This window comes from Cronobacter sp. HA18006 (assembly GCF_011605445.1).
Taxonomy (GTDB): Bacteria; Pseudomonadota; Gammaproteobacteria; order Enterobacterales; family Enterobacteriaceae; genus Cronobacter; species Cronobacter sakazakii.
On sequence record NZ_JAANQB010000011.1, the window covers coordinates 458653 to 516323 of the forward strand.

The 57671-nt window shown below is 57.6% G+C and carries 43 protein-coding genes (1 of these 43 running past the window's edge); 20 read left to right on the forward strand and 23 right to left on the reverse strand.

All coding sequences use genetic code 11. The annotated features are described in order from the left end of the window. Together G9X48_RS03915 and G9X48_RS03920 are read left to right on the forward strand one after the other, a co-directional pair. Nucleotides 1-1186 carry the 3' portion of a phospholipase D family protein gene (locus G9X48_RS03915; RefSeq protein WP_097641071.1) on the forward strand. Its footprint begins 632 nt before the window's first position, so the window shows 1186 of its 1818 coding nt (coding positions 633-1818); its start codon lies off the left edge, out of view; the stop codon is at nt 1184-1186. After that, nucleotides 1179-4340: a helicase-related protein gene (locus G9X48_RS03920; RefSeq protein ID WP_105536370.1), complete on the forward strand. Its 3162-nt coding sequence runs from the start codon at nt 1179-1181 to the stop codon at nt 4338-4340. Before G9X48_RS03915 ends, G9X48_RS03920 begins: the two co-directional genes overlap by 8 nt. A 6-nt stretch (nt 4341-4346) precedes the next feature. Here the strand turns inward: G9X48_RS03920 and G9X48_RS03925 are convergent, their stop codons facing one another. The 4 genes from G9X48_RS03925 to G9X48_RS03940 form a co-directional block, all read right to left on the reverse strand. Continuing rightward, complete coding sequence (locus G9X48_RS03925) at nt 4347-5021, reverse strand: SDR family oxidoreductase (RefSeq protein WP_097641073.1); 675 nt, start codon at nt 5019-5021, stop codon at nt 4347-4349. Nucleotides 5022-5063: 42 nt separating this feature from the next. Continuing rightward, nucleotides 5064-5636: a histidine phosphatase family protein gene (locus tag G9X48_RS03930; RefSeq protein ID WP_097641074.1), complete on the reverse strand. Its 573-nt coding sequence runs from the start codon at nt 5634-5636 to the stop codon at nt 5064-5066. A gap of 12 nt (nt 5637-5648) precedes the next feature. Beyond that, nucleotides 5649-5918 carry a hypothetical protein gene (locus G9X48_RS03935; protein WP_007873284.1) on the reverse strand — a complete coding sequence of 90 codons (270 nt, stop codon included), beginning with the start codon at nt 5916-5918 and terminating at the stop codon, nt 5649-5651. A gap of 283 nt (nt 5919-6201) precedes the next feature. Next, complete coding sequence (locus G9X48_RS03940) at nt 6202-7860, reverse strand: methyl-accepting chemotaxis protein (RefSeq protein ID WP_054623876.1); 1659 nt, start codon at nt 7858-7860, stop codon at nt 6202-6204. 293 nt (nt 7861-8153) lie between these two features. On the opposite strand from G9X48_RS03940, the gene G9X48_RS03945 reads away from it, so the two are divergent. Continuing rightward, nucleotides 8154-8954 carry an MBL fold metallo-hydrolase gene (locus G9X48_RS03945; RefSeq protein ID WP_097641076.1) on the forward strand — a complete coding sequence of 267 codons (801 nt, stop codon included), beginning with the start codon at nt 8154-8156 and terminating at the stop codon, nt 8952-8954. A gap of 21 nt (nt 8955-8975) precedes the next feature. On the opposite strand, the gene guaD is transcribed toward G9X48_RS03945, so the two are convergent. Next, nucleotides 8976-10292 (reverse strand): guanine deaminase, encoded by a 1317-nt coding sequence (gene guaD / locus G9X48_RS03950; RefSeq protein ID WP_129560333.1) that lies wholly within the window; start codon nt 10290-10292, stop codon nt 8976-8978. Between the two features lie 584 nt (nt 10293-10876). On the opposite strand from guaD, the gene G9X48_RS03955 reads away from it, so the two are divergent. Next, nucleotides 10877-11473, forward strand: a complete 597-nt coding sequence (locus tag G9X48_RS03955) for a glutathione S-transferase family protein (protein WP_007854604.1) — start codon at nt 10877-10879, stop codon at nt 11471-11473. A gap of 39 nt (nt 11474-11512) precedes the next feature. Here G9X48_RS03955 and G9X48_RS03960 read toward each other — a convergent pair whose 3' ends face one another. The 6 genes from G9X48_RS03960 to G9X48_RS03985 all read right to left on the reverse strand — a co-directional run bounded on the left by G9X48_RS03960 (nt 11513) and on the right by G9X48_RS03985 (nt 21655). Continuing rightward, on the reverse strand, nt 11513-11914 hold the full coding sequence (locus G9X48_RS03960; protein WP_029039501.1) for an Exc2 family lipoprotein: 402 nt from the start codon (nt 11912-11914) through the stop codon (nt 11513-11515). A gap of 223 nt (nt 11915-12137) precedes the next feature. After that, complete coding sequence (locus G9X48_RS03965; protein ID WP_054623872.1) at nt 12138-14084, reverse strand: methyl-accepting chemotaxis protein; 1947 nt, start codon at nt 14082-14084, stop codon at nt 12138-12140. A gap of 362 nt (nt 14085-14446) precedes the next feature. Next, the gene (locus G9X48_RS03970) at nt 14447-15217 is read right to left on the reverse strand and encodes an AAA family ATPase (RefSeq protein ID WP_097641078.1); all 771 of its coding nucleotides are present in this window, start codon (nt 15215-15217) and stop codon (nt 14447-14449) included. 570 nt (nt 15218-15787) lie between these two features. Continuing rightward, on the reverse strand, nt 15788-17044 hold the full coding sequence (locus tag G9X48_RS03975; protein WP_181145374.1) for an AAA family ATPase: 1257 nt from the start codon (nt 17042-17044) through the stop codon (nt 15788-15790). Between the two features lie 207 nt (nt 17045-17251). Continuing rightward, entirely contained in the window at nt 17252-19966 is a 2715-nt protein-coding gene (gene mgtA, locus G9X48_RS03980) for a magnesium-translocating P-type ATPase (protein WP_097641080.1), read from the reverse strand. Nucleotides 19967-20533: 567 nt separating this feature from the next. Then, nucleotides 20534-21655 (reverse strand): cupin domain-containing protein, encoded by a 1122-nt coding sequence (locus G9X48_RS03985; protein ID WP_097641081.1) that lies wholly within the window; start codon nt 21653-21655, stop codon nt 20534-20536. Nucleotides 21656-21804: 149 nt separating this feature from the next. Here G9X48_RS03985 and G9X48_RS03990 point away from each other — a divergent pair, with 149 nt between their 5' ends. Further along, nucleotides 21805-21972, forward strand: a complete 168-nt coding sequence (locus G9X48_RS03990; protein WP_007781021.1) for a hypothetical protein — start codon at nt 21805-21807, stop codon at nt 21970-21972. A gap of 124 nt (nt 21973-22096) precedes the next feature. Then, nucleotides 22097-25033 (forward strand): autotransporter domain-containing protein, encoded by a 2937-nt coding sequence (locus G9X48_RS03995; protein WP_097641082.1) that lies wholly within the window; start codon nt 22097-22099, stop codon nt 25031-25033. A 61-nt stretch (nt 25034-25094) separates the two neighbouring features. Here the strand turns inward: G9X48_RS03995 and glgX are convergent, their stop codons facing one another. From glgX to G9X48_RS04030, 7 genes are all read right to left on the reverse strand, one after another. Next, on the reverse strand, nt 25095-27170 hold the full coding sequence (gene glgX / locus G9X48_RS04000; protein WP_015387272.1) for a glycogen debranching protein GlgX: 2076 nt from the start codon (nt 27168-27170) through the stop codon (nt 25095-25097). Nucleotides 27171-27238: 68 nt separating this feature from the next. Then, on the reverse strand, nt 27239-29770 hold the full coding sequence (gene treY / locus G9X48_RS04005; protein ID WP_097641083.1) for a malto-oligosyltrehalose synthase: 2532 nt from the start codon (nt 29768-29770) through the stop codon (nt 27239-27241). After that, a complete protein-coding gene (gene treZ, locus G9X48_RS04010) occupies nt 29767-31551 on the reverse strand; it encodes a malto-oligosyltrehalose trehalohydrolase (RefSeq protein ID WP_097641084.1) in 1785 nt (594 codons plus the stop codon). The genes treY and treZ overlap by 4 nt, the downstream gene beginning before the upstream one ends. Nucleotides 31552-31856: 305 nt before the next feature. Then, a complete protein-coding gene (locus G9X48_RS04015) occupies nt 31857-33176 on the reverse strand; it encodes a type II toxin-antitoxin system HipA family toxin (RefSeq protein WP_097641085.1) in 1320 nt (439 codons plus the stop codon). Between the two features lie 2 nt (nt 33177-33178). Continuing rightward, nucleotides 33179-33460 carry a helix-turn-helix domain-containing protein gene (locus tag G9X48_RS04020; protein ID WP_097641086.1) on the reverse strand — a complete coding sequence of 94 codons (282 nt, stop codon included), beginning with the start codon at nt 33458-33460 and terminating at the stop codon, nt 33179-33181. A gap of 130 nt (nt 33461-33590) precedes the next feature. After that, nucleotides 33591-34475, reverse strand: coding sequence for a siderophore-interacting protein (locus G9X48_RS04025; RefSeq protein WP_097641087.1), 885 nt, complete (start codon nt 34473-34475; stop codon nt 33591-33593). After that, the gene (locus G9X48_RS04030; protein WP_097641088.1) at nt 34472-35683 is read right to left on the reverse strand and encodes an MFS transporter; all 1212 of its coding nucleotides are present in this window, start codon (nt 35681-35683) and stop codon (nt 34472-34474) included. Before G9X48_RS04030 ends, G9X48_RS04025 begins: the two co-directional genes overlap by 4 nt. Nucleotides 35684-35818: 135 nt before the next feature. On the opposite strand from G9X48_RS04030, the gene G9X48_RS04035 reads away from it, so the two are divergent. The 5 genes from G9X48_RS04035 to G9X48_RS04055 are packed head-to-tail and all read left to right on the forward strand — an operon-like array spanning nt 35819 to nt 43786. Further along, nucleotides 35819-37567, forward strand: coding sequence for an IucA/IucC family protein (locus tag G9X48_RS04035; RefSeq protein WP_097641089.1), 1749 nt, complete (start codon nt 35819-35821; stop codon nt 37565-37567). After that, entirely contained in the window at nt 37560-38507 is a 948-nt protein-coding gene (locus G9X48_RS04040) for a GNAT family N-acetyltransferase (protein WP_097641110.1), read from the forward strand. The genes G9X48_RS04035 and G9X48_RS04040 overlap by 8 nt, the downstream gene beginning before the upstream one ends. Further along, nucleotides 38504-40249, forward strand: coding sequence for an IucA/IucC family siderophore biosynthesis protein (gene iucC, locus G9X48_RS04045; RefSeq protein WP_097641090.1), 1746 nt, complete (start codon nt 38504-38506; stop codon nt 40247-40249). Before G9X48_RS04040 ends, iucC begins: the two co-directional genes overlap by 4 nt. After that, a complete protein-coding gene (locus G9X48_RS04050) occupies nt 40246-41568 on the forward strand; it encodes a SidA/IucD/PvdA family monooxygenase (protein WP_097641091.1) in 1323 nt (440 codons plus the stop codon). Before iucC ends, G9X48_RS04050 begins: the two co-directional genes overlap by 4 nt. 22 nt (nt 41569-41590) lie before the next feature. Continuing rightward, nucleotides 41591-43786, forward strand: coding sequence for a TonB-dependent siderophore receptor (locus G9X48_RS04055; protein WP_041460784.1), 2196 nt, complete (start codon nt 41591-41593; stop codon nt 43784-43786). Between the two features lie 147 nt (nt 43787-43933). On the opposite strand, the gene G9X48_RS04060 is transcribed toward G9X48_RS04055, so the two are convergent. From G9X48_RS04060 to G9X48_RS04070, 3 genes are all read right to left on the reverse strand, one after another. Next, nucleotides 43934-44161, reverse strand: coding sequence for a hypothetical protein (locus G9X48_RS04060; RefSeq protein WP_085046088.1), 228 nt, complete (start codon nt 44159-44161; stop codon nt 43934-43936). Between the two features lie 154 nt (nt 44162-44315). Next, entirely contained in the window at nt 44316-45284 is a 969-nt protein-coding gene (locus G9X48_RS04065) for a ParB family protein (protein WP_097641092.1), read from the reverse strand. A gap of 7 nt (nt 45285-45291) precedes the next feature. Continuing rightward, nucleotides 45292-46491 carry an AAA family ATPase gene (locus tag G9X48_RS04070; RefSeq protein WP_032803578.1) on the reverse strand — a complete coding sequence of 400 codons (1200 nt, stop codon included), beginning with the start codon at nt 46489-46491 and terminating at the stop codon, nt 45292-45294. 806 nt (nt 46492-47297) lie between these two features. Between G9X48_RS04070 and G9X48_RS04075 the strand changes: the two genes are divergently transcribed. From G9X48_RS04075 to G9X48_RS04090, 4 genes are all read left to right on the forward strand, one after another. Beyond that, a complete protein-coding gene (locus tag G9X48_RS04075; RefSeq protein WP_063265885.1) occupies nt 47298-48353 on the forward strand; it encodes a RepB family plasmid replication initiator protein in 1056 nt (351 codons plus the stop codon). Nucleotides 48354-48721: 368 nt separating this feature from the next. Further along, nucleotides 48722-49339: a histidine phosphatase family protein gene (locus tag G9X48_RS04080; protein ID WP_041460762.1), complete on the forward strand. Its 618-nt coding sequence runs from the start codon at nt 48722-48724 to the stop codon at nt 49337-49339. Nucleotides 49340-49437: 98 nt separating this feature from the next. Next, nucleotides 49438-50205, forward strand: a complete 768-nt coding sequence (locus G9X48_RS04085; RefSeq protein ID WP_097641093.1) for a hypothetical protein — start codon at nt 49438-49440, stop codon at nt 50203-50205. A gap of 123 nt (nt 50206-50328) precedes the next feature. Further along, on the forward strand, nt 50329-51387 hold the full coding sequence (locus tag G9X48_RS04090; protein ID WP_097585150.1) for a ParB/Srx family N-terminal domain-containing protein: 1059 nt from the start codon (nt 50329-50331) through the stop codon (nt 51385-51387). Between the two features lie 4 nt (nt 51388-51391). Here the strand turns inward: G9X48_RS04090 and G9X48_RS04095 are convergent, their stop codons facing one another. Next, entirely contained in the window at nt 51392-51922 is a 531-nt protein-coding gene (locus tag G9X48_RS04095; RefSeq protein ID WP_097641094.1) for a GNAT family N-acetyltransferase, read from the reverse strand. A 293-nt stretch (nt 51923-52215) separates the two neighbouring features. On the opposite strand from G9X48_RS04095, the gene G9X48_RS04100 reads away from it, so the two are divergent. The 5 genes from G9X48_RS04100 (at nt 52216) to G9X48_RS04120 (ending at nt 56688) form a co-directional block, all read left to right on the forward strand. Continuing rightward, nucleotides 52216-53424 (forward strand): MFS transporter, encoded by a 1209-nt coding sequence (locus tag G9X48_RS04100; RefSeq protein ID WP_097641095.1) that lies wholly within the window; start codon nt 52216-52218, stop codon nt 53422-53424. Between the two features lie 315 nt (nt 53425-53739). Continuing rightward, the gene (gene cpa / locus G9X48_RS04105) at nt 53740-54678 is read left to right on the forward strand and encodes an omptin family outer membrane protease Cpa (RefSeq protein WP_032989735.1); all 939 of its coding nucleotides are present in this window, start codon (nt 53740-53742) and stop codon (nt 54676-54678) included. Nucleotides 54679-54926: 248 nt separating this feature from the next. Then, entirely contained in the window at nt 54927-55469 is a 543-nt protein-coding gene (locus G9X48_RS04110; RefSeq protein ID WP_097641096.1) for a CpmJ protein, read from the forward strand. An 83-nt stretch (nt 55470-55552) separates the two neighbouring features. After that, nucleotides 55553-56248, forward strand: a complete 696-nt coding sequence (locus tag G9X48_RS04115; RefSeq protein WP_097641097.1) for a YafY family protein — start codon at nt 55553-55555, stop codon at nt 56246-56248. A gap of 56 nt (nt 56249-56304) precedes the next feature. Then, nucleotides 56305-56688 (forward strand): VOC family protein, encoded by a 384-nt coding sequence (locus G9X48_RS04120; RefSeq protein ID WP_097648218.1) that lies wholly within the window; start codon nt 56305-56307, stop codon nt 56686-56688. A gap of 52 nt (nt 56689-56740) precedes the next feature. Here the strand turns inward: G9X48_RS04120 and G9X48_RS04125 are convergent, their stop codons facing one another. Next, the gene (locus G9X48_RS04125; RefSeq protein ID WP_054623924.1) at nt 56741-57631 is read right to left on the reverse strand and encodes a transcriptional regulator; all 891 of its coding nucleotides are present in this window, start codon (nt 57629-57631) and stop codon (nt 56741-56743) included. Nucleotides 57632-57671: the final 40 nt, after the last annotated feature.

Here is a 57671-nt window from a genome sequence, read left to right on the forward strand (position 1 = left end):
TTATCTGCCGGGTATTAAGGCATTTAACTGGATCCCGCCTGCCTCACTGCGCATGGCTGTCATTTCACCGTTTTGTTCCGATGAGGCGCTGAACGCGCTGGTACAAACGACACAGCGCGCCGAGGCGTTGATTTCCCGCCCGGAGGCGCTGGCAGCGTTAAAACCCGCCACGCGGGAGGCGTTCACGCAGTGCTCTCATTTAGACGATGCTGCGGAAACCGACGATGGTGAAGACACAGACGCTGTCGATATGGCGGCATCGCTCGCGACGGGCCTGCACGCCAAAGCGTATCTTTTTGAAACCCAATATTATTCTTTATATACGCACCTCGTAATGGGCTCTGCCAACGCGACTAATGCCGCGCTAAAAGCTGCCAGAAATATTGAGCTGCTGGTCGAGCTAAAGGGTCGTCAGCGCGATATCGGCGGAATTGATACGTTGCTTGACAAAGAGGGGATGGGCGAATATCTGGTGGATTTTCAGGCAGATGAGTTACCGCCGGTGGATGCAAACGCCCAGGCTGCCGCGCAGGCGCTGGAACACGCCAGAGCACAACTGGCCGCGTTGCCGCTGTCGCTTATCTGCGATCCGGTGGACGATGAGCAGTGGCGGCTCACGCTGGAGGGCGTTTTGCCGAAGTTTAAAGGTGTTGCGACGCTCAAGGCGTGGCCGGTCACGCTCATTGGCGAACACGCGGTTTTATTGCCGACAGAAGGCGCTGACGGCCCTTTCCCCCTCGGGCAGTTTTCGCTGCGGGCTGTCACCGGGCTGACGGCGTTTGAGCTCTCTACCCGCGAGCCCGCGTTATGCGTCCGGTTTGTGCTTAATCTGCCCGTGACGGGCATGCCTTCAGAGCGCAACGCGGCTATTCTGCAAAGCGTTATCAGCAACCCTGACGGCTTTCTGCGTTATCTGCTGTTATTGCTGGATCAGGATGACCCCGCACTGCCGCTACAGGAAAAGTACAGAGTCGCTGCCGGGTGGCTGGCCCGTCTTGTCGATGGTGAGGATTTTCCTCTGCTGGAAATGCTGACACGCGCCGCCAGCCGTACGCCAGAACGTTTAAAAGAAATCGCGTCGCTTATCAGTGAGCTGCGCCAGGGAAACCGGAACGCGGTGATCCCGGAGGATTTTCTGGCGCTCTGGACGGTATTTGAAGCCGCCATGGAGGACGCGAATGCCTGATAATCGATTTTCTGCGCAGGCAGCGCTGGCCACGCTGAAAGATTTTCAGCGTGATACGGTCGATTATGTGTTTGAGCGGTTGTTTGGCGAAAACAACACCACGCGGTTTCTTGTCGCCGATGAAGTCGGGCTTGGCAAGACATTGATTGCACGGGGCGTTATCGCCAGAACGCTGGAACATCTGCAGGATAAAAAAGATCGCGTCGATATCATCTATATCTGCTCCAGCGCGGCGATTGCTGGTCAGAATCAAAAAAGGCTCAATCTCAGCGGCTCGGAAGGGTTCTCGCTCTCTACCCGGCTGACCTATCTGCCACGGCAGGTCAGCGAGCTGCGCAATAATAAAGTCAACTTTATCAGCCTGACGTCAGGCACAACCTTCGACCATACCGTAAGCCGTGAAGGCCATGCGGGAGAGCGCGCCACTTTGTACCGGATTTTGTACGACCTCCCGCTGGGCCAGGGCGAGCGACGCACCCGGCTGCGTACAGGGCTGTTAAATCTTCTACAGGCGCGAATGGGAAAAGCGAGCTGGCGCGCCACCGCGCAGGGGCTGCGGGCTGATGAACTGGATAATGACCTCTGCAGGATGTTCCGACGCGAAGTGCTCGACGATAAACCGCTTTACGCGCAGCTTAAGCAGGGTTGCGAGCAGTTTATACGTTACCGTGACAGCAGCCGGATCCCGCCAGACGATACGCAGTTACGGCTTCGGCTTATCATGGCGCTGCGTCAGAAACTGGCTTTCGTTTGTCTGAAGGCCCTGAAGTCCGACCTGGTGATCCTCGATGAGTTTCAGCGGTTTAAGCATCTACTGGACGCTGAAGACGATACCGCGCGGCTCGCCACGGCCCTGTTTGAACAGAAGGAGGCGCGTGTTCTGCTGCTTTCCGCCACGCCTTATAAAATGTTCACGCTGGATAACGAAACCGGGGAAGACGATCATTACCCGGATTTTATCCGCACACTGTCATTTCTGATGCGCGATCCGGCGCAGGTCAACCACGTCAGCGCGCTGCTTTCCGCTCACCGGGCCGCACTGCATGCCGGTATGCCTGAAGGTGAAAAAGCACGTCTTCAGGATGCGCTTTTGCGTGTGATGTGCCGCACCGAAAGGATTTCTGATACCCGCGACCGTAACGCCATGCTCGTTGAAGTTCCCCGCATAGCGCCGCTGCAGGCCACGGATATCCGGCATATTCGTGCCGTTGATGCGGTTGCGGCCTGTGTGGACGCAGGCGATCTGGTGGAGTACTGGAAATCGACGCCCCATTTGCTCAACTTTCTGAAGCGCTATGCGCTGCGTAATAAACTTGATGCGGCTATCGATGCGCCGTCACCTGCGCTCTCTGCGGCGCTGAGAGCGGCCCGCGATGAGTGGCTAACGCCCGGTCAGCTGGATGACTACCAGCCGCTTGAACCCGGCAACGCGCGGATGCGGCTTCTTTTTGAAGACACCATCGATAACGGGCTCTGGCAACTGTTATGGATGCCGCCATCGCTTCCGTATTACACACCAGGCGGCGTCTGGCAGGGGAAAAGCCATCTGACCAAGACGCTTATCTTCTCCTGCTGGAATGCGGTGCCGGATGCTATCGCCACGCTCTGCTCTTATGAGGCAGAGCGCCGGATGGTCAGCGGCGAGTCGGTGACGCATCGCGAGCTTTATCAGAAAATCAAACCGCTGTTGCGGTTTGCGAAAGCCAGCGCGGACGACCGTCTGACCGGTATGCCAGTCATGGCATGGCTGATGCCCTCACCGGTCCTGGCGACGGCGATTGATCCACTCACGATGGCCTGTGCCGGGGATAACGGCCCGCTCCCGCTGGAAACCGTGCTGGAAGCCGCCCGTGACATCTGCGAGACGCTTGTCGCCGCTTTACCCTCCAGCCCGGCGGAGGGCAAAGCCGATCCGCGCTGGTACTGGGCTGCGCCGGTACTGCTCGATGCGCAGGGCGGGCTACTGGCGTGGTGTAAAGATCCACAAGGCTGGCGGGCGCTGGTGACGCCTGATGCGGATGACGACTCCCACTTCACCGCGCATCTGGAACAGCTGACAGACGCCGCCGAGGGACGCCTTACGCTCGGGCCGAAGCCAGACGATCTGGCGGACGTGCTCGCGCTGTTCGCGCTTGGCGGGCCTGGTACCTGCGCATTGCGTGCGTTACAGAGGCTGGATCCGCAGACGGGGTGCGACAGCATGGCCCTTCTCACCGGTGCGGCGACCATCGCCTCGGGGTTCAGAACCCTGTTCAACATGCCGGAGACCATTGCGATGCTGCGTGGCGCAAGTGAGGAGACCTACTGGCGTTTAACGCTGAAATATGGCGTTGAGGGCAATCTGCAATCCATGCTGGATGAATATGTCCATACGCTCCGGGAATCGCCTGGCGTGCAGGGATCTGGCGTCGCGGCACAGGTGGCCACTCTGTCCGCGCATATCCAGTCTGTTCTATCGTTGCGTGTCTCCCGGCTGCATCTGGACGCGCTGGAGGCTAACGATGCGGGCTTTGAGCGTGTAGAGTTTTCGACCCGCTGCCGCTTTGCGCTGCGGTTTGGTGATATCCGGGATGACAATAACGACGCGCTGGTACGGGCAGAAATCGTTCGCGATGCTTTCAATTCGCCGTTTCGCCCGTTTGTGCTGGCCTCCACGTCCATTGGCCAGGAAGGGCTCGATTTTCATACGTGGTGTCATGCGGTGATGCACTGGAATCTTCCCGCAAATCCTGTCGATTTAGAGCAGCGCGAGGGCCGGGTACATCGCTACAAAGGGCATGCGGTGCGGAAAAATATCGCGCATGCTTATGGCATTGCGAGCCTTAAGGGCCACAACGCGGGCGACCCGTGGCAAACCCTTTTTGCGCGGGCAGCGCAGGACAGAGCGCCTGGGCAGTCCGAACTTATCCCTTACTGGATCTTTGAGGACGGCCCGGCGCGCGTGGAGCGCCGTATTCCCGTGCTGCCTTACAGCCGGGAAACCGGCAAGCTCAAAAGACTGAAGCAGGGGCTCGCGTTGTATCGCCTGGCGTTCGGACAGCCGAGACAGGAGGACTTACTCTCAAGTCTCAGCCATAACGCCCCGATCTCTGAAGACGCCCTTGCCGGCGGGCTGATATCACTTAAGCCGCCCGGCCGGTCCGGTAAAGCGTAACGCCGGCTACGGCGCAATCTCCTGCCCGCGATAATCGATAAACCGGCACTGCAGATTATCCAGCGCGGCGTTGATGACGTTTTTCAGTCCAGCCGCGCTTTCGTCTACCGTCACCGGCGCGCGTTCGCCGCCCATATCGGTCTGGACCCAGCCGGGATGCAGCAACAGCACGCTGCGTTTACCCGGCAGCGCCGATGTCACCGCGAATGAGCGCGCCAGCGAATTCAGCGCGCTCTTACTGGCGCGGTAGAGCGCCATGTCGCCGGTATCGTTATTCGTAAAGCTTGCGGTACTGGAGGACATAAACGCGATGACACCGCCTTCACGGACCTGCGAGAGCATCGTCTCCGCGAGTCGCACCGGCGCGATAGCGTTGGTCAGAAAGAGTGAGGCGATCTCCTGTTCGGTGGCCTGCGATACGCTCTGATGATCGGGGCCAAAAATACCGGCGTTGACGATGAGCACGTCAAAGGTCACAGCGCTGAGGTGTTCTTTGAGGTGGACTACGCTTGCCGTGTCGGTCATATCGACGATTTGCGTGGTGATACGCGGATGGGTGTCTTTGTGCGTTGCGTCACGCACCGTCGCTATCACGTCGGCGCCCTCCTGCGCGAAAGCATTCGCCAGACCACGGCCAATCCCGCGCGATGCGCCGATAATCAGGATATGTTGTACAGTCATGATTTTTTAACCTGCAATAATAATGAACCCATACTGATGGGCTTAACACTCCGCAAGGCGGTAGACCCCTGCTCCCCAGTAGCCTTTTTCCGGTTTACGGATTTCACGCCAGCCCTGACGAACAAGGCTGCGGGCAATCAAACGATTCATGATGCCATGCCCCATCAAAAGCACCGGACTTTGCGCGTTACCGGCAAGCGCAGCGAGATTTTGCGCAGCCATTGCCGCGCGTGCTTTTGCGGCATGCAGCGTTTCAGCATTGCCCGATAACCCGCACAGCCATAACATGCGGAAAATGCCACTCCAGGCCAGCGGCGACAAACGCAGCCTGCCAATACTGTGCACCGGCAGTTCTGCCTCCCGGTATAGCGCATCGGTTTGCACTGGATCACAACCCATTGTTTTTAGAGAAGAGAGGGCACGAGGTAAATCGCTGCTGATAACAATGCCCGCTCTGGCTGCTAACGCGCGGCTTGCCTCAGGCGGTAAGTCATTCCCCGTACCGGCCTCGTTATAACGGCTTATCCAGCCTGGCATATCGCGGGAGCCGATCGCGCCTGAATGCGCTATATCAGGGCTGCCGTGACGCATCAGAATAATTTCCATATCTTCCATTCCACGGGTGGTTTACCTGGCGTGAAAAAAATATCCCACCAGCGCCAGTACCACCACAATAACGCCTGAGAAAATCGCTCCGCTGGCCCATGCGAAGGGAGCGATCTCTTCTTCTTTTTTGATATCCGCGTAACGCTTTAGTGCCTGCTCTGCCAGGGGCGCGTCAATCTCTTCGAACTGCTTTTCATAGCCTTTGGCTTTAAGCCGCGAGGCTTTTTCGGTATCGGCTTTATCGAACGCAAACAGCTGAGTGCCTTTCTTATAGAAGACAAATGTGGTCATGGTGGACTCCTGTCGTGGTGACGCGCTATGCCTAACATACCGGAGCGGAATACATTTTGTACATGAATACCTTAAAGCGCTTTTAGCAGAAAAGCAGACCGTCGCTGATACATACAACCATGAATAAGTGTCCATCAGCCGGAATGGAAAAACAGAGGAAGTGGTGGCGGGGAATTATTCGCAGGGCGGTCGGGCATACAGGGAATGATCGGTAATCCGCCTGTAAAAACGCCCGGTACAGGTACCGGGCGTGGCATAAAAAATAACGTTTTTTATCTGCTAATCAGAAGCTCTGCCAGTCGTTATCTGATACCGCGGCGGCGGCGGGCACCGGGCGCAGCGTTTTGATTGGCGTCACCGGCGCGGCGACATGACGCGCCGCGCTTTTCGCATGACTGGCGGCGGCGATGGTAAATGCACCAACCAGCTGGTTCAGGGATGCGGCCTGCTCCATCAGCGACTGCGACGCCGCCGAAGCCTGCTCGACCAGCGCGGCGTTCTGCTGGGTTACATCGTCCATCTGGTTGACGGCCAGATGCACCTGATTGATGCCCTGCGCCTGCTCCTGCGCGGCGACCGAAATCTCATCAACAATATCCGTTACCTGACGCACCGCCTCGGTCATTTTGCCGATATTCTGGCCGACGCCTTCCGCCTGCGCGGAACCGGTTTCGACGTATTGCATTGAGTTCTCAATCAGTTCTTTGATTTCCCGCGCGGAGGAGGACGAACGCTGCGCCAGCGTGCGCACTTCACCGGCCACCACGGCAAACCCTCTGCCCTGCTCGCCCGCACGCGCGGCTTCTACCGCAGCGTTGAGCGCCAGGATGTTGGTCTGGAAGGCAATCCCCTCGATCATCGCGATAATGTCGGTGATTTTCGAGGAACTGTCGCGAATACTGCTCATGGTCGTCAGCATGGTATTGACGCGCGACTGGCTGTCTTCCGAAATATCACGCGCGTTTTTCGCAAGCTGGCTTGCAAGCTGGGTATTTTCCGCAGTCTGACGCACGGTTTCGCTCAGCTCTGACATGCTGGCGGCAGTCTGCTCCAGCGAAGCGGCCTGTTCTTCTGTGCGCGACGAGAGATCTTCGTTACCGGCGGAGATCTGCCCGGAGGCCGAGCTGACCGACTGCGCGGACGCTTCGACAGCGGCGAGTGATGAAGCCACATTGGCTGCCAGCGTATTGTACGCTTTGGCCGTCTGGCCTATCTCATCCTTACGGGAGTCATCGGCGCGCAGTGTCAGATCAAGATGCTCGCTCGCCGTTTCCAGCGTCTGGCGCATGCTGTTGAGCTGGTTGCGAATCGAGAAGATGGTCTTCAGCGTGAAAAAGCCGAGAATAAGGATGACCACTGCCGAGCCGCCAATCAGCGTCCAGAGCGTCTGGTAATAGGAGCTATCATTTTCCTTACGCAGCGTTTTGCCGACGTCAATGTTGACCCCCAGCTGTTTCTGATACAGCGCGATCAACTGACGCGCGGCACCGCCGACACCGTTGTCATCACGCAGTGCGGCGAGCGCGACAGCGTTGTTGTGCGCACGCGAGCTCTCTAAAAATGCCGGTAACCGGGACTGAACCGTCTGAATCAGCGTACCGGCGCTTTCAGAAATCTGCCGGTCTTCCTCGCTGGAGATTTCATTTTGCAGGTAAAACTGGTTCTGCGTGGTGATGCGATTAATGACCGTATCAATCTCTTTTTCAATCTCGGCCTGACCTGATGCGTCAGCGGTATTCTGGTGGCGGTAGAGCCAGATAATCAACGTATTACTACCATCAATCATTTTGCCGATATCAAGCACCGACGGAAGTGTGTTTTCCTGGACGTACTGGAACCTTGCCTGAAAATTGCTGACGACCACCACCGACGTAATCACCATAGCGATCAGCGCGGCAGAAAGTAATGAAAACGTCAGCATAAGACGTTGTGTAATGGACATGGAGTGTTTCCTCGGTGATGCTTATTTTTGCTGTATGGAGCCAGTGCTTAAATCAAACCGGCACAACGAATATCGGCAGCCAGGCATGCAATAATTAGCCTCCGGCAGACGCTTTCTCGTATGCCCATGATTAACAAAACATTAAATTTCTTAAAGTAATGGCCTGGCAATTGTGTGGGAATTTGTTGCGGTGCTTTTTTAGGCTCGCCACGGCGGTTTGCTCTAAGGTTTATGTCAGTAAGCGAGAGCCTGTGCGCCGTTGCGCAGGCGTCGCCACACCTCAGGAGGCCTTTGTGATCACACTGTGTAACGCCTGCGGCACGTCATATCAGATTGACAATGCCCAGCCGCAACGCTGCAAAATTTGCGACGATGAGCGGCAGTTTGTTCCGGTAACGGGGCAGCAATGGGTGGACCGTGATGCGCTGCTGGCGACCCATTCCAATAAATGGAAGCAGCATACCCCGGATCTTTTCAGCATCCGGACGGTGCCGGATTTTGCGATTGGCCAGCGTGCGTTTCTGCTGCGTACCCCGCAGGGAAATATTCTCTGGGACTGCGTCGCCACCCTGGATGACGCCACGAAAAACCTGATTGCCGCGCTGGGCGGTCTGATGGCCATTGCCATTTCGCATCCGCACTTTTACACCACCATGCAGGACTGGGCGGCCGCCTTTAACGCGCCGGTGTATCTGCATGCCAGCGACCGCGAATGGATAATGCGCGACAGCCCGTTTATCCGGCTCTGGGAGGGAGATGAACTGACGCTGGCTGAGGATATCCGCGTGATTCGCCTCGGCGGCCATTTTGCCGGTGGCTGCGTACTGCATGACGCGCGCGGCGACGGCCTGCTGCTGAGCGGTGATATTTTGCAGGTGACGCCGGGCGCGGAGAGCGTCTCATTTATGTGGAGTTACCCGAATATGCTGCCGCTACCGGCCGCCACCGTCAGCGCGATGACCGACCGGCTGCGAGGCGTGTCATTTTCGACGCTATGGGGCGCGTTTGAAGGCCGTGAAATCACTGCCGACGCCAGTGAGCGGGTGCGCCGTTCGGGCGAAAAATATGTGGCGTGTCTCAATCGTGCGGATTAACGCTTTTTTATTTCGTGACGCTCAGGCCCGTTCATACGCGACCCGACCATCAACATAGGTGCGGTATATCGCGCGATCGTCACCCAGCGTCATCATCACGAAAAGCTTATCAAACAGGGTCGCGGAATTGTCATAGCGGAGCTGCTGCAGCGGCGTTGAGGTCGGCTCCAGCACTACAAAATCGGCCTCTTTGCCGGGCATGAAGTTACCAATACGATGATCAAGCCCCAGCGCTTTCGCGCCGCCGAGCGTGGCAAGATAGAACGCCTCGTCAGCGGATAACGGATAGCCCTGCAACTGCCCGACTTTGTATGCCTCGTTCAGCGTTTGCAGCATGTTGAACGTGGTTCCCGCGCCGATGTCCGTTCCCATTCCGACTTTCACTTTTTTCTGCCACGCTTTTGGCAGATTAAACAAACCGCTGCCGAGATAGAGATTAGATGTGGGGCAGAAAGCGATGCTGGAGCCCGTGTCTCGCAGGCGATCCCACTCGCGCTCTTCAAGATGAACACAGTGCGCGAAGATGCAGTTGTGCCCGGTCAGGCCATAGTGATGATACACATCCAGATAGTCGTCACGCTCCGGATACAGCGTTTTCACCCACTCGATTTCAGCCTGATGTTCAGACAAATGCGTCTGGAACCAGGTATCCGGATATTCTTCGCGCAGGCGCTGCGCCATCGCCAGTTGTTCCGGTGTCGACGTCGGGGCAAAACGCGGCGTGATGGCATACAGCAGCCGCCCTTTTTTATGCCAGCGTTCAATCAGCGCCTTGCTCTGTTCATAACTGCTTTGCGCATCATCCAGTAGCCAGTCGGGCGCGTTGCGATCCATCATGACTTTACCGGCGATAAGACGCATATTGATTTGGCTGGCTTCCTCGAACAGCGCGTCCACTGACTGCGGATGCACTGAGCCAAAAACCAGCGCCGTTGTGGTGCCGTTTCGTAATAACTGCTTAATAAAAAAAGCGGACATTTCGCGCGCGTATTCCCGATCTTCATAGCGTCGCTCGGCAGGGAACGTATATTTATTGAGCCAGTCGAGGAGCTGTTCGCCATACGCGCCGACCATTTCACTCTGTGGGTAATGAATATGCGTATCGATAAAGCCCGGCACCACCAGTTTCCCGCGGTAATCACGCACGCGGACCGTATCCGGAACCTGTTGTTTTCCTTTTTCCCACTCACCGAACCATTCAATTTTCCCGTGACGAATCAGCAGTAAGCCGTCTTCCATAAACCGCAGCGCCGGTGCTATCTCCTGAGGCGTTTCAGCGGTCCTTGTGAAATCAATAAAACTGGTGCGTACGGCTTTTAAGGTCTGTTCTGCTGACATCATCACCTCCTGCAGTCTGTATTTTTTTCTTCTGCGACTCTCTGTTGATGGGTTTTAATGCACTTTTCGTAGTATAGGATTTTCTCTCTGAACGGCATTGCGATGGCGCACGTCATGTCCGGCGCACTGGCTGAAACGGCGTGCTTCTATCCTGCTAAGCCAAAAACCGTGCAGCGGATTAATGGTTTCACTACATCTTCGGAGTGGGACTGACGAAGTCAGGCCGTATCTCCGGCCTGCGGGTCCGCAGGAGCCGCCTGGCGGTGTAGTTACAACATACATTAAAGCAAATCTGGTTTACCCGCCCTTCGGGCGGGCGCGGGCGGCCCGGCAATGGGCAATTGCGCGCTCAGGGGTTCAGGAAGGAATCTGACGCCACAACCGTGGCCGGAAGCGACGCGGGCGTTTCCGAACGGTGCCTACGGTTTCAGTGGCGGTCCAGTATAGCCTGGTTGTATGTTGTAACTATCAACATGCCGTTTGTGGTGTGCTTTTACTGGTAATGGTGACTGACAACATCGATAGTGTATTGCCGTCAGTAAGCGTAAAAGTTACGTAACTACGACGCTAACAGGAGACGTTCCGTGATTGTTTATACTTATCCCAAGAGCCGCTCGCTCAGGGTGCTCTGGACGCTTGAAGAACTGGGCATGCCGTATGAGTCCATCAAAGCCGATATTCTTTGCGACGCCCCGGAAGTACCCTCGCCGCATCCGCGCGGTAAAGTCCCGTTTCTGACAGATGGCGACGTTTCCATTTGCGAGACGCTGGCCATCTGCACCTGGCTTTGCGAAAAACAGCCTGCCACCGCGCTTTTTCCCGCCGATCCCGTCCGACGCGCCGCGATAAACAGCTGGATCAGTTTCGCCTTAACGGATCTGGAATCGCCGGTATGGAATTTACTTAAACAGATGATTTTTGTGCCGGAAGCGCAGCGGTCCGCCGCACTGACACATTACTTCAAAACCGAAGCCGCAAAAGCCGTGGCGATGGTGGATTTGGCGGACAACGCGCCGTGGATAGCGGGCGATGATTTTACGCTGGCCGATATTTTTATGTCGCATACACTTTTCTGGGCAAAACTGGGCGGTATTACGCTTGGCGAGACGCTCGAAAATTACGTGAATCGCGCCTTTTCCCGCCCCGCGTTTATCCAGGCCCAGCAGCGAAATAACCAGTGATGACGGCCAGCAGGTATATTATCGCCACCGCGTATGCCCTCACCGGCCGTAAAAGCCGTCCAGGTAGGTTTGCGCCAAATCGTCACCCAGCATCCGTTTTTCGCGCGGGCTGGTGTTGTCATCGAGAAACTGGCCGCGATGATTGGCAAATTCACTGGTGGTCTGCATACCGCAGGCATCGTCACGGTAAGCCTTCGCCTGACGCTCTGCCCAGGCGATGTCGCGTCCCTGTGCTTTATCCGTTTTGCCCTGATTGTAGACGCTGGTAAATGCCGGCAGAAACGCGGCGATGCTGCCTGCTTTATCGACCCTCAAATTCGCGTCGTGTGATTCCATCCCCTGCAAAACATAGTGGCGCGCGTGCATTTCTGGCGACGTTCTGGCCGTACATCCTGCTAACAGCGTAGCCACAGCCACGACTACCATTCCATAACGCCTCATATTGTCTTCCTGAAGTTGTCTGTTTATCGTGTTGAGGCCCGGCACATGTTGCTTTTGCGCGCTAACCCCATGTATCAAGGGATAAATATTACCGCGCTGAATACAGGGTTAATACATACCGAATCAGGGGATTGCGTGAACTCAGAAGACATGCATTTGTCCGATGCCTATAAAAAAGCCGCGCAGGGTGAGCCCTGCACGGCTTATCAGCAGCATTACGTCGTCAGCCCCTCTGCTGGCGGGTACTGAAGAATGCCAGCGCGGTCTCCAGCGCTTTCGCCTGCTCTTCAAGCGACATCGCCGCGGCCGAAACCTGCTGCACCAGCGAGGCGTTCTGCTGGGTCACGCTATCCATCTGATTCACCGCCACGCTAATTTGATCCACGCCGCGGGTCTGTTCATCCAGCGCCCGCACGATTTCATTGATAGCCAGGTGAACGCTGGTCACGGCTTCGATTATCTGTTTCATCGTCGAGCCGGTTTCATTGACCAGCGTCACACCCTGCCCGACGCGCCCGGTTGATTCAGCAATGAGCTGCGAAATTTCCTTCGCCGCGTTGGCGCTGCGGCTCGCGAGCGTTCGTACCTCACCGGCCACGACGGCGAAACCGCGCCCCTGCTCACCGGCGCGTGCCGCTTCCACGGCCGCGTTCAGCGCCAGAATGTTAGTCTGGAAGGCGATGCTGTCGATGATGCTGGTGATGTCGCTGATTTTCTGCGAGCTCTCATCCACCTGCGACATCACATGCACCACGCGATCGACCAGCGCTTCGCCCGCGCCTGCGATATCTTTCGCGTGCTCCGTCAGCACAATAGCGCGTGAAGCGCTTTCGGCGTTGTTTTTCACCGTCGCGGAAATTTCTTCCATGCTGGCCGCCGTCTCGACAATTGCCGCCGCCTGCTCCTCGGTGCGGGAGGCGAGATCGGTATTGCCTGCGGCGATTTCACTGCTGCCGGCGCGCACGGAATGACTGGCGTCGCTGATATCGCCGACAATCTCGCGCAACCGCGACTGCATGGTGCTTAACGCATAAAAGATGCTTCGGGTATCGCCCTGCTGTACCGGAATCGCGTTATTCAGGTTGCCATGCGCGACAGAAAGCGCAATTTCGGACGCCTCAAGGGGCTCACCGCCCACCGGGCGCGCCACTTTACGGGTAAAGACCAGCGCCACCACCAGGCTCACAACCGCGATGCTCAGCACCATCAGAATGAGGGCATTGATAAGCCCCTGCCAGGCTTCGGCCATCACCACGCTGACCGGCGTCACCACGGCAAGCTTCCACGGCGTGCCGCTGTTGCCCACGGCAATCGTGTTCCAGGTGATAAACGCCGGTTCGCCCAGCACCGGATCGTCATAGCGAATCACTTCGCGGCCCGTCACAGTGCCCTTATAAGGCTTGCCGATAGTCGCTTTATCCGGCGCGGAGATCACTTTATTGTCAGCCGAGAGGAGCAGCGCATAGCCAACGCCATCCCAGGGTTTGATCGCGCCCACCATTTTTTGCAGCGTTTCGAGAGAGAAATCGGACGTCACCGAGCCCTGGAATTTGCCGTCGCGCATTATCGGGGCGGCGATCGAGGTCAGCATCACATCCACGCCGTTGTACGGGTAAATGTACGGCTCGATGATGACATCTTTCTGGCGCTGACGCGGGAGGACGTAATAGTCGCCGCTGCCAGGCGTTTCATAATCCACCAGGTTATGCAGCGCCGGGTTGCCTGCACTGTCGCGATCCACATAACGCGCATAGCGCCCTTTGGGATCCTGGCCCGCCTGCCCTGCAAACGTGGCGTCGTTGGCATCAAACGCGTTGGGTTCAAAGGTCAGTGACATCGATAAAAAATCATCATGAGCGCGCAGAAAGCTGACTAATAGCTGCTCCAGGCCTTTACGATCGTTAAGCCCGGACTCGCGCAGCGACCACGCGCTGATACCCACATCGCGCGCGGCGGTTAACGCCGAATCCAGACGACGGCTCACCTCTAAGGTTTCCGTTTGCGCAATTTGTTGCAGGTGTTTTTTCGCGACATATTCCTGCTGCGACATCGATTGCCAGAGCAGTAAACCCATCGTGATACCAAAGCCTGCGGTTATCGTGACGAAAATCGATAACAACATGAGGGTTTTGGTCTTAAGCCTTCTTTTCGAAGGATGCTGAGCAATCATTCTCTTCTCCCGGACGCCGCCAGAAAGGCGGGACATATTTACTCACTATCGGCAACTATCCAGGAAGCCTTATGCGTACAGGCCATTAAATTTTCTTAACGCAAACGGGTCGGAATAAGCGAAACGGGGAAACGTATTACGATCAACGAGAAGGGAAACAGACTGGATTCAGAAAAAAAAGCGGGCCGCCTGACATCGCAGCGGCCCGTAAACAGAATATTGGCTAAGGTGCCCCTTTTCCTGATGATGCTATCGTAGCGCCATAACCTTAAGGGAAACTTAAGGCATAAGTTAAATCTTAAATATTTACAAAGCGCGCGTTCCGCAGGCAATAAAAATGATGGGCATCCGCGCCCGCACGATCAGGACTCAACAAACTCCAGTTTCGCTTTTACGCGTTCAAGCGACTGAAGATAATCGATATTCTCAATAAGCTGATGTAATTCCCGGGTTTCGCCGCCCGACGCCGCCAGCGCATCCTCAATAAAAGGCGAATGGCCAAAACGATGTAAGATCACATTTTTCTTTTGTATTCCGTTCAGCGAACAGAGTGTGATATAGCGGAAGCGTTTTTTATACGTGGCGTCATTTTTCAGTTTTTCCGTCGCCTCACAGGGCGCGGAAATAATGCAGCGGAACGGCGTCATCAGATACGGCTTAAGCAAGTGCAGCAAGCGCATTCCCGGCGACATCTCGTCGTTTTCCGCCGTGAACGCGTGCGTGCCATCCAGATACAGTATGACCTTATACCGCCCGGCGAGCGCCACGGCGAGTGCCAGCTTTTTCTCTATCTCTTCCTCACTGGCATTCCCGGCAAACAGCGACACCATATTTATTTCAGCCAGATGGCACCCTGGCTGGATCTGCAACAGGTAACGCGAGAGATTACGGACAAAACAGGATTTGCCAACCCCTTCATTTCCCGATACCACCAGACTGTTGGTATTACGGCATGACAGAATCGCCAGCGCCGAAAGAATTTCCGTTTCACGATACATCACGTCAGGAATATTTCCGACCGCAAGCATAGCCATCAAATCGGTGGCGTGAATGCCGTTCTCTTCCAGCCCGGAATAAAACGCCTTCCTGTCATGTTGTGGCTCAATCGTGAACAAATTGTTAGGTGGTGTCATTTTATTTTCCTTAAGCGTGTAATTACAAATGTAATAATCCCGGCCTCATTCATTACGGAATAAGGCCTTTTATCGCGCTACGCTTTTATCTTTAAGAATAATGATGGCGCCAGTGAGCAGACACGATTTATCCGACGCCAGAGTCATTTCTGCCTGCGTTTTTACGTGTCTTTTCTGCGCATTACGATGTTAAAAGCGTCCCGTTGAATACCCCATGTAGGTTTTGCATCTCCCGTCAGGCTTGCAGGTCATCAATACCCCACGAGATTGCATCAGGAAAACTTGATAATTAAGCATCACTAAAATTTGATTTAGCGTGAAGATAGGCAAAAATCTTAAAGCCGTCAACCGCCGAAATAATTATCGATAAATAAGTTATTCCTTATCCCGTGAATCGGCGAATTAAGATTTTCCTCAGTATTAATTCCGGAAATAAAGCGGTAATTTGTCCGGTTATTTTTTGACGCGGTTAAACACTGACGGCAACGAAATGGCCGCAATCTGCCATGCGTACACAGAAAAAACCCTGCCGGAGCAGGGTTTGTTGCGCAATAAGATGCAAATCGCGTATCAGAACGTACTGTAAAGCAGCGCGGACACCGTGAGCAGGCCACCGGTGGCGACCATGACAGCCGTCGGGCCGCGCAGTGAACGCAGCGCATCGCGGGTGTAAATGAGGTACGTCGGGATCAGGAAAAGAAAGATGGCGGTCAGCGGCCCGCAGACTGTCTCAATCAGCGTAATCACGTCCGGGTTAAGATCCACCACGGCGAAGGTCGCGATAAACATCGCGAGGAATGCGAGCGTCTTCGCCTGTTTCTTCATGCCTGCGTGCCCGGCCACCAGCGCCGTAATGGTTTCCGCAACAGGCAGGCACACGCCAAGAAACGATTTGGTCATCCCGACGATGGCAATAAAAGGCGCGATCATAAACAGCAGATCCAGGCCGCCCTGGCTCTGCATCACCGAGAGCATATTGAGGTTTTCCGCTTTCGCCCGGGCGAAGGTGGCCGGAGGGTTCGCCAGAAGGCAGCTCAGCACAAAGAACACGATGCTGAAAATGATCAGTGCATAGGCCACACGCACAACCCGCACCGACTTCATCTCGCCGCCATGACCGCTTTCGCGATAATACGACGCGAGCGGCGCAATCAGCGGCGCAGAGCAGAGCGCGAAAGAGATAAGCGGCAGCGTCAGCCAGATATTTTTAAACGCGTCACCCGCGCCTTCGCCTGCCGGAATCAGCGGCATGCTGAAATTCGCCAGGCTCCAGGCGGAGATCTGGATAACCGCTATCAGCAGCAGCGACACCGCAAACGGCAGCGCCAGCGCGCCCATCATGCTCACCACTTTGTCACGGCCTTTACTGAGCGCCAGGAATAAAGCCGCGACGACAATAAACGCCAGCAGCGCGCGGTTCACCGGGGCAAAATGCAGACGATTAACCAGAAAATCTGAAAGCGCGTTGACCAGCGAGATGGCATAGACCAGGGTGACCGGGAAATGGGCGACGCAGAAGAAAACACGAATTGCCGTTCTCCCCTTTGCGCCGAAAAAGGCACCAAAAAGCGGTAACGTACCGTCATCGGGCTGGTTGTCGCGCATAAATACACGGCAGATAAGCACATGCGGCACCAGCGAGAGGGGAATGCCCAGCACCAGCAGCAGAAGAAAAACCAGCGGGCCGCGCGTGCCGATTTCGACAGGAAGGAACAGTGTCCCTGCGCCAACGGTGGCACCATAAACGCCCAGCATCCAGAGGGTATCTCTGAATTTCCAGCCGGTACGGGCAGGCAGAGTGCTGTCCGTAGTGGTTGATATTGTCATTGTCTCTGTTTTCAGCTTATAGATTAAGAATGTACCGATGCCGTTTTCACAGGCCGGTTAAGGAAAAACGCACAGGGCGCAAACAGGGGCTGAATGATATAGAAATCGGCCGCTGAATTCGAAGTTCACGGCGGATAAAACGTAAATAAACGCAACGACGCGCGTGGTAATAACAAAGGGGCGTCGGCCCCTTTGTCACTGATTTACTCAGAACCACTGTCCGAATTTGCGGATGTACAGCCGTTTCATGCCCTGCACGACCACGCAATAGGTGAAAAGAATCCCCACCAGCCACGGGAAATAGCTCAACGGCAAGGGCACCAGTCCAATCATATGGCCGAGCGGCGAGAACGGAATGGCGATGCCGACTGCCATCACGATCCCTGTGGTTATCAGCACCGGCAGCGCGGCGCGGCTCTGAATAAACGGGATTTTCCGGGTACGCAACATATGCACCACCAGCGTCTGCGACAGCAGCCCTTCCACAAACCACCCGGACTGAAAGAGCGACTGCGCCGCAGGCGAGTTGGCGGCAAACACAAACCACATCACCGCAAAGGTCGCCATATCGAACAGTGACGATGTCGGCCCCATCCAGATCATAAAGCGCTTAATATTCTGCGCATCCCATTTACGCGGCTGACGCAGAAACGCCTTATCCATGCGATCCCACGGCAGCGAGAGCTGCGAAATGTCATACATCAGGTTCTGCACCAGCAGATGAATGGCGAGCATCGGCAGGAACGGCAGAAACGCGCTCGCCACCAGCACCGAAAAGACATTGCCGAAGTTAGAGCTGGCGGTCATGTTCAGGTATTTGATGATGTTGCCGAAGGTCTCGCGGCCGGTCAGCACGCCCCGCTCCAGCACCATCAGATCTTTTTCGAGCAAAATGATATCCGATGACTCTTTGGCGATATCCGCCGCGCTGTCCACCGAAATCCCGACATCCGCATCGCGCAGCGCCGGCGCGTCGTTAATGCCGTCGCCAAGGAACCCAACCGTGTGGCCGTTATTTTGCAGCGCCCGCAGAATGCGGGATTTCTGCAATGGCGTCAGCTTCGCGAAAATCGCACAGCGTTTAACCGCCGCAGCAAGCTGCGTTTCGTCCATATCGTCAATGACATCGCCCGTCAGGATCTCGCGGCGGTCGATCCCTACCTGCTCGCAGATGCAGGCCGCTACCAGCGGGTTATCGCCGGTCAGCACCTTCACGCTAACGCCATGCTCATGGAGCGCGGCGATCGCCTGCGCCGCGCTCGCTTTTGGCGGATCGAGAAACGTCAGCATCCCTTCAATAATCAGCCCGTTTTCGTCCGCCACGCAGAGCGGATGATCAAGCCCGGTCTGTGGCAGTTCGCGTGTCGCCACCACCAGCACCCGGAAGCCCTGCGCGTTGTACTGGCGCGTTAAGCGCAGGTACGCGTCGCGGCGCGCGTCATCAAGCGCGTATACCGTGTCGCCCTCGCGGATATGCGTCGAGACAGAGAGCATCTCTTCAACGGCACCCTTGCAGATAAGCGTCTGCTGATGCTCGCCATATCCTTCCACCACCACAGAAACGCGGCGGCGTACAAAATCAAACGGCAGCTCGTCAATTTTGAAATAGCCGGATTGTATCGATGGTGAAAGCGCGGCCTGCCCGGACGCCAGTACCGCCTTGTCCATCAGGTTTTGCGAGCCGCTCAGGTTGACGCTGTTCAGCCAGGCAAGAGTGAGCACATGCAGGCTGTCGCGGCCGTGGCAGTCGAGATGTTTTTCCAGCACAATCGTGTCCTGGGTGAGCGTGCCGGTTTTATCGGTACAGAGCACATCCATCGCGCCGAAATTCTGAATCGCGTTCAGGCGCTTCACAATCACCTTGCGACGGGCCATGACAATCGCCCCCTTCGCCAGATTAGAGCTGACAATCATCGGCAGCATTTCTGGCGTCAGCCCCACCGCGACGGCCAGCGCGAAAAACGTGGCATCCAGCCAGTCGCCTTTGGTGAAGCCGTTGATGAGCAGCACCACCGGCACCATCACCAGCATAAAGCGGATCAGCAGCCAGCTGACGCTGTTCACGCCTTTATCAAACGCCGTCTGGGTGCGGTTACCGACGAGCGATTTCGCAAGCGATCCGAAATACGTTTTCGCGCCGGTCGCCACCACCACGCCGCAGGCGGTGCCGCTCGCGACATTGGTGCCCATCAGGCAAATATTGCCCCGCTCCAGCAGGCTGGCGCTGTTATCAGGGATATCGTCTGCGCTTACGCCTTTCCCCTGCACATGGCCGGTGACGTCATATTTTTCCACCGGCAGCGACTCGCCGCTCAGTATCGCCTGGCTGATAAACAGATCCCGTGAGGCAATGAGCCGTAAATCCGCCGGGATCAGATCGCCCGCCGAGAGAGTCACGATATCGCCCGGCACCAGTTCCTCGACCGGGATTTCGCGTTTCTCGCCGTCACGGTTGCTCACGGTACGGCGCAGCACGGTTGCCGTCGTGCTTACCATCGATTTCAGCGCCTGCGCGGCTTTATTGGTGTGAAACTCCTGCCAGAAGCGCAATAAGCCGCTCAGCAACACCATCGTCACAATGATAATAACGCCGGTCAGATCGGTCTCCTGCCCTGCGCGCAGCGGATACCAGTAATCGGTAAAGAAGCTGATCAGCGCCAGCGCCATCAGCACATAGATAAACGGGTTATTGAACGCCTGAAGCAGTTGCACCAGCGCGGGCGGCGCGTTGTCATGCGCCACGGCATTCGGGCCGTAAGCGGCAAGGCGCGCCTGCGCCTCTTTTTCCAGCAGTCCTTTTTCGCTGCTTTCCAGCCGCGCTAATGTCTCCTGGTGGCGCTCTGCTGACGCCATTTCGATGCAAAACGTCGCCGCCTGTTTTTTTGCGGCATTATTCATTTTTCTGGAATTGTACTTTGCCATACCGGCACCTGTTATTCAGGGTTCAGCAAAACGCGCGGGCGTCTTACCGCAGGTTTTAAAACGCGCACGCCATTTCACCTTTAAAAAAGTAAAGGCGTGCTAAAGCATATTGTTAAAAACAGAAAGGAATTAACGCAGAGGCGGAGGGAACAGGGCTGTGTGAATAAAAAACATAGGTAAGCACTCCTTAATAAAACAAGGATTAACGCCCGGGGTGCAATAAGATGAAAACGTACATTGCTGCCCGCCATGAGAGGCAAACAGCGCAGGGATTGTCGCGAGTTTGCCCGTTAATAAATTCCGGTATCGCTGTTCAGAAGGGGAATCTCCATCAATAATTTTCCCGCAGTATAATGCGCGGCCCTGTAAAGTAAATGCCTAACGGCCTGAGGTTTACAGAGCGTTTAGATTTTTATTTCAACACGCGGCGTACTCAATTTGAATTCACTGAGACGTATTATTTCCGGGGTGCGTAAAATCGCATAACGCTATTTTATTAACGACTGCCAGGTTATTTCATAAAAAGAAAACGGCCTTCATCAGAAATGAAGGCCGTGTGCCAGCCGTTTATTCGTCAAAGAACCAGTAGCCCTGATTTATCAGCGCGGTCAGTTCCTCCATAAATGCGGGGTGATGCAGCGCGTCGCCAAGTTCATGCTGGCTGAGAGCGGTATAACGGCACAGCGCATCTGCCGCGCGCGGGTCGACGGTCTCATACGGCTCGCTGTTAATGAAAAAGCCGCCGTTGACGTTCAGCACCCGCAGGCCGGAGAGGCGCGTCAGCGTTTCGCCGCCCAGCAGCGCCTCGCGCACCTCTTCAGCGGTGTACGGCGGTTCGGCAGGCGCAATATCCAGTTCGTGGCGCGGCGTGGTGACGAACGATCCAAACCAGCGGGTGAAATCTTCCGGCTGGTTCATCATCTCAATCATCATCTGGCGAATACGCTCAAGCTCATACGCCTCGATGCGGCCCGGATGGTCGCGGCAGGTCAGATCCGGGTCGCTGTAGTGCTCGCCGCCCAGATCGTTTTCCAGCGCGTAGTCCGCAAAGCTGCTGATTAAATCGCGCCCGTTCGGCCCCCGGAAACCGACGGAGTAATTCAGCGCCGTTTCATGGGTGAAGCCGTCATGCGGGAATCCGGGCGGAATATAGAGGATATCGCCCGGTTCAAGATCTTCATCGATAATTGGCTCGAACGGGTCGACATGCAGCAGCGCCGGATGCGGGCAGAACTGACGCATCGGCAGCTTGTCGCCCACGCGCCAGCGGCGACGGCCCATGCCCTGAATAATAAACACGTCGTACTGATCGATATGCGGGCCGACGCCGCCGCCCGGTACGGAATACGAAATCATTAAATCGTCCAGACGCCAGTCCGGCAGCACGCGAAACGGGCGCACCAGCTCGGCGGAGGGTGCATGCCAGTGGTTCACCGCCTGCGCCAGCAGCGACCAGCCGGTTTCACCCAGCCCGTCGAAATGTGTAAACGGGCCGTGACTGGCGTGCCACTTACCGTTTTTATGGCTCACCAGGCGGCTGTCGACCTCCGGCTCCATCGCAAGCCCGGCCAGTTCGTCCGGCGTGATCGGGTCAATAAAATTCGCAAACGCCTGTTTCAGTACGACAGGTTTTTTCTGCCAGTAGGTTTCTAAAAATTCCGGCCAGTTCAGATTGAGTTGGTAAGCCATAGCATCACACCAGTGAAGGATTGAGGGCGCGATTATAAGAAGGCCGGGTGGTTCAGCGCCTTGTCATGGGTCAAGCGCTGACCCCGCGCATTATCAATGCGCCTTGTTTTTCGCTATGATGCGTACTGCTGTTTACCGCCGGAGGGCTTATGCATTATCTGCTGGAACTGATTTCCGATCTTATTTTGTACTGGCCAACCCGTAATCCGCCGCCGGAGGGGAGAAACGCCATTCCTTCGCTCAAACACAAGCCGCTGTTTCGTATGCCCGAAGGCGATCCGCTGAAAAAAGACGAGCAGCCTAAAGAGCCCGAATAATCGCATGCGCCTACGCCGCTAATTATCCCCGAAAACCCCGTTATATCGGCCCATCGCTGCCACCTGCGCAATGTTACGCTGCGTGATAATCCAGTCATTTTAATAATTTCACGGCAGGTGATTGATGGCGCGTCACGTTTCCGGGCTGCTGAAAGCGGTCTGTTTCCTCTTTGTTTTTGCCGTGCTGTTTGCAGTGACGCTCTCCCCTGCCCGCGCGCTTTCCACCGCGTGCACGGCGCTGAACGCGGCAAGCCCGGTGAGTTCCGGCCTCAGCACGTACAACGCCAGCAGTTTCAGCGCAGATGAAACCCTCACCGTCTCGTTTACCGACAGTGGCGCGGGTACAGGCGGCCTGCCGATGAATGCGGATACCGTCATCATGCAATCCCGTGACTTCTCGCAGCATTATCTGGTGCATTACAGCTCCGACGGCAATGCGGGGAGTTTCAGCACCACGCTGACCGGCGCACAGCTCACGGCGGGCGGACTCTGGTTAAAAGTCTCAACGGCCAACGGCTTTATCAGCCCGGTGACTATTTCCTGTACCGCGGCGGTCACGCTCTCCTCCGATGCCACGCTGAGCGGGCTCTCGTTTTCCGGCGGCGCGCTCTCGCCTGGCTTCTCAGCCAGCAACACCAGCTACCACGCGACGGTCGATTACGCGGTCTCCTCGGTGACGCTGACGCCAGTCACCACCCACGCCGCCGCCACCGTCACCGTGAATGGCAACGTCGTGTCTTCCGGCTCCGCATCGCCCTCTGTAAACCTGAGCGTGGGCGTAAATACCCTCACGATCGTCGTGGCCGCCGAAGATGGCACCACCAAAAACTACAGCGTTGTTATCCAGCGCAACGAGCAGATGCCCGTGGCGGGTAACGTCAGCGCGCAGGTGGCGGCCAACAGTCAGGATAACCCTGTTGCACTCGCGCTCTCCGGCGGCACCGCAACGGCGGTGAATCTGGTTAGCGCGCCGCAGCACGGCACGCTGATGATTTCCGGTACGACGGTTACGTACACGCCGCTGGCAGGGTATAGCGGCAGCGACAGTTTTACCTACAACGCCAGTAACAGCGCGGGCACCTCGGCGAACGCCACAGCATCGCTGACCATTACCGCGCCCGCTGCCGTGACGATATCGCCCGCCAGCGGCGCACTCGCGCCTGCCACCGTGGGCAGCGCCTGGTCGCAGAACGTTTCCGTCACCGGCGGCACAGCGCCTTATATCTGGACTGCGCATGGCCTGCCGGCAGGTATCACGCACAACAGCGCGACCGGCGCGCTCTCCGGTACGCCCACCACGTCCGGCAGTTTCAGCATTTCGCTGACCGCGCAGGATGCCCGCGGCGTTTCCGGTACCGTAACCTATACGCTGGTGGTCGCGAACGGCGCGCCGCCTGCCGCCACGCTCGTGATGACGCCAGCGGCGGGCGCGCTCCCCTCCGGCACCGTTGGCACTGCCTTATCGCAGACGTTCGCGGTGAGCGGCGGCGCAGCGCCATATCGCTGGCAGCTGAGCGGCTCGCTGCCCGCAGGGCTCACTTTCTCCGACGGCCTCCTGAAAGGCACGCCGGGCGTGGCAGGCGACAGCGCCTTTACGCTGTCAGCCACCGATGCGAACGGCGCCACGGTTCACGCGGCCTACACGCTGCACATTAACGCCGCCGCGCAGGCGGTGGATCAAAGCGCGTCGCTCTCTGCCGGGCGCGTTACCCGCGTGTCGCTCACGCGCGGTGCCACCGGCGGCCCGTTCACCGGCGCGCGTCTGCTGACAGCCCCGGATAAACGCCAGGGCACGGCCAGCATCCAGCCGCAGGGGGGCGATTACGAACTGACATTTACCGCCGCGCCGCAGGCCAGCGGCACCGTTGTACTGCGCTATGTGCTGTTAAGTGCTTCGGGCATCACGCCGCCTGCGACCATTACGTTCTCCATCGCCTCACGCCCCGATCCGTCGAAAGACGCCAGCGTGACGGGCACCGTCAGCGCGCAGTACCAGGCGGCGCAAAACTTCGCCCGCGCGCAGATCCGTAACTTCAACGATCGCCTTGAACAGCTGCACGGCAGCGAAGACGTACCGTCCAGTCTGAACGGCGTACACTTTGCCCTGCCCACCTCGCCGGCGGAGCGCGGGCTGGATACCGATCTCTGGAACGCCGCGCTTCAGCAGCAAGCGCAGCTGGATGCGCAGAACAGTCTGCCGCCCGCGCTGCCATTTGGCACGCAGATGCCTGGCCAGCGGCTCTCTTACTGGACGGGCGGCTATGTCGATTTCGGGCGCGATAAAGACGCGACGATGCGCTTAAGCCATACGCTGGTGGGCGTCAGCACCGGCGTGGATTACCGCTTTACGCCCACCGTGACGGCAGGTGTGGGAATGGGGTTCGGGCGCGACGTCAGCGATATCGGCGACACCGGCACCCGCAGCAATGGTCGCTCACTGAGCACCGCGCTCTATGCGAGCTATCACCCGGACGCGGTTTTCGTCGACGGGCTGTTAGGTTACAGCCGCCTCGATTTCGACAGCAAACGCCACGTGAGTGAAACGGATATCTATGCGCGCGGCAGCCGCGCCGGCAGCCAGGTCTTTGGCGCGCTGACCTCCGGCTACGAATTCCGCCTGCCGCAGAGTCTCGTCTCGCCGTATGGCCGCGTACAGGTTTCACAGACGCATCTGGAGAGCTACAGCGAATCGGACGCGGGCATGTATAACCTGGCGTTCGCGCCGCAGCGTTTTTCACAGGTGACGGGCAGCGCGGGCCTGCGCGCCGAACACCGTGTACCGGTAAGCTGGGGCGATATTCGTTTGCAAAGCCGCGTGGAGTATTCACGCCTGATGAATGACACCGGCAGCGCGCGCGTCGGGTATGCCGATACCGGCAATGACACCTGGCGCATGTCGCTGTATGAGCAAAACCGCCAGACGCTGGCGCTTGGCGTCGGGCTTGATATGGCGCTACCGAATGGCGTCACGCCTGGGCTTGCGTATCAGGGTACGCTGGGGCTGGATGACAGAGGTTCACGCGCCCAGACCATCATGGCGCGCATGAACGTGGCGTTTTAATCTGCCATAAAAAAACGGCGCAGAAGATAACCCCTGCGCCGTTGGTTTTATGGCATCGCCATTACGGACGTCTGAACAGCGCGATGCTGCGCCCTTCGAGCTCGAAATCCTTCTCTTTGGTGATAACCAGGCCGTGATTCGCGGTGTCGGATGTGGTCAGCTCCAGCACCCAGCCGCCTTCGCCAAACTGCGGAATACGGAACGGCACGTTGCCTTCAAACGGGTTGAACAGCATCAGTACGTCGTGCCAGATACCTTCTTCGGTTTCCAGATCGGGCCTGCCGATGTACACCCCGAGCGTCGAGCCTTCGTCCCACTGCTCCGGTTGCTGATAGCCGCCGCCCGCGTTGAACCACTCGATAACCATCCCGTCGCGCCAGTTTTCACGGCGCAGCAGCGGCTGCTCGGCGCGCAGCTTAATCACCTTACGGGTGAATTCGCGCAGCGCCTCGGCGCTTTCCGGCAGGTTCTCCCAGTGTACCCAGGAAATTTCGCTGTCCTGGCAGTAGCCGTTGTTATTCCCCATCTGGCTGCGGCCAAACTCGTCACCCGCCAGCAGCATCGGCGTACCGTGGGAGAACAACAGCGTGGCGAGGAAGTTACGTTTCTGGCGCTCACGCACCGCGTTGATGCCTTCATCGTCCGTCGGGCCTTCCGCGCCGTAGTTATAGGAGCGGTTGTCGTTATGGCCGTCGTTGTTGTCTTCCCCGTTATCCTCATTGTGCTTCTCGTTGTACGACACCAGGTCGTTAAGCGTGAAGCCGTCATGGGCGGTAATAAAGTTGACGCTCGCCCACGGACGGCGGCCACGCTGATCGTAGAGATCGCCGGAGCCCAGCAGGCGCGCCGCAAAATCGGTCGAGACGTTATCGCCCTTCCAGTATTCACGCACCGTATCGCGGTATTTGTCGTTCCACTCCGCCCAGCCCGGCGGGAAACCACCCACCTGATAGCCGCCAGGGCCGATGTCCCACGGCTCGCCAATCAGTTTCACTTTCGAGAGCACCGGATCCTGCATGATGGCGTCAAAGAAACCGCCGCGCTGGTCAAACCCTTCCGGCTCGCGGCCAAGAATGGTGCCAAGATCGAAACGGAAACCGTCGATATGCATCGATTCCGCCCAGTAACGCAGCGAATCCATCACCATCTGCAGCACGCGCGGGTGCGACGTATTCACCGTATTGCCGGTGCCGGTATCATTGATGTAATAGCGGTGCTGATCGGGCAGCGTGCGGTAATAAGAGAAGTTATCGATGCCCTTGAACGAGAGCGTCGGGCCAAGCTCGTTGCCTTCGGCGGTGTGGTTATAGACCACATCCAGGATCACCTCGATACCGGCGTCGTGGTAGGCGCGCACCATATCGCGAAAACCCTGAATGCCGCGCGGGCCGAAATAGCGCGACGCAGGTGCGAAGAAGCCGAGCGAATTGTAGCCCCAGAAGTTTTTCAGCCCCTTATCCAGCAGGTGCTGATCGTCCGGGAACCAGTGCACCGGCAGCAGTTCAACAGAGGTAATGCCCAGGCTCTTGATGTAATCCACCGTCGCCTTATGCCCCATACCGTCGTAGGTACCGCGCAGCTCAGGCGGTACCGCCGGATTGAGCTGCGTGAAGCCTTTGACATGAGTTTCATACACCACCGCGTGTGGCCAGGCGATGGTTGGCCGGTTCTGATCCTGCCAGTCAAATTCGTTCGGATCGATGACGCGACACTTCGGCATATAGGGCGCGCTGTCACGCTCATCGAAGGTAAGGTCTTTATCTTCGTGCAGCAGGTCGTAGGCAAAATGCGCTTCGTTCCATTCGATATTGCCGACGAGATCGCGTGCGTACGGGTCGACCAGCAGCTTGTTCGGGTTAAAGCGATGACCGTTTTCCGGATCGTACGGCCCGTGTACGCGGTAACCATACAGCGCGCCAGGTTGCAGACCCGGCACATAGCCGTGCCAGACTTCATGCGTATATTCCGGCAGCGTCAGACGAGCGATTTCATTTTTGCCGCTCGGATCGTAGAGACACAGCTCCACGCGCTCGGCGTGTGCGGAGAAAATCGCGAAGTTCACCCCCTCGCCGTCGTAATTTGCGCCGAGGGGATAACTGCATCCCGCCGTGATTTCAAAAGCCTTACCGTTTGACATATCTCCCTCTCCCTCCGGACCATAAATGTTCAGGACTACCACGATTCATGATGTTTATTTGCATGGAATCAGTCGGTTATGAGTATCACGGACGAGCAGCCGTCGGCTGTCTCCAGGTTTATGCGATCGGCGAGCGTTACCGTCTCGCCGGTCAGCACGTTGCGCCAGCGACGCTGCGTGAGCGTCGGCGGCAGCATAATCTGCGTGTCGTGCCAGCCTGCACGGGCCGGTAGCGACGCGCTTTCATAAAGCGCGGTGAACATCAGCCGCGGCGCTATCACGATGATGGCGTCATCGCCGTGCGTGCGGGCGTAAGCAATCACGTTACTGTCGAACTCGCCTTCGGTGTGAAGCGGCAGATAGTCGCCGTGGCGGAACAGCGCCGTATTCTGCTGGCGCAGGTGCAGCACGCGGGCGATCAGGTGCTGCTTAAGCCGCCCGCTGATCCAGTCCTGCGAGGTGGCAGCAAAATTCGCCTGCGGCGCCAGCATACTGTCGAGCGCGATGAAATCCGGCTCGCGGCGGTTATCCGGGTCCACCAGGCTGAAGTTGAGCGCTTCGCTGCCCTGGTAGATATCCGGCACGCCAGGCGCGGTCAGCTTCAGCGCCGTCTGGGTCAGGCTGTTCACCAGCCCCGCGCGGATAAACGGCTGCAACGCCTCGTGGAAATCCTTCAGGAAATCCTGATTGTCCGGCGAGAGCATATGGCGTGCGTAATCCAGCACCGCTTTTTCATAGGCGTCGTTGGTGTCCGCCCAGTCGGTGCGCAGCTTCGCTTCACGCAGCGCCTTTTCCACAAAGCCCAGGAAGCGTTCTTCCAGCGCCTTCAGGCCTGCGGCATCATCCGGCTTCAGCGTGGCGGGCCAGACGCCCGCCAGCGCCTGATAGAGCATCCAGGTATCGGCGCCCTTCGGCGCGGTGCCGTCATTGAGGAACACCACTTTGGTCTGGTTGAGCTGACGCCAGCGCGCAACGCACTCGGCATAAAACAGCGGCGCTTCGGTGAGCGCATAGAGCCTGGCGCGGGCGTCTTCGCCGCGTTTGGTGTCATGGGTTGACGTGCTGGTAAGCGCGTCCGGCTGATGCGCCAGGCGCAGCTTCATCTCTTTATGGAAGCGATCCGCCGAGTAGGTGCGCGGCAGCGGCTCGGCCCCCACTTCATTGAGCGCAAGCTGCATGTTCTGGCGGAAAAACAGCGTGTCTTCCACTGATTTGGCCATCAGCGGGCCGGTAAGCTGCTGAAAACGGGTGCGGAACGTGGCGGCGTCGGCGAGTGAGCCGCCGGAGAGGTTGCCGGCCAGCACATCGGCGAGAAACCCGAGCGCCTGCGCATCCGGCGCGTGCTCGCTGGCCTGTACTTTCGCGACCACTTTCTGCAGCAGCGCGCTGTCAGCAGGCGTCAGCCCCTGTGCGGTGCCGTAGGTGCGATACACCGGGAACGCCACCAGTAATTCACGCAGCGCGCCGCGAAGCACCGGTTCTTCCAGGGTCACGCCTTCCTGCTGTGCAATGCGGGTTGCGAGCCGCAGCAGCGTGGTGAACTCCCCTTCAAAATTCCGGTCGGCCATCAGCAGCTTGGCGTCGCGAAGTTCGGCGGACATATCCACTTCCTGGCCGACCACGTCGTGATACGCCTTGCTGAGATCGTCGAGCTTCGCGTCATCCACCAGCACGTCCGAGAGCGCGGCGATAAATTCATACCCCGTCGTGCCGGAAATCGGCCAGTCGTCGGGGATCTGCTCGCCCTTGCCGAGAATTTTTTCGACGGTGATGTAGCAATCCGGCCCGGCTTTTTCGCGCAGCCGCTCCAGATACGCTTTCGGATCGGCAAGGCCGTCGACGTGATCCACCCGCAGGCCATCCACCGCGCCGGCGTGCACCAGTTCGAGGATCAGCCGGTGGCTGTCGTCAAACACGGCGTCATCTTCAACGCGCACGCCCGCAAGCCCGGTTATCTCAAAAAAGCGGCGGTAGGAGAGCGAGCGCGGCGCGGCGCGCCAGGAAATTAACTGGTACGGCTGGCGGTCATGCAGCGCCGCAATCGCCTGTTTATCGGTAATGGCCAGCACGTCCGCCTCACGCCCCTGCCAGGTCTCCGGGTTGAGCGGGTAGTAGCTGTCATAATAGGCGAGCGCGGGTTTGCCGGTTTTCGGATCGGGCTTAACGCTGATTTCGCCGTTCTCCAGCACGTTCTCAAACGTATCGCCCAGGAACGGCAGCGTCAGGCGGCGCGTCCAGTCGATATCGAAATGGCGGGCGTAACGGCTTTTTTCGCCGTGTTCAATCACATCGCGCCACCAGGGGTTTTCCAGCGACGCCGCCATATGGTTGGGCACGATATCGAGGATCAGCCCCAGCCCGGCGGCTTTGAGCGCCTGCACCATGCGGTCAAAGCCTTCGCGCCCGCCGATGGACGGCTCGATTTCATTGGCGTCGGTCACGTCATAACCGTGGGTGGAGCCGGTGGTGGCGGTAAACACCGGCGACGCGTACAGATGGCTGATGCCAAGCCGCTTCAGATAAGGCACCAGGCCCGCCGCGCGGTCAAACGTCATGCCGTTGCGAAACTGAATGCGGTACGTTGAAGAGGGAATACTCATTGCGCGTCTCCTTTCGCCAGGCGAACGTGAATGCTGTTAGCAGGCAGTTCGTCGCCAGCCTGCGGCCAGGCGAACAGCGTATCGCCCGGCATTTCCGGCAGCGGTTGCGGGCGCTCGCCGATATTGATCGCCAGCGACAGCGTGCCTTTCGGGAAGGTCCAGCTCACCGCCACAAAGCCCGGCGCGGTGTCGATAACGCGCCCGCTGTGGCCGCCCGCCGTGGACAGCAGCGGCACGATATGCGCACGGCGAAGCGCCAGCAGCTCGCGGGTGAGCGCAAGCCACGCCCTCCCCTCTTCGCTTTCCAGCTTCTGCCAGTCGAGTTTCGACATCTCAAAGGTTTGCTGCGCGTTCGGGTCCGGCACGCTGTCGCCGTCCCAGTCGCCGTGGCCTTCAAATTCACGCGCGCGGCCTTCGCGCACGGCTTTTGCGAGGTCGCCGTGGAAATCGGTAAAGAACAGGAACGGGTTGGTTTCGCCGTACTCTTCGCCCATAAACAGCAGCGGAATGTGCGGCGAGAGCAGCAGGGTGGCGAGCAGCACTTTGGTACGGTCGCTGCCTGCCAGCTCAATCAGGCGTTCGCCCCAGGCGCGGTTGCCGACCTGGTCGTGGTTCTGGATAAAATCGACGAACGCGACCGGCGGCTGGCCGGTGCTGTCCACGCCGCGCGGCTCACCGCTCTGCGGCGAGACTTCGCCCTGATAGGCAAAACCCTCCGTCAGTATGCGGGCGACGAGTTTTTCAGGCTGATCGGCGAAGTCCTGGTAATAGGCGTGCGTTTCGCCGGTGGCAAAGACATGGATGGCGTTGTGAAAATCGTCGTTCCATTCGCCGGTAAACAGCGGCGCGCTGCCGTCCGGGTTACGCGGGTGCAGGAAAATCACGTTGCGGCTGTCTTCGGTGGTGAGATGCGCCGGGCGGTCAGTGATTTCCGCACGGATGCGCTCGGCGATTTCGACCAGCGCGTGTTTCGCTGAGGTATCTTCAATCTGGTCGATGGCGTCAAAACGCAGGCCGTCCAGGCGGTACTCTTTCAGCCAGTAGAGCGGCGCTTCGACGATGTAACGGCGCACCGCATCGACGTCATAGGCGATGCCGTTGCCCCATGGCGTCATGCGCTCTTTGTGGAAGAAATCGGGCGCCAGCAGCGGCAGATAGTTGCCTTCCGGGCCGAAGTGGTTGAGCACGATATCCAGCACCACGGAGAGCCCGTGGGCGTGGGCGGCGTCGATAAACGCTTTGAAATCGTCCGGCGTACCGTAGGCGGAATGCGGCGCGTAAAGCAGCACGCCGTCGTAACCCCAGCCGCGGTTACCGCCGAACTGCGACACCGGCAGCACTTCCAGCATCGTGACGCCAAGCTGCGCCAGATACGGCAGCTTTTCAATCGCCGCGCGGAAAGTGCCTTCCGGCGTGAATGTGCCGATATGCATCTCATAGACGACCGTCTCTTCCCACGGGCGGCCGTGCCAGTCCGTGGTTTGCCACTGATACGCGGCGGGATCGACAACCAGCGACGGCCCGTTCACGTCCGCTTTCTGGGCGCGTGAAGCCGGGTCCGGCACGGTCATGCCGTCTTCCAGCACAAAACAGTATTCGGTTCCGGGTGCAACGCCCGGCACTTCCCGTTCAAACCAGCCATCGCCTGTCGGCGTCATGGGCAAATCCTGGCCCGCGAGGCGCAGCGTCACGCGCTTCTGTCCGGTCGCCCAGAGACGGAAGCGAGCGGCGCCGTCCGCCGCATATTCGCTACCCCAACTTTTCAGGAATGTTGACTCCATTCTGTTACCTCATTTAATCCAGAAGTGAGCAGTGGCGCGATCGCGCGATTTCCGCTCCTGTGGCGCGCCTCAGGAGCGTGAATGTGAAAGCATGATCCGGGTGCCGCAGCGGGCCGGTAGCGCGCAGGCCGCCTGTGTGAAAGCGGTTTTCTGCCTGGGAGGTACAACGGATAACGGATTGTCCCGACCCTGGCGGCATACGTGAACAATCATAGACCATTACCGGAGAAGTGCCGGGACGCGCGGCGGGGCGCGTCAGAAGAAGAGGTATCCGCGCCGCGTGCGAAACGGCGCAGGATGAGAAATTATGCGGCCGCGAGGCGCGCGCACTGCTGGCGCATGCCGTTAAAAATAACGTCGGCCAGAGAGGCGGGGAAATCCACCGGGAGCGCGTCGGCTACGCGCGCGATCACCGCAGGCGCGCTGGCTGTCAGCGCATCAATCATGTCGTTGACCTGCGCCGCCGACAGCCCGGCAAGCTCGCCCTGGCGCAACCAGTGACGGCGGCGGATCTGGCTCAGATGGTAATAGTTACTGCCGCTGCGCACCGCCATCGCCAGCTTGCACTTCTGCCACGCAATCTGGTTATTACCCGGCCCGATGACCGGCCAGGCGGAGAGCACGTCGTAAAGCGGCGTCAGGTGGTAGCGGTTGCCGGGCAGATGCGCAATGCTGAAATTCTTGGCGTGGCCGTCGGTCGCGGCGAGGATCCAGAAGATAATCTGCGCGCGGAAGAAATTCGCGCGATCCGCCTGCGCGTTTTCTGAACGGCTCAGAACCGTCATGATATCACCGATGCCCGGCCCGCCGTCGGCCTGATATTTACGCAGCGGCGAAACGCCCAGCGCCTGGCACATATCCTCCTGCGGCAGACGCAGCCACCACCGGCCATCACCGGACAGACGGCGGTCGAAGCGCTCAACAATCAGCACTTTTTGCTCTTCGAACTGCGCCATCTGCGTGCGCGCGACCGGAATATCCCAGGCCGCCAGCAGTTGCGCACAGAGCCATTCGTTTTCAATGGAGGTGCGCATATCCGCCTGCATATTGCCCACCAGCCCCAGCGGCAGTTTGAAAATATGCGTGGTGGGCGTGTTGCCCTCCGGCAGGCACCACTGGTCTTCGTGCCACAGCAGCGCAGTTTTCTCCTGCGCGCCCGCAATGGAGAGGCGCAGCTCCTCTTCGCCGCCATGCTGGCCGGGGAACGCCTCTGCGGTGTGGCGCAGCATCGCGGCAATATCCACTGTGGAGAGTGGACGGGCACGGATGGTAAAGAGCCCTTCCGGCGCTTCACCGGCGGGCAGCAGCTGGATGGCGCCCACACAGTCGCGCCCCAGCTCCGCCAGCAGATCGAACGGCTCCAGGCTCTGCGCCCGATAACGCATCGCCAGCCGCCGCCGGATGTTTTCGCTGTCCGGCAGCAGGTTGTCGAAGTAATCGCGCACCTGCGCGCCGCGGTAGGACTGATTACCGGGCGTGAACGGCAGCGACAGCGACAGCGGCCTGCCCTGCGGATCGGCAATCCACTCCGGCAGATAGGTCAGCCGGTCTTCGCCGTTGTGTTTATCCCAGTAACCGACCGGCAGGCCGTTCATCCAGAGCGCTAAACGCGACGTGCGGCGCATGATTACCACGCCTCGCGTCGGGCAGGCGAATCGTCACGCGCGGGCGCGTCAGTCTCCGCCGCCTGCGTTTCGCACAGCGTCATCTCAATGCCCAGCACGTTAAAGACGCGGAACAGGCGCTCGATGCTGGCCGTCTCGGGGTTCGCCTCCAGCCGCGCATAGGTTTGCTGCGTGACGCCAAGCCGCGCCGAAACTTCTTTCTGGGTCAGCCCCTGTTTTTTACGAAAGCCCACCAGCAGCGGGCGCAGCTGGCTGAGCGTTTTCAGTGGATACCGGGTGTTCATCTTGCTGGTCGCACCTTCAGATACATACGATAAGCTGTATTCTCTATTTTACACCCTTCAGGCTGTAGCATGCAATTACAGCGTAAAGGGTGTTAAACGCAGAATACAGCCTGAACGCTGTAAAACGGCATTATACGTGGCTTTTACCGCGCGACCAGTACGCCATAAAACAGGCACGGGCGGGATCGAGCTGGCGCTCACGCGTCAGGTAGTGACGCAGCCGTTTCACCGCGCCGGATTCCGCGGCCACCCAGGCGCGAAACGCCCCTGCCCCGCCAGCGCGCTGCCAGATGAGCGCCTCTTCGTCATCTTCTTCGGTCATCTGCGCCGAAACCTGCTCGCTTACGGGCAGCGTCGCGGCGTCTTTCACCGCTTCCAGCAGCCGTTCGCCGTGCGCCGCGTTTTCATCTCGCGCCAGCCAGTGAATATCGGCAAAGGGGTAACGCAGCGGCTGGATATCCTGCGCCAGCGGCACTTCCAGAAACGCCTGGACGCGCGGCGGCGCAGGCTGGCGCGCGAGCTGTTCAAGGATGCCGAGCGCGGCGGGCAGCGCGGTTTCATCGGCCACCAGCAGCGCCTGACGAAGGGCGTCGTCAGTGCTCCATTCATAGCCGCCGCTGTCGCCAGGGAAATCACGATCCGGCGCGACGATTTGCAGTGTATCGCCGGGTCTGGCGTTCATCGCCCAGCGCGACGCCGGGCCGTTGTCGCCATGAAGGACGAACTCGACATCCAGCTCGCACGCCGCTCTGCGCAGCGCGCGCAGCGTGTAGGTACGCATAAAAGGCCGCCGCTCGCGCGGCAGCGCCAGATAATCCTGATACCAGCTGTCGCTCACCGGCAGCCGGGCGGTGTTGCCGTCGGGTCTGGCGAACATCAGCTTGATGCGCTGATCGGGCGCTTCATGTTTCATGTGCGCCACATCCGGGCCGGTAAATACGCAGCGCAGCAGCGAAGGGGTGACAGCAATGCGGCGGCGCAGCGTCACGTTGAAAATGCGGTAACTGGCGGTCATACGGTGGGCTCCTGCGGCGCGGCGTGACGCCAGACGCCGATGCTTAACAGTAAAAACAGCGCGGCAGTGATAAAAGCGGCGGCAATCAGCATATGCTCGCCAAGCCAGAGAGAAATTACCGGCACCAGCAGGGCGCTTGCGCCGTAGCCGAGCGTGTGGCTGGTGGCGATAACGCCCGCGCCTTTGCCGGTGGTGAGACGGTCATTCAGCAACACCTGATAGCCAGGCGTCGCCATCGCCGCGCCGAAAGAGGTCACGGCGATACCGGCGTAAAAGGCAATAAGCCCCGGCAGGATCATCAACAGCAGACCGGCGGCCATCAGGACCGCCGCCGCCAGCAACAGCGCGCGCGGCTGAAGGCGCTGTGGACGCACCACCAGGAACTGCGCCAGTAGCGTGCTCGCCGCCGCCAGGCTTAACAGCAGCGCCACGTGATGGCTGACGGCACGGAGATCGCCATGAAACAGCGGCCTCAGATGCGGCGACAGGCCGAGCTGCATCAGGCTGATCGCAGCGGCCAGCAGTAACGCGAGCAAAAGGAAAGGCAGCATATCCGCACGCAGGCGCGCCGACTGGTGCGCCACGGGCGCGAGCGGCGGATCGTTATGCTGGCGCGCCACCAGCAGCAGCGCGATAAAAGGCGCGAGCGCCATCAGCCAGAGCGGCATCTGCGGGTGAACGCTTAACGCGGCGGCGGCCAGCGGCGGGCCGATAAGACGCCCGCAGCTCAGGCCGGAACTGATGGACGCAAGCGCCGCGAGCCGGTGCTCCATGCCCGCCCGCTGCATGGCCCACGTCTGCGCGGCGGGCACCATGCCGGAAACCGTCAGGCCGTAAAGCGCGCGGGAGACAATCAGCCCGGCAAGCCCTGAGGCAGCGCCGATCACGCCGCGCGCCATCCCCCAGACCACCAGCGCCATCACGGCGAAACTCAGGAGATAGCCGCCGAGCGCCGCCACGACCACAAATTTACAGCCACGTATTTCCGTCTGGCGTCCCCACCAGGGCGATCCGGGCAGAAACAGCATTGAGCCGAACATTAGCAGGCCGGCCCAGACGGAGAGCGACAGTCCCGTCATCTGCACCAGTTGGGGTAACACCACCAGCAAACCATTCTGCCCGATCCCGAGCAGACCCGCGCACAGCGCCAGCGGCCAGAGCGATTGTCCTGTGCGGCGGGCGTGTACAGCGTGAGAAGAAGCATCCATAAGCAGGTAAATATATTGTCAATAAAGATGAGGGAATTATGAAATTAATGAAAACAAATATTGCAAAAATAGTTGCCACTGTAAATAGAATCCCTATCATAACGATAATCATTATCAACAAAGGATGTGTTTGTTATGGTTTCCCTGCCCCGCCCTGCCGCGACAGATGTCGCGGCTCAGTGTTTTCTTAACGCGCTGCTGCGTGAAACCCGGGACTGGCAACTGATCCCCGGCGCATTACCGCAGGAGCCGGCGCAGATCCATTTACCGCTCTCTGAGACGCAGGCAATCCGCATTGCGCTGCGCTACTTCTCCCCGACGCAACATCATCAGTATCTGTTTCCGGCAATGCTGGTGGCAAGCGATAACGATAGCTGCGAACCCATTGATTTCACGCAACTTGTCGACCTCGTTCTGGCGAAGCCCGCCGTGAAAGGTGAACTGACCGATGACGTGCTGGCCCGTTTTGCGCGCCGCGTTCAGGAGAGCCACCGCCATACCTGGCAGGCGATTGAACTGCGTCACGACTGGGCCACGCTTCGCGCGCAGCCGCTCAACTTTGCAGAGGCTGAACAGGCGCTGCTGGTCGGGCATGCGTTTCACCCGGCACCGAAATCGCACGAGCCGTTTAATGAGACCGAAGCCCGCCGCTATCTGCCGGATTTCGCGCCGCGCTTTCCGCTGCGCTGGTTTGCGGTGAATAAGGCGTATGTGGCAGGCGAGAGTCTGGCGTTAGATCTGCGCACGCGTCTGCTGCGTTTCGCGGCCCAGAGCGCGCCTGCGCTGCTTGAGCTCTTTACCGATACACGCTGGCTGGTGCCGATGCACCCGTGGCAGGCCGAGTATCTGCTCGCGCAACCGTGGTGCCAGGCGCTGGTGGAGAAGGGCGAGCTTACCGATCTGGGCGAAGCGGGCGCGCCGTGGCTGCCGACCAGTTCATCGCGTTCGCTTTACAGCGAAACCAATAACGACATGATCAAATTCTCGCTCAGCGTGCGCCTCACCAACTCGGTGCGCACGCTGTCGGTAAAAGAAGTGAAACGCGGAATGCGTCTGGCGAGGATGGCGCAGACCAGCCGCTGGCAGGCGTTACAGGCACGCTACCCGACGATGCGCGTGATGCAGGAAGATGGCTGGGTGGGCCTGCGCGATGCGCAGGGGACTATTCAGGAAGAGAGCCTGATGGCGCTGCGCGTCAATCTGCTGTTCGACACGCCAGAAACACAGACCAACGTGCTGGTGAGCCTGACTCAGGCCGCGCCGGATGGCGGCGACAGCCTGCTGGCCTGCGCCGTGCGCCGCCTCAGTGAACGCCTCAGCCTGCCGCTCGCACAGGCGGCGCGCTGCTGGGTGCAGGCGTACTGCGAACGCATTCTGCTGCCGCTTTTCAGCGCCGAAGCCGATTACGGCCTGGTGCTGCTGGCGCATCAGCAAAATATTCTGGTGGAGATGCAGCAGGATCTGCCGGTCGGCCTGATTTATCGCGACTGTCAGGGCAGCGGCTTTACCGACGGCGCGCTGTTGTGGCTTGCAGAAGCCGGCGAGCCGGAAGCGGAAAACCGCTTCAGCGAAGCCCAGCTGCTGCGCTACTTCCCATATTACCTGCTGGTGAACTCCACGCTCGCGGTAACCGCCGCGCTGGGTGCCGCCGGGTTTGAGAGCGAAGAAAAGCTGATGGCGCTGGTGCGTAACGCGCTGACCCAACTGCGCGCCACCGCGCGCGACACCCGCTGTCTCGATTATGTGCTGGAGAGCCGCCACTGGAACTGCAAGGGCAACTTCTTCTGCTATCTGCACGATCACAACGAAAACACCATCGCCGACCCGGCGGTCATCTACTTTAACTTCGACAATCCGTTTGCAGGGAGCACGCATGATGCCTGAAGCGCACATTGTTCATGACGGTTACGGTTTTCGCTGCGCGACGCTCAATCTGGCGCTGCCGCTGACCCTCGGGCTTGACGGCAGCGCCGTACTGCATCATCCGGGCGACGTGCCAGACGGGTGGCTGGCGGCCGCTCTCGATCAGTTGTTTGTCGCGGCGCCTGCCCTCACGGGCATTACGCTGCCGTGGGCGCAGTGGCGCGATGAGCCGCAGGCGCAGGCGCTGTTTGACGCCATGCAGTGTGATTATCTGGCACGCGACGCGTTCTGGCAGCTGCCGCTGTGGCTGCGCGGCGAACGCATCGCGGCGCGTGCGGGAATACAGTTTGACGAGACGCGCCAGCTCGCGTTCCCGGCGCGTCCGCCACGGCCAGAAGGCGAGGTCTATCGCCGCTACGATCCGCAAATCAAACGCACGCTCAGTTTCCGCGTGGCCGATGTGGCACGGGATGCGGAGCGCTTCACCCGCTGGATGAACGCGCCGCGCGTGAACGCCTTCTGGGAGATGGCCGGCCCACAGGCGGAGCAGGAAAATTACCTGCGTAAGCAGCTCGACGCCACCTGCTGCTACCCGCTGATCGGCTGCTTCGACGACGAACCTTTCGGCTATTTTGAAATTTACTGGGCAGCGGAAGACCGTATCGGCCGCCACTACCGCTGGCAGCCGTTCGATCGCGGGCTGCATATGCTGGTGGGCGAAGAGCAGTGGCGCGGCGCGCAGTACATCCGCAGCTGGCTGCGCGGGCTCAGCCACTATCTGTGGCTGGACGAGCCGCGCACGCAGCGTCTGGTGGCGGAACCGCGCTTTGATAACCAGCGCCTGTTTCGTCATCTGCCGGTCGCCGGTTTTGAGACCGTGAAAGAGTTCGACTTTCCGCACAAGCGCTCGCGGCTGGTGATGAGCCAGCGCAGCCGTTTCTTCAGCGAGGTGGGATTATGACCACAGCGTTGTGGGAGCGCGTGAACCGCGACATGGTGGCGAAAATGCTCGCCGAGCTGGAGTATGAGCGCACGCTGACGGCGCAGGAAACGCAGGCCAACCGCTGGACGATGGCGCTCGGCGATGAGACCTGGACGTTTGACGCGAAGCGCGGCATCTGGGGCTGGCTGCATATCAACCCGGCGACGCTCGCGAATGAAAGCGGCAGCGCTATTGAGGCCGAAAGCGCCCTGCGCCAGCTGGCCGTGGTGCTGAAGATGAGCGACGCGCAGACGGCGGAGCATCTCGAAGATCTCTACGCGACGCTCAGGGGCGATATGCAGTTGCTGGACGCGCGCAAGGAACTTAACGCCGACGCGCTCATTGATATGGATCCGGATGAACTGCAGTGCCTGATGTCAGGGCATCCGAAATTTATCTTTAACAAAGGGCGTCGTGGCTGGGGGCTGGATGCGCTGAAAGCTTACGCGCCGGAATACCGTGGCCGTTTTCGCCTGCACTGGGTGGCGGTACGCCGTGACCTGATGATCTGGAGCAGCGACGCCGACTGCGACATCAATAACTTACTGGCTAGCGCCATGGACGACGGCGAACGCCAGCGGTTTACCCGCTACTGGCAGGCGCTGCATCTGGATGAAAACTGGCTGCCGGTGCCGCTGCATCCGTGGCAGTGGCAGCAGAAAATCGCCCTGCATTTTCTGCCGCAGCTGGCGCGCGGCGAGATTATCGATCTCGGCGTATTTGGCGATGAGTATATCGCCCAGCAGTCGCTGCGCACGCTGACTAACGTCAGCCGCCGCTCGGCGTTCGATATCAAACTGCCGCTCACCATTTACAACACCTCCTGCTATCGCGGCATTCCCGGCAAATACATCGCCGCCGGGCCGCTCGCCTCGCGCTGGCTACAACAGCAGTTCGCCGCTGATAAAACGCTGCTGGCGCTGGGCGCGCAGATCCTCGGCGAGCCTGCGGCCGGTTACGTGACGCACACCGGTTACGCCGCGCTGAAAACCGCGCCCTATCGCTATCAGGAGATGTTTGGCGTGATCTGGCGCGAAAATCCGTCCTGCTGGCTGCACCCCGGCGAACAGGCCGTGCTGATGGCCGCGCTGATGGAAACCGACAACGCGGGACGCCCGCTGGTTGACGCGTGGATCGCCCGCTCTGGCCTGAGCGCTGAAGCGTGGCTTGCACAGCTCTTCCGCGTGGTTGTTATTCCGTTTTATCACCTGCTGTGCCGCTACGGCGTGGCGCTGATCGCCCACGGTCAGAACGTGACGCTGGTGATGAAAGACCATGTGCCGCAGCGCATTCTGCTGAAGGATTTCCAGGGCGATATGCGTCTTGTGGATGAAACGTTCCCGGAGATGGAGAGCCTGCCGGAGCCGGTCAAGGCCGTCACGGCGCGCCTTTCTGCTGATTACATTATTCACGATTTACAGACCGGGCATTTTGTCACCGTCCTGCGTTTCGTCTCGCGCCTGACTGAACAGTGCGGCGTCAGCGAAACCCGGTTCTATCGCCTGCTCGCGGACGTGCTGCAGGACTATATGGCCGCGCACCCGGAGATGGCGGCGCGCTTCGCGCTGTTTGATCTCTTTAAACCGCAGATCATTCGCGTGGTGCTCAACCCGGTCAAACTCACTTTCTCCGAGCATGACGGCGGCAGCCGCATGTTGCCCAATTACCTTACCGATCTTGATAACCCGCTGTATCTGGTCACCAGGGAGACCGCATCATGAAAACGTACGATTTCATCGGCATTGGCATCGGCCCGTTCAATCTCAGCATCGCCGCGCTCGCCGAAGGGCTTGACGGCTTCAGCTCGCTGTTCCTTGAACGCAAACCGCACTTCTCCTGGCATCCGGGCATGATGGTGCCGGACTGCCATATGCAGACCAGTTTCCTTAAAGATCTGGTCAGCGCGGTGGAGCCAACTAACCGTTACAGTTTTCTGAACTACCTGGTGCAGCGTAAAAAGTTTTACCGTTTCCTGACCACCGAACAGCGCACGGTGTCCCGCGAAGAGTTCGCCGATTACCTCTGCTGGGCGGCAGATAACCTGAGTAATTTGTCGTTCAGCCAGCAGGTGCAGCAGGTGAGCTTTAACGAGGCCAGCGGGCTGTTTGAAGTGGTGACCCAGCGCGACCGTTTCTTCGCACGCCACGTCTGCATGGGCATCGGTAAACAGGTCAACCTGCCCGACTGTGTACCGGCGCAGAACGACAGTTGCTTCCACGCCAGCGAAATGATGCTGCGCACGCCATCGCTTGCTGGTAAGCGCGTCACGGTCGTTGGCGGTGGCCAGAGCGGCGCCGATCTGTTCCTGAATATTTTCCGCGGCGAGTGGGGCCAGCCCGCGGCGCTGAACTGGGTGTCGCGCCGCAACAATTACAACGCGCTCGATGAAGCCGCATTCGCGAACGAATATTTCACGCCGGAGTATCTGGAAAGCTTCGCCACGCTCGATGAGAAAACGCGCTGCGATCTGCTCGCCGAGCAGAAGATGACGTCTGACGGCGTCACCTGTGAATCGTTGCTCGCTATCTATCGCGCCATGTACCACCGCTTTGAAGTGCTGCGTGAAAAACCCTGGGCGCAGCTGCTGCCGTCGCGCTCGGTCACCCGCGTGACGCCACAGGCGCAGGGCCAGCGTCTGTCGCTGCGCCATCATCTGGACGGCGGCCAGGAAACGCTGGATACCGACGTGGTGATTTTCGCGACCGGCTATCGCCCTGCCCGTCCGGCGTTCCTCGCCCCGCTGGCGCATCGGCTGGAGCTGGACGAACGCGAAGGCTTCCGGGTTAACACCGATTTCACGCTGGCGTGGAACGGCCCCGGCGCAAACCATCTTTTTGCCGTCAATGCCGGAATGCACAGCCTCGGCATTGCGGAACCTCAGCTCAGCCTGATGGCCTGGCGGGCCGCGCGCATTCTTAATGTCGCGCATCCTGACATGCCGTTTGAACTGAGCACCACCCCTGGCGTGATCCAGTGGCTTTCCCGGCCAGAAACGGTCACCCGCCAGGTTTCTCAACCTGTAAACAGCACTGACTACTAACAGACTCAGGAACACCATAACAATGAAGCGTCATCATCTTTGGGTATTGAATCCTTGTTTACTTGCCATGATTTCTGCCTCCGCCTGGGGGGCACCGCAGAAAGAAGAGACGCTGGTGGTTGCCGCCAGCCGTACCGGACACAGCGCGGCGGATATGGCACAGACCACGTGGGTTATCGAACAGGCTGACATTGAACAGCAGGTTCAGGGCGGTAAAGAGTTAAAAGAAGTGCTGGCACAGCTGATCCCCGGCATGGATGTCAGCAGTCAGGGGCGCACCAATTACGGCATGAACATGCGTGGCCGCTCCATGATGGTGATGGTTGACGGCGTGCGTCTGAACTCCTCACGCAGCGACAGCCGCCAGCTGGATTCCATCGATCCGTTTAACATTGAGCGCATCGAAGTTATCTCCGGTGCGACCTCGCTGTACGGCGGTGGCAGCACCGGCGGTCTTATCAATATCGTGACCAAAAAAGGCCAGCCGGAGACGCAGGTTGAGTTCCAGACCGGGATGAAAACCGGCTTTAACAGCCATAACGATCATGACGAAAATATGGCGGCAGCGGTGAGCGGCGGCAATGACAATGCTTCCGGGCGTCTGTCCGTCGCCTATCAGCGCTACGGCGGCTGGTACGACGGTAACGGTGATGAATCCATTATCGATAACACCCAGACCGGCCTTCAGTATTCTGACCGACTGGACGTGATGGGCACCGGCACGCTGAATATTGATGATCACCAGCAGCTGCAGCTCACCACGCAATACTACAAAAGCCAGTCCGACGGTAAACACGGGCTGTTCCTCGGCGAGAATTTCTCAGCGGTTACCGGCAACGGCACCGCCTACAACAAAGGTAATCTGGATTCAGACCGTCTGCCCGGCACTGAACGCCACCTGATTAATCTCCAGTATTCAAATTCTGATGCCTGGGGCCAGGATCTGGTCGCGCAGATTTACTACCGCGATGAGAGCCTGACCTATTACCCGTTCCCGACGCTGAACGGCGATAAAACGCGGGTAACCAGCATTGGTGCCTCACAGCAGAAAACGGATTTCTGGGGCGGCAAACTCACAGTCAACAGCAAGCCGCTGGATTCCCTTTCTCTGACCTATGGTGTGGATGCCGAGCATGAAACCTTTAATGCCAACCAGCAGTTTTTCGATCTGAATAAAGCGGCCGCCAGCGGCGGCATGAAGCTTGATAACGCGTATAACGTCGGGCGCTACCCGGATTACAGCATTACGAACCTGGCTCCGTTCCTGCAGGCAAGTTATGACATCGATGCGATCACGTTAAGCGGCGGTGTGCGCTATCAGTACACCGAGAATAAGGTCGATGATTTTGTCGGTTATACCCAGCAGCAGGGCATCGCCACCGGTAAAGCGACGTCTGCGGATGCCGTGCCGGGCGGCAAAACGGATTACAACAATCTGCTGTTTAACGCCGGTATTCTCGGCCACCTGAGTGAACGTCAGCAGCTGTGGTTTAACTTCTCACAGGGGTTCGAACTGCCCGATCTCGCCAAATATTATGGCTCCGGCACCTATCGTCTTGAGAATGGCCACTACCGTTTGCTCAAAAGCGTTAACGTGAATGACTCGCGTCTGGACGGTATTAAAGTCGACAGCTATGAGCTCGGCTGGCGTTACACCGGCGATAACCTGCGTACCCAGCTCGCGGCGTACTACTCGGTTTCTGACAAGACCATTAACATTAACAAGACCGATATGACCATCACCCTGGATGACGACAAGCGTCGTATCTATGGGCTTGAAGGCCAGGTCGATTACTTCTTCAGTGACAGCGCGTGGAGCACCGGCGCGAACTTTAACGCCATCAAATCGGAAACCCGCGTGGACGGCGACTGGAAAAAGCTGACGGTCGACAGCGCCAGCCCGTCTAAAGTCAGCGCCTGGGTTAACTGGGCACCGGATAACTGGACCCTGCGCCTGCAGAGCACCCAGACGTTCGATGTGTCTGATGATGCCGGTAAGAAAATCGACGGCTATAACACGATGGACTTTATCGGCAGCTATGCGCTCCCGGTCGGTAAAATCGCGTTCAGTGTCGAAAACCTGCTGGATAAGGATTACACCACCGTCTGGGGTCAGCGCGCGCCAGGATTGTACAGTCCGACTTATGGCTCACCGGATCTCTATACCTACAAAGGCCGCGGTCGTACGTTTGGCCTGAATTACTCCGTTCTGTTCTGATTGCCGCCACATAACACAGGCCGCCTGAGCGCGGCCTTTTTTATTGCTGCTTTCTGAAGATGTCTCGCAAAAACGCGCTCGCCAACAGAGCTCACCGTAGTGGTTATTGATTTCCGTTCTTTCCGTGTTGTGTGCCTTAGCTTTTGGTTAATAACTCTTTCTGTTCTCCCTTAAATGATCTTCTTTTCCTGTGGCGCTGGCTTTTCTGCCTTCGCCGTCCGCTGAAATTTCTGGCAGGAAGGGCGTCATAAGCATGGCGATTTCACCGTGAAATAACTCATAAATACCATTTAAAATCAAACACTTAACATCATAACCAGCGTGGCGAAATGCGTGAAATTTCAGTACGCGCGCCAGCAGCAGACGGTAAAACATCCACTGTAGAGAGCAGGCGAACAAGTCAGAGGCGATGCTGTGGAATAAAGAAAGGCGAGGCGAATAGTGGCGATTTCACCGTGAAATCCGTTCAGGAAAAAACGGTATTTCAGGGAGTTAACGGTGAAATCACCATGGCGAGCACGCCGCCAGCTCAGGAGAGATGTTTCTTCAGAACGCTTTCAATGGCCCGGTCGAGCTCATCCTGTACGTCACGCGACAGGCGGTTGAACTCATAGCTGAAGAGTCGTCCTTTAGTGCGCTTACGGGCGAAACGGTCTTTATCAGAGAAACGCCAGAGCGGGGAAATAACCGCTTTGTCTTTCGGGCCCGGTGACGTGAGCAGCTCCCCTTCACGCGCGATAATGCGCATGATGCGGTTCTTCACTTCATCTTCCGCCAGATCGGTGTCTGACAGCACGATATCCACTTCACTGGCAATGGAATCGGTCAGTGTTTTCAGTGCGATGTCATTTTTCAGCAGCGTTTCTTCGACAGCGCTCAGCGTTTTATAGTCGCTGAATGTCAGCTCGGACTGCACCGGGAAGAAGGCCAGCAGTTCAGCAGAGACCGACGCCGCCTGCAACGCACGGGTGACTTTTGCCTGCGACAGCCCTTCCTGCTCGGCTATCTCTTTCTGACTGAGACCTGCGTTTTTCAGCGCCATCAGCCGCAATCCGATTTCACGGATGTTGTGCTCTTTTGCCGTCTGGATATCTTTGGCGAGCTTGCGCGCCTCTTCTGACGTCAGCGCCGCTTCCGTCACCAGCACGGTCAGACCAGTATGACAGATGAGTGCCGCCGCACGACGGCGGGAGCCGTCCAGTATTTCAATACGGTCACCGGCTTTCACGCCAATCGCCGGAAAGAACTGCTGGAATTTCAGGGTGCGGGTGATATCGCGCAGCGATTCCGGCGTCAGCGCTGACTGCTCGCGCCCGTTGGTTTCCTGACGAACAAACGTTTTTTCCGCCACATCTGTAGGCGCGACGCTTTCCAGCCGGAAGGTGGCTTTACGCCCGGAACTGAGTACAAATACTGACGTGAAAGTTTCAGCGTCCGTGCTCTCTTTAAACGGGGAGTGGGTGAGTGTACGGCCAATCGTGACTCTTTTTGTGCTCATAGTATTCTCAGCTCATACGAATAAATTCAATGCGATCAAAAACCGCTTTGGCGAAATCTTCAGCCGCGGCACGCGCATTTTTCAGCGCCTCGCTGCTGCCGATGTAAGTGGCGGGGTTTGCGGAAATCACCGTATCAAATGACTCTCCGCAGCGCTCAAAGCCGTCCAGGCGGGGCAGGGCGACATCCAGCATATCGCCGCCGAAAATCTCTTTGGCGAGGCTGTGGCAGAGCTTGTGGTCGGCCTTGTTGAGCAGCTTCGACATAAAGCCGATGTTTTTCTGCAGTCTCACCCGACAGCCGGACTCTTCGATCAGCGCGATGAGCTCCGGCAGACGCGTCAGGTATTTGAGCGTCGAGTGAAAATCTACCTGCGCAGGCGGCACCGGCGTGAAAAGAACGTCCGAGGCCGCAATCGCGTTCATCAGGAACGCGTCCAGATGCGGGCCACTGTCGACAAAAATAAAATCGTAGTCTCTGGCAATCTTATCGATGATGTTCTGGCGCAGGACACCATAAATACTGGTGCCCGGCAGATGCTCCGCACAGAGCTCTTCCCAGCGCGAGGCGATAAAGGCGTCTTCAATCGAAGCCGGCATCACGTCCACGCCCGGCACAATCGACGGCACAATGAATTCTTCCAGCAGCTCTTCGCGCGACACGTTCTGCAGCATGGCCTGCGCGCTGGTGGTATCGACCGTACCCACGGCGCGGGTGTGATTAAGGAACATGGTCGCGGAAGACTGCGGATCGAGATCAATCACCAGAATGCGCAGATCTTCAAACAGCAGGTGAGGATGCACACGCAGCGCATGAGCAAGGGAAACCGTAGAAACCGTTTTGGAGACGCCGCCTTTCAGGTTACCAACAAAAATGGTGAACGCTTCATCATGGCGGTCGCGGTATTTAGGCACGCCACGGTGATGGTAGAGATCGATAATATTCTGAACGGACATCGCATACTTAGTGGAAGAGCCCGCCGCGCGTTTATCAAAGACGTATCCGTTCGCTTCCATTTCACTGACGGCATAATCAACACTGGCGCGGGTCAGTCGCGGAAGTTTGGCCAGTGCCGCTTTGGCGTAGACCTGATAGAAGGTGTTTTCCTGAAGCTCATCTTTCTGATGCTGGATCTGCTCGGTCAGCCCGAGAAGCATTCTTTCTGAACGTTCGGCAACTTTCGTTAACTGCTGCTCATTATCCATCACAACACTCACTGTATGCAGGATTTATTAATTTAAACGAAAATACAGCATAAAAGTCAGGTGGTAAACATAAATGTTGTACTTGTGTGCGCGTGTTCAAATCGCTGACGTCATAAGAGGTTAGTGCCAGAATCAGCAGCGCTCACCGCAAAAACGAACGGGCGTCAGCCGTTCGTTTGAGGAAGCGCAAAAGAGCGGAGATTAAATGGGGCGTGGGATGCATATGACCTGATTTTATCCACAGGCCAGATCTAAGTTTTCGATCCAGATAAGATCCCTTATATGATCCTTAAAGATCCCTTTTCTGAATTTCTTAATACGATCAGAAGGTTGCGGCAGTTTCTAACCACTATAGCGAGCAGAACATCCACTGAAGCGAGCCGGATAACCACTGTAGCGAGGAGAGTAACGGCTGAAGAGAGTGCCTGGCATCCACTGTAGCGAGTAAAACGCAGGACTTTTCCATGACGGCCCTCTCTTTATAACTAACTGTATTAAAAAGGGTTTCACCTTCTTCTTGTCAAGTTACTCCTGCGCATCAACATGTTTATTCACAGCGTCAGTACGTCTTTTATGTCTGGCTGCGGGTGACTGTAACAGACTGACAGGTTCCTGTATGCGTTCGGGCTATCCACTATAGCGAGTGAATGACTGGATCGTGTCACGCCATCAACTAAAACAACCACTACGGAGAGTAAATAACCACTGTAGTGAGCAAACATCCACTGTGGAGAGTAAACAGCGCGGATAAGCATGTGACATATCCACTATGGTGAGTGATACTCTCACTGGCGAAGATAATAACCACTATGGTGAGTAAGCACCGGCATTCAGGACAGGAGACCCCGCACGTGGCTGATGAAGAGAACATCAATATCAACGATGCCTTCAGTGAACTGGATCGTAAAACCGGCGAAGTGGTCACGCTGATGCCGAACCGTAACAACACGGTACAGCCGGTCGCGCTGATGCGCCTTGGCCTGTTTGTCCCGACGCTGAAATCCACCGCCCGTGGCCGTAAAGGGCAGATGTCCTCGATGGATGTGACAGAAGAGCTGAAACAGCTCTCGCTCGTTAAATCTGAAGGCTACGAGAATATCAAAATCACCGGTGCCCGCCTGGACATGGATAACGACTTCAAAACCTGGGTCGGGATCATCCATGCTTTCGCCAAATACAACGTGCTTGGCGACAGCGTGACGCTGCCGTTTGTGGAGTTCGTGAAGCTGTGCGGTATTCCTTCGGCGCGTTCGTCGGCAAAGCTGCGTAAACGTCTTGATGCCTCGCTGACCCGTATCGCCACTAATACCATCTCCTTCAGCAATAAAGAAGGGGAGTATTACGTCACGCACTTGGTGCAGTCCGCCAAGTACAGCGCCAAAAAGGATGAAGTGACGCTGCAGGCCGATCCGAAAATCTTCGAGCTGTACCAGTTCGATAAAAAAGTTCTGCTGCAGCTGCGGGCCATAAATGAGCTTTCGCGTAAGGAATCCGCTCAGGCGCTGTATACGTTTATTGAGAGCCTGCCGCCTAACCCGGCGCCGGTCTCGCTTGCACGTCTGCGCGCGCGCCTGAATCTCACCTCCCGCACCATCACGCAGAACTCCACCGTGCGTAAGGCGATGGAGCAGCTCAAGGAGATTGGCTATCTCGATTACACCGAGATCAAGCGCGGGCGGGTAGTCTACTTTCATATCCACTACAGAAGGCCAAAACTTCGCCCACAAAGCCTGCCAGGCGCGCTGCCTGCCGGTGACGAGTTGCCGGTAGAAAACAGCGCTGTACCGGAAGAGCAGGGCGAAATGGTGATGCTGACCAAAGAAGAGCTGGCGCTGCTGGAAAAAATCCGTAAAGGCCAGATCTGAATATCCACTGTAGTGAGTACGGGATGTGAAGGTTTTACTCTTATGCTCGCTACAGTGGATTTTCCTCTCTATAGTGGATGTTACTCTCCTTAGTGGATATTTAACGCCTGCATACTCTCTACAGTGGATACAAAGCTAATTAGCCACATTGGATCCTGAAATACCGTGAATGAACTGGCGATTTCAGCGTGAAACTCTGATTCTTAATTGTGCAAAAACAGCGAGTTAGAGATAAAAGAGCGTGGCGAGTGGTTACCCCCATAATTTTCCGCGAGTCTTCTGTCTTTTCCATAACGGAAACAGGGGGCCTTTACCGTTTTAGCATGGCGGTCTGTGACCGGAACCGCTTTTTTGCAGGGAATGACGTTATGAATCTTCTCCTTATCCGTCATGCCGAAACAGAATGGAACCGTGGCGGGCTCATTCAGGGGCATCATGACAGCGCGCTGACGGCGCGTGGCTTGCAGGAAACCACAGCGCTCCTGACTGCTCTGGCGCACGAATTCCCCTCTGTTGACGCGGTGTACACATCTCCCGCGGGCCGCGCGCGCCATATGGGTGACGCCATCGCGAGCCATTTTCGCTGCCCACTCTCTGTTGAGCCTCTATTACGTGAGCAGGCGTTTGGTGATTACGAAGGCCTGTCGCGGGTGCAGTTGCAGCGAGATGAGCCTCTCAGCGCAGAAGCGCTGTTTTCAACTGATGCGTTATTTACGCCGCCCGGCGGTGAATCGCTCGCGTATGCCGCGCAGCGTCTTCTGTCTTTCATCCAGAATGATCTCGCCGCAACCTCACACGCAACCTGCTGCGTCGTGACGCACGGGCATATCCTTCAGGGCGCGCTGGCGCTCCTCAAAGACGGCAATATCGATAACTTCCCGCGCTATGCGCAGCCTAACGCCAGCTATGCGCGGTTAACGTTTACGGCGGACCGCTGCGACGTCATTCAGTGGGGCATCGCGACCCATTTGCGACACCTGTCATAAACGCCGAAAACTTTCGCCGCTCTTAAGTCTTCCTTAAGATTAATCCTATAACTTCACTCTGGATCCTGCCCCTGTCGGGCCGTACCGGAGCACACTCTATGCAAAACACTACCTCTGCGCTCAGCAAAGTTCCTGCCGTCACCGCCGCGTTCTGGCTGACGAAAATCGCCGCGACCACGCTGGGTGAAACCGGCGGCGATGCGGTCACGATGTCCATGGATCTCGGTTATCTCACCGGCACGCTCATCTTCGCGGCGATCTTCCTCGCAGCGGTGGTCGTGCAGATCCGCCATCACAGCTTTAATAGGTGGATCTACTGGTTCACGGTGGTCGCCACCACGACGGTCGGCACCACGCTTGCAGATTTCGCCGACCGCTCATTAGGTATCGGTTATCTCGGCGGTACGGTGTTGTTGAGTAGTCTGCTGGTGCTTTCGCTGCTGGTCTGGCGCGTGACATGCGGCACTATTGCCGTGGATTCGGTTAACAGCGTGCGTACCGAAAGCTTCTACTGGGTGACGATTATGTTCTCCCAGACGCTTGGCACGGCGCTCGGCGACTGGACAGCAGACAGTGAAGGCTTCGGTTATGACGGCGGCATCCTGCTGTTCGTGGGCGCACTGGCGGTTATCTGGCTCGCGAGCCGCTTTACCTCGATTTCGCGCACCGTGCTGTTCTGGGCTGCATTTATCCTCACCCGTCCACTCGGCGCGGTGGTGGGCGATTTCCTCGATAAACCCATCGCCAAAGGCGGTCTTGAGCTCAGCCGTTACGGCGCATCTGCCACACTGGTAGGAATGATTCTGGTCTGCCTGTGGGTCTTCCCGCATCGCGCAGCGCTGAAAAAACGCGCACCGGTATTCTGAGTTCTTCCTTCTTACCCGCGGCACGCGCCGCGGGTTCTCCTCTCTGTTTTTCCTTTCACAACGGTTTTGCCCTCGCTGCCCTGTGCCGTACACTGTCTCTTAGTACACATGCAGGAAGCTCAAATGACACATTACTGGTGGAAAGATTTACACGATCGTAATGACGCCTGGCTGGGGCTTGCGCTGACGGTAAAGGGCGAAACGCCCCCAGGCCTGGCGCTGGAGATGCGGAGCGGACATCACGGACGCATGGCGTTGCAGCTGCGCGGCGAAACGCTTTTCTGGGCTTCGATGCTGAAAGATTATTCCGGCGTCTGGCTCGTCACCAACCGTGAGCATCCCGATCAGCAAAATTTGCTGCCGCCGGTGCGCTCTGAGGACATTGAAGCCATCAAACGCAAGGGTGACGGCGCGTGGACGGGCGAGTGGTGCCGCTATTTCGCGCGTCAGCTGATGGATTCTCCCGCGCCGCTGCTGGCGCCGCGCGACTGGCTGTTGCGCCCGATGCTGCCCGCGAAACGCCAGTCGTCATACCTGCGCAACACCACGCCCGACATCGACCAGTGGTATTTCAAAACGCCCCCCAGCGCAGGCGACTGGAGTGTGGACTGGGCGCTTTATGGCGAAGATTTTCGCTCGCTCACTGACCCGGAGCACGTCCGGCTGGTGGACTGGTGGTGGGGCGGCCATCTGCTGATGGGCCGTTATCCGGTTGATCCGCACGCCGGGCGTCTTAAGTGGTGGCGTAAAAAATGCCGCGAGGGCGCGCTGCCGCCGGTGCTGGTCTGGTATGTCGCCGGGCTGGCGTCTTATATCGTGCTGGACGGCCATTATCGCCTGCACGCCGCGATGGAAGAGGGCATCCCGCCTTCATTCCTGGTGCTGAGCGAATACGCCGAGCGGGAGTTCCCGGCGGACGAGGCGCAGCGCGAGCGGGTGCAGCGGGCGCTGGCGTTACAGCAGGCGAACAATCCGGGCTGCAATATTGATGGCATTAATCAGACGTTAATTAATCTGTGGGACCGGCGTTATCTTTACGCCGAAACGCACAGCCGCGCCACGCTCGGCAACGGCGAAGGCTGGGCGCGTGAGGTCACGGCTTACCTGCGCCGCCACGGACAGACGACGTATCTTGAGAATGTCCTTAACGGCACGGAAAACCCGGTCGACGACGCCGGGTGAAGGCTTACAACGCGCGCCACTCGTCGTGAGCCAGAGTGTACAGCAGGCTCGGCGGCGCGTTATCGACATCATGGATCTCACGCACGTAGCGCAATCCTGCGTGCGTCAGCACTTTGCGAGATGCCAGATGATTGCTGCGCACTACCGCAGAGACTGCCTCAAGCGCCAGATCTTCAAACCCATAGCGAACGGCGAAGCGGGCGAACTCTGTCGCCAGACCCTGTCCCCACGCCTGCGTTGCAAAACGGTAGCCGAGATTATTCATTTCCACGTCCGCATAGCGGCGCAGGCTCAACCCGCCAAAACCGATGGTCTCATCGGGCGCAGTGGTTAACGCGATGCGCCAGTTCCCAAAACCATAAGCCTGCCAGTGCGTCAGCCAGCGATCCATCACACTTTCCGCGTGCGCGCGGTTGGGGTACGGCCCCGCCGGGTTAAAGGTGTTGGTCGCCGGAGAGCCGTAAATCCGGAATAAATCGTCCACATCGCCCTCTGTGACCGGCCGCAGCCGCAGACGCGCCGTCTCTGCAAACATACGTATTTCCTCAAAATTGCGCCGCCTCTGTTATAGCGCAGATGCGGATACAGAACGACTCACCGTCTGGTCATAAGGAAAAAGATAACGCCTAAGGAGAGTTGACCAGTCGAATAATCCGCCGGTCTGCTTTTCTGAAGATTTTTCGGCGGCTCGTGTTAAGTGTCTGAACGGCCTTCAAAAAATAGTTTATGGTTAAAGTGTAAAGATATATCGGGCGAAACAGGGACTGGCCGCTACCGGTTCCCTGTCATCATGTGTGTCGCCTCGCGACCACGACGAAAGGAGTAGTAATGCGTGCGGAAGTCACCCTGCCTGTCGGGCAGCAGAACAGAAATATTTTTCGGCTGGCGACGGCCCAGGCGCTCGCGGGCGCAAATTCGGTGGTGTTTTACGCGACCGGGGCGATTGTCGGTGACGTGATGGCACCCGATAAGGCGCTGGCGACGCTGCCGCTGACGATTTTCGTCGTCGGGATGGCGGCATTGATCCTGCCTTTTGGCGCGCTTGCCCGCCGTTATGGCCGCCGCGCGGCGTTTATGGCAGGTACCAGTACGGGCGTGCTGACCGGGTTGACCGCTGCCTTTGCCGTGGTGACCGGCTCCTTCTGGCTCTTTTGCATCGCCGGGTTTATGAGTGGCGCGTATGCCGCCGTCGCGGTGTCATTTCGCTTCGCGGCCACCGATGGCGTGGCGCGCGAACGGCGGGCGAGGGCGCTGTCGCTGGTGATGGGCGGCGGCGTGGCGGCAGGCATTGTCGGCCCGATGCTGGTCAACGGTACGATGGATCTCTGGCCGCCCTATACCTTTGCCGCCACATACCTTGCCCAGGCGCTGGTGGCGGCGGTGTCCGCGGTGGTGCTCTGGGGCGTAAAAGCGCCCGATCCGGTCGCGCCTGAACATCAGGTACGCGGACGACCGCTTCGTGACATCGTGCGCCAGCCGGGCTTCAGCCGCACCGTATTCAGCGGCGCGGTGGCGTATATGGTGATGAATTTTCTGATGACGGCCACGCCGCTGTCGATGCATATGCATGGCCTTTCACTCCAGGATGCGAACCTGGGCATTCAGTGGCATGTCATTGCCATGTACGCGCCGGGTTTCTTTACCGGCAAGCTGATTACCCGTTTTGGTGCCACGCGCATCGCCGCACTGGGGCTTGCGATCTCTGCGCTTTCTGTGGTGGCGGGCCTTGCCGGAACGGCGGTCGGGCACTACTGGCTGCTGCTGATTTTACTCGGTATCGGCTGGAATTTCGGTTTTACCGGCGCGTCGGCCCAAATCCTTGACTATCACCGCCCGGAGGAGAAAAACCGTGTGCAATCGCTGAATGATTTTGTGGTATTTGGCGTGATGATCGTGGGCTCGTTTTCTTCTGGTGCCCTGCTAACGCTGGTGGGCTGGAACGCCGTGCTGTGGTGCTCGCTGGTGCCGCTGGTCGTCGCCATGATAGCGTTGCTGGCTGAAAAACGGCGAGCGACGGCGTCATTAAACCGTTATTAGCCTATATTGCGCCAGGCGATCGGCGCTGGCGCAATATAACATCACGCGATTTTATTAGCCCGCGAATAATAAAGCCATAAAATAAAGTGAAACGCCCGAAGCGTAGCGGTAGCGGGTAAGTGCCATAAGCAAATTCTTTACCGGCAGAAATATTGTAAACCTACTACTATCGTCAGCTATTCTAAAAACTTGAGAGATTTTTTGCCGAGCCTGCCATATTTCAGAGTCATCTGCAGCGTCGGTTGAATACCTATATCTACAGGGATATTCTTTACGCGCATTTTTAATGTGCGTAAAAATTTAATGGAATAATATATGAATAAGAAACTTATTGTCGTGGCGATGATAGCTGCTTCCGGCTCGGCGAATGCCGCTTCTTCTGTAACACTGATGCCAGATTTTTCTGCGCAAAGCGTGGCTGTCTCCACATCACTGGGGATGCTGGCAGGGGAGTCGAAAGAATTTGTATATGACTCCAGTACAGGTCGTAAAATCAGTCAGCTGAACTGGAAAATTAAAAATAATCTCATCCTTAAAGGCGATGTTTCCTGGGATGCATGGCCTTTCCTGACCCTGAATGCGCGCGGCTGGACAACCCTGAGTTCTGGTAACGGGCATATGGAAGATTATGACTGGCAAAAAGAAGATCAGTCTCACTGGACCGATCGTTCACGCCATCCTGATACCGATCTGAATTATGCCAATGAATATGATTTAAACCTGAAAGGCTGGGTACTGAAAGGGGATGATTATAAAGTCGGCGTTATGGCCGGTTATCAACAAACCCGTTTCAGCTGGACCGCCTATGGCGGCTCCTTTAACTATGCGAATGGCAATGATGTTGGCAGCTTCCCGAACGGTGCCCGCGGTATCGGTTACCAGCAGAAATACAGCATGCCGTATATTGGCCTGACCGGTCAGTATCGTTATCAGGACTTTGAAGTGAACGCGCAGTTTAAATTCAGCGACTGGGTGACCGCGAAGGATAACGACGAGCATTATATGCGCGATCTGACGTTCCGTGAAAAAGCTAACGACTCCCGTTACTATGGCCTCGCCGTTGATGCCGGTTATTATGTGCTCCCGAATACGAAACTTTTCGCTGAGTTCAGCTATAACCGCTATGAGGAAGGGAAAAGCGGTACGCAGATGATTAATAACGCGACCGGAACGTCTTTTTCGGATAATGGCGATGCCGCCGGCCTGCAAAACAAAAACTATACAATTACCGCAGGTCTTCAGTACCGTTTCTGATGCCGTTAAAAAACCCGCTGCCGGCGGGTTTTTTTCACACATATCCTGTACCGATAACCTCGTCAGCATTTCTTCATCCCTTTCCTCGTGGCTGTTCCCCGCTAAAACTGCACGCTTCTGAAGAATATCCTCAATCGATATGTGGATCAGAAAGCGAACTTCCATCATGCTATATTTCGTCAGGCGACTGGCGCTGGCGAAAGGCGATTTTTCTGCCGACAATACTTATTTCAAAAGGATCCATTGAGATGAAACTGAGCGCGCTGTTTATCGCCTCTCTGCTCATGGCGGGCTATGTCAGTACCAGCCAGGCTGTTCCCGTGGCGCTGAAAGATGGCCCGAACACGCTGGATATCAATCAGGATGGCGCGAACGATCTGATTTTCAGCGCCACCTATGACAATAATACCTCTCACCCCAGCAGCACGCTGACGGTTTATATTCAGAAAGACCACGCCTGGCTGATTGTTCCGGTGCCGGATGACGATGGCTTTACGTGGAACGATTTTCGGCTTTCCGCCTCAACCACGAAAATCAGCGGCTATGAACCGTATCAGGTTAATCATATTTTCTATCTGGTCCGGGCGGTGAAAATGGCGGAGTCTTCAGAAAGTACTGATTTAACCGATGCCACGAAAGTGAAGTTCACGCGCTACCGGATAGCCAGTAATACCGCCGATCCGGGCGTCGCGGCCTTTTTCTGGCAGCCGTCCGGCAGTTACGTGACGGACGCCGCGTACAGCGATGTGGACGAGGCTTTTCGCACACTGAATCTGGATAAGTTTCTGTGAGACGGGCGACGGACAGGGCTTTACTTGTCGTAGGCTGATCCCACAACACGCCGCTTAGGACGCATACAGCACTGAGACCCGACATGACCCGGACACAACGGCTTTTAGAACTGCTCCAGCTTTTGCGATCCTACCGTTACCCGGTGACGGCGATGACGCTCGCGGAACGGCTTGATATCAGCGTGCGCAGTATTTATCGCGATATCGAGACACTGAAAATGCAGGGTGTGGATATCGAAGGCAGCGCGGGGATTGGTTATGTCCTGCAATCCGATTACCACCTGCCGCCGCTGATGTTTGATGCGCATGAAGTTGACGCGCTGATACTCGGCCTGCACTGGGTGATGCGCCATACCGACCCGCAACTGGAAGCCGCGGCCCGTAACGCGGTGGCGAAAATTCACGCCATTCTTCCGGAGAATCTCGCGCAGCAGATAAATTCCCCGTCGCTGATGGTGGCACCGACCGGCAATGAAGGTAGCCTTCGGTTTCTGACGGATATTCGCAGCGCAATCCATCAGCGCAGAAAGCTTGAGCTGGTCTATACCGATAAAGACGGCACGGCGTCATCGCGTCTCGTGTGGCCGATTGCGCTGGGTTTTTTTGACGCGGTCAGGGTACTGGCGTGCTGGTGCGAGCTGCGCCAGGCGTTCCGCCATTTTCGTATCGACCGGATGCAACAGGTGGCCATTAGCGAGCAGTTGTGTCCGCAATCGCGTTATAAGTTGCTGAAAGAGTGGAAAAGCGCGGAAGGTATCGCGCAGGCGAAAAACTACTGACAAAAACTGTCACACCTCGCTGTTACTGTCATGGCTCACTACACAAGGAGAGCCAAATGATCACTGCCGATATGTCTATTCTCTATGTTGAGAACGTCCTTAAGAGCGCTGAGTTTTATTCCACGCTGCTCGGCTGCGAGCCGGTTGAGAAACAGCCTGGGTTCGCGTTATTCGTGCTGGAGAACGGTTTTAAACTGGGGCTGTGGTCATGCTATACGGTTGAGCCGGTCGTGAATCAGCGTGCGCTAGTGCCATCGGGTGAAATCGTCTTTAAGGTGCAGGCGCGGGACGAGGTCGAACATTTTTATACGCTGTGGTGCATGGAGCGTCACGCGACGGTGATCCAGAGCCCGGTCGAGCTTGATTTCGGTTACACCTTCGCGGTGATGGATCCGGACGGTCACCGTTTGCGCGTCTGTTATCTCAATCCGGAAATGTGACCAGCAGTGAGGAAAACTGGTCAGCGCCAGTTTTCCTGCATTCACGCCCCTGTCAGAAAAAAGTTCTGCCGAGCGGGATAATATCGCACCACTGTTTTTTATAGCTCCAGAACGCTTTATAGATCCCGAGCGAAAAACGCATCGTCTTATTTTCTCTGGCGCACAACGCGCGGGCGTTACTTGTATTCAGCCATAACAAAATGCTGCCCAGATTGAGGGTGGTGTACTGCGGATCGTAGCCGCCATTGATATCATCGAAATAGATCCACTCAGGGTTGTTGCACATAAAAATAATATCGAACGCGCAGGGCCTGTCATGCAGAAACAGTATGCTGCCAAAAATCAGGTGCCGCAGCGCATCAAAGGTGCGCACCAGATCTTCATATTTAAAGCAGTAAATTTTTCCCTGCCAGCGCAGGGTGAAAAGCTCGATATATATCGCGGCTAACTCTTCTGAGGAAAAATGGCTCGCGTCACGCACCACACCACCCATGGCGCAGAATTTCTCAAACTCCTTGCGGCGCTTTTTCTCCGACGTTTTCGAGATGTTCTCTTTGATATACGCAACCTTATGCTTAAGTCGCCCGGAGAAAAGCGCATTCACAAACGCGCCTTTATGGTGGGGTGAAAGGCGTTTATTGGTGACCGGCAGATAGCCGCGTTTATTGGCGCGCAGGGGAAATAACACATCATCAAAGACAACAGGAAAATGCCGGTGCTGCAGGCTGCACTTTCCATTGACGGAAAAGCAGGCGCCTGTATCTTCATTACCGTCTCTGAGCGCGAAATAACGCAGCGTCAGATTTTGCTCACGACTTAAAAAATGCAGCACATCAGGATGACAGCAAATCGAACCGCCGAACTGATGGTATATCCGCGCGTAATGGGCCGCGTCACAGGGTTGCCAGCCTGTCAGGTTTCCGATGACGTTTTTGAACTGCATAGTGCTGCACCTGTATAAAATTGCTGTGAAAATGCGTTAA

Coding starts and splice junctions, on each gene's coding strand:
- G9X48_RS03920 (WP_105536370.1), top strand. CDS start 1,179: ATGCCTGATAATCGATTTTCTGCGCAGGCAGCGCTGGCCACGCTGAAA.
- G9X48_RS03925 (WP_097641073.1), bottom strand. CDS start 5,021: ATGACTGTACAACATATCCTGATTATCGGCGCATCGCGCGGGATTGGC.
- G9X48_RS03930 (WP_097641074.1), bottom strand. CDS start 5,636: ATGGAAGATATGGAAATTATTCTGATGCGTCACGGCAGCCCTGATATA.
- G9X48_RS03935 (WP_007873284.1), bottom strand. CDS start 5,918: ATGACCACATTTGTCTTCTATAAGAAAGGCACTCAGCTGTTTGCGTTC.
- G9X48_RS03940 (WP_054623876.1), bottom strand. CDS start 7,860: ATGTCCATTACACAACGTCTTATGCTGACGTTTTCATTACTTTCTGCC.
- guaD (WP_129560333.1), bottom strand. CDS start 10,292: ATGTCAGCAGAACAGACCTTAAAAGCCGTACGCACCAGTTTTATTGAT.
- G9X48_RS03960 (WP_029039501.1), bottom strand. CDS start 11,914: ATGAGGCGTTATGGAATGGTAGTCGTGGCTGTGGCTACGCTGTTAGCA.
- G9X48_RS03965 (WP_054623872.1), bottom strand. CDS start 14,084: ATGATTGCTCAGCATCCTTCGAAAAGAAGGCTTAAGACCAAAACCCTC.
- G9X48_RS03970 (WP_097641078.1), bottom strand. CDS start 15,217: ATGACACCACCTAACAATTTGTTCACGATTGAGCCACAACATGACAGG.
- G9X48_RS03975 (WP_181145374.1), bottom strand. CDS start 17,044: ATGACAATATCAACCACTACGGACAGCACTCTGCCTGCCCGTACCGGC.
- mgtA (WP_097641080.1), bottom strand. CDS start 19,966: ATGGCAAAGTACAATTCCAGAAAAATGAATAATGCCGCAAAAAAACAG.
- G9X48_RS03985 (WP_097641081.1), bottom strand. CDS start 21,655: ATGGCTTACCAACTCAATCTGAACTGGCCGGAATTTTTAGAAACCTAC.
- G9X48_RS03990 (WP_007781021.1), top strand. CDS start 21,805: ATGCATTATCTGCTGGAACTGATTTCCGATCTTATTTTGTACTGGCCA.
- G9X48_RS03995 (WP_097641082.1), top strand. CDS start 22,097: ATGGCGCGTCACGTTTCCGGGCTGCTGAAAGCGGTCTGTTTCCTCTTT.
- glgX (WP_015387272.1), bottom strand. CDS start 27,170: ATGTCAAACGGTAAGGCTTTTGAAATCACGGCGGGATGCAGTTATCCC.
- treY (WP_097641083.1), bottom strand. CDS start 29,770: ATGAGTATTCCCTCTTCAACGTACCGCATTCAGTTTCGCAACGGCATG.
- treZ (WP_097641084.1), bottom strand. CDS start 31,551: ATGGAGTCAACATTCCTGAAAAGTTGGGGTAGCGAATATGCGGCGGAC.
- G9X48_RS04015 (WP_097641085.1), bottom strand. CDS start 33,176: ATGCGCCGCACGTCGCGTTTAGCGCTCTGGATGAACGGCCTGCCGGTC.
- G9X48_RS04020 (WP_097641086.1), bottom strand. CDS start 33,460: ATGAACACCCGGTATCCACTGAAAACGCTCAGCCAGCTGCGCCCGCTG.
- G9X48_RS04025 (WP_097641087.1), bottom strand. CDS start 34,475: ATGACCGCCAGTTACCGCATTTTCAACGTGACGCTGCGCCGCCGCATT.
- G9X48_RS04030 (WP_097641088.1), bottom strand. CDS start 35,683: ATGGATGCTTCTTCTCACGCTGTACACGCCCGCCGCACAGGACAATCG.
- G9X48_RS04035 (WP_097641089.1), top strand. CDS start 35,819: ATGGTTTCCCTGCCCCGCCCTGCCGCGACAGATGTCGCGGCTCAGTGT.
- G9X48_RS04040 (WP_097641110.1), top strand. CDS start 37,560: ATGCCTGAAGCGCACATTGTTCATGACGGTTACGGTTTTCGCTGCGCG.
- iucC (WP_097641090.1), top strand. CDS start 38,504: ATGACCACAGCGTTGTGGGAGCGCGTGAACCGCGACATGGTGGCGAAA.
- G9X48_RS04050 (WP_097641091.1), top strand. CDS start 40,246: ATGAAAACGTACGATTTCATCGGCATTGGCATCGGCCCGTTCAATCTC.
- G9X48_RS04055 (WP_041460784.1), top strand. CDS start 41,591: ATGAAGCGTCATCATCTTTGGGTATTGAATCCTTGTTTACTTGCCATG.
- G9X48_RS04060 (WP_085046088.1), bottom strand. CDS start 44,161: ATGTTTTACCGTCTGCTGCTGGCGCGCGTACTGAAATTTCACGCATTT.
- G9X48_RS04065 (WP_097641092.1), bottom strand. CDS start 45,284: ATGAGCACAAAAAGAGTCACGATTGGCCGTACACTCACCCACTCCCCG.
- G9X48_RS04075 (WP_063265885.1), top strand. CDS start 47,298: ATGGTGAGTAAGCACCGGCATTCAGGACAGGAGACCCCGCACGTGGCT.
- G9X48_RS04080 (WP_041460762.1), top strand. CDS start 48,722: ATGAATCTTCTCCTTATCCGTCATGCCGAAACAGAATGGAACCGTGGC.
- G9X48_RS04085 (WP_097641093.1), top strand. CDS start 49,438: ATGCAAAACACTACCTCTGCGCTCAGCAAAGTTCCTGCCGTCACCGCC.
- G9X48_RS04090 (WP_097585150.1), top strand. CDS start 50,329: ATGACACATTACTGGTGGAAAGATTTACACGATCGTAATGACGCCTGG.
- G9X48_RS04095 (WP_097641094.1), bottom strand. CDS start 51,922: ATGTTTGCAGAGACGGCGCGTCTGCGGCTGCGGCCGGTCACAGAGGGC.
- G9X48_RS04100 (WP_097641095.1), top strand. CDS start 52,216: ATGCGTGCGGAAGTCACCCTGCCTGTCGGGCAGCAGAACAGAAATATT.
- cpa (WP_032989735.1), top strand. CDS start 53,740: ATGAATAAGAAACTTATTGTCGTGGCGATGATAGCTGCTTCCGGCTCG.
- G9X48_RS04110 (WP_097641096.1), top strand. CDS start 54,927: ATGAAACTGAGCGCGCTGTTTATCGCCTCTCTGCTCATGGCGGGCTAT.
- G9X48_RS04115 (WP_097641097.1), top strand. CDS start 55,553: ATGACCCGGACACAACGGCTTTTAGAACTGCTCCAGCTTTTGCGATCC.
- G9X48_RS04120 (WP_097648218.1), top strand. CDS start 56,305: ATGATCACTGCCGATATGTCTATTCTCTATGTTGAGAACGTCCTTAAG.
- G9X48_RS04125 (WP_054623924.1), bottom strand. CDS start 57,631: ATGCAGTTCAAAAACGTCATCGGAAACCTGACAGGCTGGCAACCCTGT.